General features: G+C 42.1%; 57 protein-coding genes (2 of these 57 cut by a window edge). 30 read left to right on the top strand and 27 right to left on the bottom strand.

Translation table 11 applies throughout. The features are described 5' to 3' along the window. The 3 genes in view from KPL72_RS05855 to KPL72_RS21345 are tightly spaced (at most 19 nt apart) and all read right to left on the bottom strand, a layout consistent with a single transcriptional unit that may run on beyond the window. Positions 1–1,265, bottom strand: the 5' portion of a protein-coding gene (locus KPL72_RS05855; RefSeq protein WP_219702156.1) for a SpoIIE family protein phosphatase. The gene continues 445 nt to the left of window position 1, outside the view; the window shows 1,265 of its 1,710 coding nt (coding positions 1–1,265); its start codon is at positions 1,263–1,265; its stop codon lies off the left edge, out of view. Then, on the bottom strand, positions 1,204–1,482 hold the full coding sequence (locus KPL72_RS05850) for an STAS domain-containing protein (protein ID WP_212916046.1): 279 nt from the start codon (positions 1,480–1,482) through the stop codon (positions 1,204–1,206). The genes KPL72_RS05855 and KPL72_RS05850 overlap by 62 nt, the downstream gene beginning before the upstream one ends. 19 nt (positions 1,483–1,501) lie before the next feature. Next, positions 1,502–2,656, bottom strand: coding sequence for a methyl-accepting chemotaxis protein (locus KPL72_RS21345; RefSeq protein WP_219702155.1), 1,155 nt, complete (start codon positions 2,654–2,656; stop codon positions 1,502–1,504). Positions 2,657–3,109: 453 nt separating this feature from the next. Here KPL72_RS21345 and KPL72_RS05840 point away from each other — a divergent pair, with 453 nt between their 5' ends. From KPL72_RS05840 to KPL72_RS05815, 6 genes are all read left to right on the top strand, one after another. Beyond that, positions 3,110–3,523 (top strand): VOC family protein, encoded by a 414-nt coding sequence (locus KPL72_RS05840; RefSeq protein ID WP_212916044.1) that lies wholly within the window; start codon positions 3,110–3,112, stop codon positions 3,521–3,523. Continuing rightward, positions 3,520–4,455 carry a 2-hydroxyacid dehydrogenase gene (locus KPL72_RS05835; protein WP_212916043.1) on the top strand — a complete coding sequence of 312 codons (936 nt, stop codon included), beginning with the start codon at positions 3,520–3,522 and terminating at the stop codon, positions 4,453–4,455. The genes KPL72_RS05840 and KPL72_RS05835 overlap by 4 nt, the downstream gene beginning before the upstream one ends. A 38-nt stretch (positions 4,456–4,493) precedes the next feature. Beyond that, positions 4,494–4,844: a 5-carboxymethyl-2-hydroxymuconate Delta-isomerase gene (locus KPL72_RS05830; RefSeq protein WP_212916042.1), complete on the top strand. Its 351-nt coding sequence runs from the start codon at positions 4,494–4,496 to the stop codon at positions 4,842–4,844. Positions 4,845–4,882: 38 nt separating this feature from the next. Beyond that, positions 4,883–5,938, top strand: coding sequence for a phospholipase A (locus KPL72_RS05825; RefSeq protein WP_212916041.1), 1,056 nt, complete (start codon positions 4,883–4,885; stop codon positions 5,936–5,938). A gap of 185 nt (positions 5,939–6,123) precedes the next feature. Then, positions 6,124–6,639, top strand: a complete 516-nt coding sequence (locus KPL72_RS05820; RefSeq protein WP_212916040.1) for a phosphatase PAP2 family protein — start codon at positions 6,124–6,126, stop codon at positions 6,637–6,639. Further along, complete coding sequence (locus KPL72_RS05815) at positions 6,636–7,736, top strand: MJ1255/VC2487 family glycosyltransferase (protein ID WP_219702154.1); 1,101 nt, start codon at positions 6,636–6,638, stop codon at positions 7,734–7,736. Before KPL72_RS05820 ends, KPL72_RS05815 begins: the two co-directional genes overlap by 4 nt. Positions 7,737–7,778: 42 nt before the next feature. On the opposite strand, the gene KPL72_RS05810 is transcribed toward KPL72_RS05815, so the two are convergent. Next, positions 7,779–8,702: a dienelactone hydrolase family protein gene (locus KPL72_RS05810; RefSeq protein ID WP_219702153.1), complete on the bottom strand. Its 924-nt coding sequence runs from the start codon at positions 8,700–8,702 to the stop codon at positions 7,779–7,781. 247 nt (positions 8,703–8,949) lie between these two features. On the opposite strand from KPL72_RS05810, the gene folM reads away from it, so the two are divergent. From folM to KPL72_RS05795, 3 genes are all read left to right on the top strand, one after another. Continuing rightward, the gene (gene folM, locus KPL72_RS05805) at positions 8,950–9,672 is read left to right on the top strand and encodes a dihydromonapterin reductase (protein WP_212916037.1); all 723 of its coding nucleotides are present in this window, start codon (positions 8,950–8,952) and stop codon (positions 9,670–9,672) included. Between the two features lie 73 nt (positions 9,673–9,745). Further along, positions 9,746–10,429, top strand: coding sequence for a GTP cyclohydrolase I FolE (gene folE / locus KPL72_RS05800; RefSeq protein ID WP_212916036.1), 684 nt, complete (start codon positions 9,746–9,748; stop codon positions 10,427–10,429). Positions 10,430–10,623: 194 nt separating this feature from the next. Further along, a complete protein-coding gene (locus KPL72_RS05795) occupies positions 10,624–10,899 on the top strand; it encodes a hypothetical protein (protein ID WP_219702152.1) in 276 nt (91 codons plus the stop codon). A gap of 42 nt (positions 10,900–10,941) precedes the next feature. Here KPL72_RS05795 and KPL72_RS05790 read toward each other — a convergent pair whose 3' ends face one another. Next, entirely contained in the window at positions 10,942–12,147 is a 1,206-nt protein-coding gene (locus tag KPL72_RS05790; protein WP_219702151.1) for an MFS transporter, read from the bottom strand. A 380-nt stretch (positions 12,148–12,527) separates the two neighbouring features. Between KPL72_RS05790 and KPL72_RS05785 the strand changes: the two genes are divergently transcribed. Then, positions 12,528–13,745: an MFS transporter gene (locus tag KPL72_RS05785; protein WP_212916032.1), complete on the top strand. Its 1,218-nt coding sequence runs from the start codon at positions 12,528–12,530 to the stop codon at positions 13,743–13,745. Positions 13,746–13,757: 12 nt separating this feature from the next. Here KPL72_RS05785 and KPL72_RS05780 read toward each other — a convergent pair whose 3' ends face one another. Then, on the bottom strand, positions 13,758–14,681 hold the full coding sequence (locus KPL72_RS05780) for an AraC family transcriptional regulator (protein ID WP_212916031.1): 924 nt from the start codon (positions 14,679–14,681) through the stop codon (positions 13,758–13,760). A gap of 241 nt (positions 14,682–14,922) precedes the next feature. Here KPL72_RS05780 and exaC point away from each other — a divergent pair, with 241 nt between their 5' ends. The 6 genes from exaC to KPL72_RS05750 all read left to right on the top strand — a co-directional run bounded on the left by exaC (position 14,923) and on the right by KPL72_RS05750 (position 22,443). After that, positions 14,923–16,440 carry an acetaldehyde dehydrogenase ExaC gene (exaC, locus tag KPL72_RS05775; protein WP_219702150.1) on the top strand — a complete coding sequence of 506 codons (1,518 nt, stop codon included), beginning with the start codon at positions 14,923–14,925 and terminating at the stop codon, positions 16,438–16,440. Between the two features lie 288 nt (positions 16,441–16,728). Continuing rightward, the gene (locus KPL72_RS05770; protein ID WP_219702149.1) at positions 16,729–18,111 is read left to right on the top strand and encodes an L-serine ammonia-lyase; all 1,383 of its coding nucleotides are present in this window, start codon (positions 16,729–16,731) and stop codon (positions 18,109–18,111) included. A gap of 303 nt (positions 18,112–18,414) precedes the next feature. Then, on the top strand, positions 18,415–19,989 hold the full coding sequence (locus KPL72_RS05765; RefSeq protein WP_212916028.1) for an inorganic phosphate transporter: 1,575 nt from the start codon (positions 18,415–18,417) through the stop codon (positions 19,987–19,989). Between the two features lie 134 nt (positions 19,990–20,123). Continuing rightward, the gene (locus KPL72_RS05760) at positions 20,124–20,825 is read left to right on the top strand and encodes a hypothetical protein (protein ID WP_219702148.1); all 702 of its coding nucleotides are present in this window, start codon (positions 20,124–20,126) and stop codon (positions 20,823–20,825) included. 85 nt (positions 20,826–20,910) lie between these two features. After that, a complete protein-coding gene (locus KPL72_RS05755) occupies positions 20,911–21,693 on the top strand; it encodes a hypothetical protein (RefSeq protein ID WP_219702147.1) in 783 nt (260 codons plus the stop codon). A gap of 129 nt (positions 21,694–21,822) precedes the next feature. Continuing rightward, positions 21,823–22,443, top strand: coding sequence for a LysE family translocator (locus KPL72_RS05750; protein ID WP_212916025.1), 621 nt, complete (start codon positions 21,823–21,825; stop codon positions 22,441–22,443). 36 nt (positions 22,444–22,479) lie between these two features. Here the strand turns inward: KPL72_RS05750 and KPL72_RS05745 are convergent, their stop codons facing one another. Further along, a complete protein-coding gene (locus KPL72_RS05745; protein ID WP_219702146.1) occupies positions 22,480–24,492 on the bottom strand; it encodes a DNA topoisomerase III in 2,013 nt (670 codons plus the stop codon). A gap of 89 nt (positions 24,493–24,581) precedes the next feature. Beyond that, on the bottom strand, positions 24,582–25,064 hold the full coding sequence (locus KPL72_RS05740; RefSeq protein ID WP_219702145.1) for a universal stress protein: 483 nt from the start codon (positions 25,062–25,064) through the stop codon (positions 24,582–24,584). A gap of 462 nt (positions 25,065–25,526) precedes the next feature. Between KPL72_RS05740 and bamJ the strand changes: the two genes are divergently transcribed. Beyond that, positions 25,527–26,147 carry a BamJ family beta-barrel-assembly machinery protein gene (gene bamJ / locus KPL72_RS05735; protein WP_212916022.1) on the top strand — a complete coding sequence of 207 codons (621 nt, stop codon included), beginning with the start codon at positions 25,527–25,529 and terminating at the stop codon, positions 26,145–26,147. A 121-nt stretch (positions 26,148–26,268) separates the two neighbouring features. Here the strand turns inward: bamJ and KPL72_RS05730 are convergent, their stop codons facing one another. The 11 genes from KPL72_RS05730 to KPL72_RS05680 form a co-directional block, all read right to left on the bottom strand. Then, positions 26,269–26,685: a GNAT family N-acetyltransferase gene (locus KPL72_RS05730; RefSeq protein WP_212916021.1), complete on the bottom strand. Its 417-nt coding sequence runs from the start codon at positions 26,683–26,685 to the stop codon at positions 26,269–26,271. A gap of 29 nt (positions 26,686–26,714) precedes the next feature. Beyond that, the gene (locus KPL72_RS05725; RefSeq protein WP_219702144.1) at positions 26,715–27,917 is read right to left on the bottom strand and encodes a cupin domain-containing protein; all 1,203 of its coding nucleotides are present in this window, start codon (positions 27,915–27,917) and stop codon (positions 26,715–26,717) included. A gap of 113 nt (positions 27,918–28,030) precedes the next feature. Further along, on the bottom strand, positions 28,031–29,404 hold the full coding sequence (gene purB, locus KPL72_RS05720; RefSeq protein WP_219702143.1) for an adenylosuccinate lyase: 1,374 nt from the start codon (positions 29,402–29,404) through the stop codon (positions 28,031–28,033). Between the two features lie 164 nt (positions 29,405–29,568). Next, positions 29,569–30,354, bottom strand: a complete 786-nt coding sequence (locus KPL72_RS05715) for a hypothetical protein (RefSeq protein WP_219702142.1) — start codon at positions 30,352–30,354, stop codon at positions 29,569–29,571. Next, positions 30,351–31,541, bottom strand: coding sequence for a hypothetical protein (locus KPL72_RS05710; protein ID WP_212916017.1), 1,191 nt, complete (start codon positions 31,539–31,541; stop codon positions 30,351–30,353). Before KPL72_RS05710 ends, KPL72_RS05715 begins: the two co-directional genes overlap by 4 nt. A gap of 253 nt (positions 31,542–31,794) precedes the next feature. Then, a complete protein-coding gene (locus KPL72_RS05705) occupies positions 31,795–34,017 on the bottom strand; it encodes an NADP-dependent isocitrate dehydrogenase (protein WP_219702141.1) in 2,223 nt (740 codons plus the stop codon). A 279-nt stretch (positions 34,018–34,296) separates the two neighbouring features. Next, positions 34,297–34,926: a high frequency lysogenization protein HflD gene (gene hflD / locus KPL72_RS05700; protein ID WP_219702140.1), complete on the bottom strand. Its 630-nt coding sequence runs from the start codon at positions 34,924–34,926 to the stop codon at positions 34,297–34,299. 17 nt (positions 34,927–34,943) lie between these two features. Beyond that, complete coding sequence (gene mnmA / locus KPL72_RS05695) at positions 34,944–36,071, bottom strand: tRNA 2-thiouridine(34) synthase MnmA (RefSeq protein WP_219702139.1); 1,128 nt, start codon at positions 36,069–36,071, stop codon at positions 34,944–34,946. A 76-nt stretch (positions 36,072–36,147) separates the two neighbouring features. Then, positions 36,148–36,552: an NUDIX domain-containing protein gene (locus tag KPL72_RS05690; protein WP_219702138.1), complete on the bottom strand. Its 405-nt coding sequence runs from the start codon at positions 36,550–36,552 to the stop codon at positions 36,148–36,150. After that, on the bottom strand, positions 36,488–37,216 hold the full coding sequence (locus tag KPL72_RS05685; RefSeq protein ID WP_219702137.1) for a pseudouridine synthase: 729 nt from the start codon (positions 37,214–37,216) through the stop codon (positions 36,488–36,490). The genes KPL72_RS05690 and KPL72_RS05685 overlap by 65 nt, the downstream gene beginning before the upstream one ends. Before the next feature lie 123 nt (positions 37,217–37,339). Then, the gene (locus KPL72_RS05680) at positions 37,340–37,618 is read right to left on the bottom strand and encodes a cold shock domain-containing protein (RefSeq protein ID WP_212916011.1); all 279 of its coding nucleotides are present in this window, start codon (positions 37,616–37,618) and stop codon (positions 37,340–37,342) included. 319 nt (positions 37,619–37,937) lie between these two features. Here KPL72_RS05680 and clpS point away from each other — a divergent pair, with 319 nt between their 5' ends. Next, a complete protein-coding gene (clpS, locus tag KPL72_RS05675) occupies positions 37,938–38,288 on the top strand; it encodes an ATP-dependent Clp protease adapter ClpS (RefSeq protein WP_012070938.1) in 351 nt (116 codons plus the stop codon). A 20-nt stretch (positions 38,289–38,308) separates the two neighbouring features. Then, positions 38,309–40,564 (top strand): ATP-dependent Clp protease ATP-binding subunit ClpA, encoded by a 2,256-nt coding sequence (gene clpA, locus KPL72_RS05670; protein WP_212916010.1) that lies wholly within the window; start codon positions 38,309–38,311, stop codon positions 40,562–40,564. Positions 40,565–40,752: 188 nt separating this feature from the next. Here the strand turns inward: clpA and infA are convergent, their stop codons facing one another. Continuing rightward, positions 40,753–40,971: a translation initiation factor IF-1 gene (gene infA / locus KPL72_RS05665; RefSeq protein ID WP_012070936.1), complete on the bottom strand. Its 219-nt coding sequence runs from the start codon at positions 40,969–40,971 to the stop codon at positions 40,753–40,755. A gap of 228 nt (positions 40,972–41,199) precedes the next feature. Then, positions 41,200–41,943: a leucyl/phenylalanyl-tRNA--protein transferase gene (aat, locus tag KPL72_RS05660; RefSeq protein ID WP_219702136.1), complete on the bottom strand. Its 744-nt coding sequence runs from the start codon at positions 41,941–41,943 to the stop codon at positions 41,200–41,202. Positions 41,944–42,489: 546 nt separating this feature from the next. Between aat and KPL72_RS05655 the strand changes: the two genes are divergently transcribed. The 7 genes from KPL72_RS05655 to cobA all read left to right on the top strand — a co-directional run bounded on the left by KPL72_RS05655 (position 42,490) and on the right by cobA (position 51,013). Then, on the top strand, positions 42,490–43,461 hold the full coding sequence (locus KPL72_RS05655) for a hypothetical protein (RefSeq protein ID WP_219702135.1): 972 nt from the start codon (positions 42,490–42,492) through the stop codon (positions 43,459–43,461). A 162-nt stretch (positions 43,462–43,623) separates the two neighbouring features. Beyond that, complete coding sequence (locus tag KPL72_RS05650; RefSeq protein ID WP_430010737.1) at positions 43,624–46,386, top strand: DNA translocase FtsK; 2,763 nt, start codon at positions 43,624–43,626, stop codon at positions 46,384–46,386. Positions 46,387–46,453: 67 nt separating this feature from the next. Next, complete coding sequence (gene lolA, locus KPL72_RS05645; protein ID WP_249411603.1) at positions 46,454–47,080, top strand: outer membrane lipoprotein periplasmic chaperone LolA; 627 nt, start codon at positions 46,454–46,456, stop codon at positions 47,078–47,080. Then, positions 47,080–48,468 (top strand): replication-associated recombination protein A, encoded by a 1,389-nt coding sequence (locus KPL72_RS05640; protein ID WP_219702134.1) that lies wholly within the window; start codon positions 47,080–47,082, stop codon positions 48,466–48,468. The genes lolA and KPL72_RS05640 overlap by 1 nt, the downstream gene beginning before the upstream one ends. Next, entirely contained in the window at positions 48,465–48,836 is a 372-nt protein-coding gene (gene crcB / locus KPL72_RS05635) for a fluoride efflux transporter CrcB (RefSeq protein ID WP_212916006.1), read from the top strand. Before KPL72_RS05640 ends, crcB begins: the two co-directional genes overlap by 4 nt. A 67-nt stretch (positions 48,837–48,903) precedes the next feature. Next, a complete protein-coding gene (serS, locus tag KPL72_RS05630; protein WP_219702133.1) occupies positions 48,904–50,205 on the top strand; it encodes a serine--tRNA ligase in 1,302 nt (433 codons plus the stop codon). 40 nt (positions 50,206–50,245) lie between these two features. Next, positions 50,246–51,013 (top strand): uroporphyrinogen-III C-methyltransferase, encoded by a 768-nt coding sequence (cobA, locus tag KPL72_RS05625; protein WP_249422113.1) that lies wholly within the window; start codon positions 50,246–50,248, stop codon positions 51,011–51,013. A 74-nt stretch (positions 51,014–51,087) separates the two neighbouring features. Here cobA and KPL72_RS05620 read toward each other — a convergent pair whose 3' ends face one another. From KPL72_RS05620 to hpf, 6 genes are all read right to left on the bottom strand, one after another. Continuing rightward, positions 51,088–51,408 carry a TusE/DsrC/DsvC family sulfur relay protein gene (locus KPL72_RS05620; RefSeq protein ID WP_219702132.1) on the bottom strand — a complete coding sequence of 107 codons (321 nt, stop codon included), beginning with the start codon at positions 51,406–51,408 and terminating at the stop codon, positions 51,088–51,090. Between the two features lie 5 nt (positions 51,409–51,413). Beyond that, positions 51,414–51,701 (bottom strand): DsrH/TusB family sulfur metabolism protein, encoded by a 288-nt coding sequence (locus KPL72_RS05615; RefSeq protein WP_219702131.1) that lies wholly within the window; start codon positions 51,699–51,701, stop codon positions 51,414–51,416. A 2-nt stretch (positions 51,702–51,703) separates the two neighbouring features. After that, entirely contained in the window at positions 51,704–52,051 is a 348-nt protein-coding gene (locus KPL72_RS05610) for a DsrE family protein (protein ID WP_219702130.1), read from the bottom strand. 4 nt (positions 52,052–52,055) lie between these two features. Continuing rightward, a complete protein-coding gene (gene tusD / locus KPL72_RS05605; RefSeq protein ID WP_219702129.1) occupies positions 52,056–52,448 on the bottom strand; it encodes a sulfurtransferase complex subunit TusD in 393 nt (130 codons plus the stop codon). A gap of 89 nt (positions 52,449–52,537) precedes the next feature. Beyond that, complete coding sequence (locus tag KPL72_RS05600) at positions 52,538–53,191, bottom strand: Bax inhibitor-1/YccA family protein (RefSeq protein WP_212915999.1); 654 nt, start codon at positions 53,189–53,191, stop codon at positions 52,538–52,540. Between the two features lie 164 nt (positions 53,192–53,355). Further along, on the bottom strand, positions 53,356–53,673 hold the full coding sequence (hpf, locus tag KPL72_RS05595; RefSeq protein ID WP_212915998.1) for a ribosome hibernation-promoting factor, HPF/YfiA family: 318 nt from the start codon (positions 53,671–53,673) through the stop codon (positions 53,356–53,358). 339 nt (positions 53,674–54,012) lie between these two features. On the opposite strand from hpf, the gene KPL72_RS05590 reads away from it, so the two are divergent. The 4 genes from KPL72_RS05590 to uvrC all read left to right on the top strand — a co-directional run. Then, on the top strand, positions 54,013–54,819 hold the full coding sequence (locus tag KPL72_RS05590) for a DnaT-like ssDNA-binding domain-containing protein (protein WP_212915997.1): 807 nt from the start codon (positions 54,013–54,015) through the stop codon (positions 54,817–54,819). Beyond that, the gene (locus tag KPL72_RS05585; RefSeq protein ID WP_249422112.1) at positions 54,728–55,582 is read left to right on the top strand and encodes a replication protein P; all 855 of its coding nucleotides are present in this window, start codon (positions 54,728–54,730) and stop codon (positions 55,580–55,582) included. The genes KPL72_RS05590 and KPL72_RS05585 overlap by 92 nt, the downstream gene beginning before the upstream one ends. Before the next feature lie 123 nt (positions 55,583–55,705). After that, positions 55,706–56,347 carry a response regulator gene (locus KPL72_RS05580; RefSeq protein ID WP_212915996.1) on the top strand — a complete coding sequence of 214 codons (642 nt, stop codon included), beginning with the start codon at positions 55,706–55,708 and terminating at the stop codon, positions 56,345–56,347. An 18-nt stretch (positions 56,348–56,365) separates the two neighbouring features. After that, positions 56,366–57,671 carry the 5' portion of an excinuclease ABC subunit UvrC gene (gene uvrC / locus KPL72_RS05575; RefSeq protein WP_219702128.1) on the top strand. Its footprint extends 518 nt past the window's final position, so the window shows 1,306 of its 1,824 coding nt (coding positions 1–1,306); the start codon lies at positions 56,366–56,368; its stop codon lies beyond the right edge, outside the window.

The raw sequence follows: 57,671 nt of genomic DNA, 5'->3' as shown, positions 1-57,671 counted from the left end.
TCAAAATTGAATGCAAAGTTGCCTTTGGGGAATGGTTTTTCGACAGGGCTGCTAGATAGCTCATTCCTTAAAATACCTAAATCTAGGCAGCATAAAGTCATATCATCGTGGTTACTCATTGGACTTACATCCATAGCCCGCATGCGAGTAATTGTATATTCTGTTTCGGTGGGGCATTCAGCAATAAGAGCATAAGCGTCTTCAAAACAAAGTGTTTTATTATTATTGCATTTGTTTTCAATTAGTCCGTCGCTAAAAAATGAAATAAATCCAATATTTTCAATGGGGTATGTATCGAATTTAGTACTGATGTCGTTAGTTGGTAAAATACCTATCGCCATGTTTTTTGCTGGGACTTTATCTATCAATTGTTTGTTGTTATCGAAGATAAGTACATTAGGCATTCCGCCATTCCAGATACTGATGGTATTTTTTGACAGACATATTTCTATTAAAATACAGGCAAAAAAACGGTTACTTGGGACGGTTTGTGAGTGTTTATCGCTTAATTCTCGCAATATAGCACCTGGTGATAATCCCTTTGCTACCATGGCGTTAAAAGTCACGACCATAGGGTAAATAGTAATAGCTGCGGCCATACCATGCCCCGTTGCATCCCCCAACATGATAATCAAATTGCCATTTGGGGATTGTGCTGATATCAGAATATCTCCACAGAATCTTCCGCTAGAAAGCGTTGCGACATTTACCCCTTCGATAGAATGAGAGTGCGTGTGTAAAATATGATCGTAGACAAAAAAAGCCAGCGCTTCTTCTTGCTCTTTTTCTTGCATAATACTTAAGTAGTTTTCGTTTGCTCTAAAAAGAGCGAGCTCTACTTCTGACCAATCAAGAAAGCTTTGTACTTTATTCGATAACAGCAGTGGAAGAATGGGTTTTTGAATAAAGTCTTTTACACCAGCGTCAAACAATCGTGCCATGTGAGCACTATCGTATTCTGCTGTTATCATCAGAATCGGCGCCATTGGATAGAGTTGACGAATTTGTGGAATTAATTCATCTGATATTCCATCTGGTAGATGAACATCTAGTAAGAAAAGTTTTATAGAGTCATCAGCAAAACACTGACGAACTTCTTCAAGTGTCGATGCTAATACCACCTCAATCCCTTTATTTTGAAGTGCCTTAGACACAATTAAGCGTGTTGAAGCGTTATCTTCTAATAAAAGAACTTTACTTATCTTATTCATAGCTAAATAACTTCTCAAAATTAGCCATGTCAAGAATATCTTTTGCTGTTCCATTTACATTTCGAATGGTGCCTTGACCTGAAGTGGCACTTATCTGACGGTGCAGAAGAACCATCATTCCTAGGGCGGAAGAATCCACATAGGCGACACGAGAAAAATCTAATACGATTTTTTTTGTTTTGGTTAATGCTTCTTCATAGGCTTTGGTGAACCACCCATGGGTACTAAAATCAAATCTTTCAGGCATATTAATCACTATGAATTCTGACATGCGAACCTCTCGTCCTTATTTAAAATAAATCAATGTCGCCGCTTTCAATATTTTGTTGTGAAACAGGGTTATGTTTTTGTTGGCTACGTTGTTTTATTATTTCTAATTTATCCCTTAATACGTGCTCTATATTGTCCGAAGATTCATCGTTCACAGAGCTCAACTGTTCGCCCATAAAGCCCAACACTTCAATGGTATACGTGATGTTTTGTCCGTTGATATCGTCAAACTGTAGCGCTCTGGTGGCATCGAATATGGCTGATTCTAAAGCCTTGGCAAGATTCTCCAGTTCTAATGTAATGCCTGCATCGTCTTCCGCTTTTTTAACAATGTGCTGCAAGGCGCTGTTCATGGTTTTTTTAGATTCCATTATGTAAGTCACATCATGGGCGGCTAATCGCTCCATTGATTTTGTTAAGCTAGAGACTTGGTCTTGGATCTTTTTGAGACGGGATTGGATGGCAATACTAAAACCAGAAGATCGATTGGATAGTGAGCGAACCTCATCTGCAACAACAGCAAAGCCACGTCCTGCTTCACCCGCTCTGGCGGCTTCAATAGCTGCATTGAGTGCTAGAAGGTTGGTTTGATCGGCAATGTCATCAATATCTTTTAAGGCTTTTGCAATTTCAGGCATTTCATCATGGATTTCGTTGACCTTTGAGAGTAGCTCCATAGATGAGGCTGACATTTCAATTGTACTTTCGATGAACTTGTCTAAGGTGGTTGCAGTCTGTGCTGCAAAGTCACGCATGACTTCGCTGTAATATTTATTGTCATCACTATCTGTTTCAACTAAGTGATTAATACAGCCGGCTTGTTGCTCAATCAATGAATTTGTTTCTATAAAGGCATTATTAAGTAGCTCTACTGCACTTTTTTGTGTGGCAAGTACATTGTTAAGGTCTTCACCACATACATTTAATAAAGGCACTAGGTCTCTGCTAAACAATGCTTCAGGAATCGATACATGATCCGCTTGAGAAGAATGAATAGCAGCAGCTACCTTGGTTTCATCATTAGTATCAGCTTTATTTTTTGGTGACTTAGATAAAAGAATTGGGATAAAACCAAATACTGCAAGAACCGCAATCGCCTCCCACATTAAAGATTCATATACCAGAATTCCAGCTACTACTAATGCAAAACAATGACAAAGAAGAAATCGCAACATGTTTATCCTTAAGCTGTTTGTACCATTCAACAAAATAAGTGTAGTCAATAAAATAAAATGTTTTCAAAAATGACGAATAAATTTTATAAGTCATTTTAAGCAGTATATTAATAATGATTTTCTTGTATATGTCCCTTTGCAAATAGATACAAAACACCATGAAACGTGACAAAGCATTGATACAAAAATACATTTTAGGAATGTCGTTAAAGGATTTAAAAATGGCGATGTTGATGAAATTAATGAAAATATGAAGTGATAGAGACATTAATTTATGAGGCTTATAAAGGTGGGATGAAAGAGTCGATAACTGTGGTGCACTGTAGGTTTTTTTGGGACATAAGACATTTCTTTTTTAAATGCTTACTATATGCTGGGGACAGCGGATTGATGTTTACTTTTGCTCTGTGTGCTGTATTTTTCTAACCTAATTCATTGTTGTTAGGAATGCTTATGTCCGCTTTATTTCATTACGCCTTTCACGTTACTTCTTTAGACGAAACGCGCCTTTTTTATACGCAAGTTTTAGGTTGTATTGAAGGCCGCAGCACTGAGACTTGGGTGGATTTTGATTTCTACGGGCATCAACTGTCTCTTCATTTAGGTGTGCCAAGTCCAACGACAAATACAGGTAGAGTCGGTGATCATCTTGTTCCTATGCCACACTTTGGGTTGATTTTACCGTTAGAGGAATGGCAGAAGTTGGCAAAGCGTCTAACTGAAGCGAATGTGGCGTTTGATCTTGCTCCAAGTGTTCGCTTTGAAGGCTTGCCTGGGGAGCAATGGACAATGTTTTTTAAAGATCCAAGTGGAAATGCTATTGAGTTAAAAGGCTTTAAAGACTTGGCTCAGGTGTATGAAAAATGATCCCTTTTATTAGTCGCGCTGATTTGTCAGAACAAAATATTTGGATTAAGCATTTATCGGCGGCAATGCCAAATGAAATGATCGTACTTTTTGCCGATTTAACTCCAGAGCAAAAGCTGCAATGTGAGATTGCTATTGTCGCCAATCCAGACCCTGATCATTTATTAGAGCTACCTTCATTAAAGTGGGTTCATAGTGTATGGGCAGGTGTTGAACGTATGATCAATGAACTGTCGTCACCACCTTTTTCAATTGTGCGTTTAGTTGATTCCAATTTGGCCCAGACTATGTCTGAAGCAGTCTTAGCTTGGACGCTTTACCTTCATCGAGATATGCCAACATATGCCAAGCAGCAGTCAAAAAAATCTTGGATTCAACAACCCATGGTGCGTGCTCAAGATCGCCGAATCGGTGTACTTGGATTAGGGGAGCTAGGTGCCGTTAGTGCGCAGCGTTTAGTCGCTAACGGTTTTTCCGTTGCGGGATGGAGTCGAAACCCCAAGCAGGTTGCAGGAGTTGAGTGTTTTTATGGCGAGGAAGGGCTCATCCCATTGTTGCGACAAAGTGATATACTCGTTTGTCTTTTGCCCTTGACGATAGAAACTAAGGGCTTGCTCAATGATCAAAATCTGTCATGTTTACCAATAGGAGCAAGCTTAATTAATTTTGCTCGTGGTCTCATTATTGATGATGAAGCTTTGTTAACGAAACTTGAACAAGGGGCTTTGTCCCACGCTGTGTTGGATGTCTTTATGCAAGAGCCGTTGCCTATAAATCACTCATTTTGGCAGCATGATTCTATCACTGTATTGCCACATATCTCTGCGCCAACACACCCTGTAAGTGCCAGCGAAATTGTCGCTGAAAATATTAAACAGTATCGACTGACGGGTAATATTCCGCCAGCTGTTGATCCGGTTCGTGGTTATTAGTGGAATAATATCTAATAAGTCTAAAAATGGAGTCTTAAATGCCGCATTGTATCGTTGAATATAGCCAAAATTTAGAACAAGAAGTGCCCCCAGTAGACTTACTTGAGGCGGTTAAGGGTGCCTGTATTGCATCGACACTGTTTACTGAAGAAGACATCAAATTACGTAGTTTCCCCTATAAGAGCTTTTTAACCGCTGGAAAAGAAGATGCTTTCGTTCATGTCATTCTAAGAATGCTTTCTGGTCGAACAATGGAGCAGAGAAAGCAACTTTCTCATTTAGTTCTAGAAGCTTTAACACAGTTTTCATTAAAGGATGTTAGTTTCTCGGTGGAAGTCTGTGAAATGGAACGCGATACCTACGCTAAAAAGGTTGTTCTATCCCAATAATAATGGTGATTTTGATCGCCCAAAAAGGTCTTTAAATAATGAAAGCCATTATGTGCTCAATGATATTTCTTCCGAGTTTGCTTTGGGCTCAGGCAGATCTACCCGAACTGGATAAGGCGTTAACGACCGAGTCGGATAGTGCGATAGTTTCTGAAAATACCGAACTAAACGGTTCAGAACGGGAAAACTTAGAGTCTAACAGCGAGGCATCTGCGGATGATGGTTTAGACGAGCCTTACGCTCCTGAGGAGCCAGAAGTTCCTGAATCTATCTCTAAGCGGGCAAGAGATGCGAATGGTTTGTTTCAACAAAGGGAGAATAGAGAAACCAATACCGCAAATAATCCGTTTGTTTTAACGCCTCATAAGCCAAATTATTTCTTACCTTTTTCCTATACCTCTAATCCGAATGACCGTGCTTTTTTAGGTGATCAAGCGGCAGATTCGGATGAGTTGGAAAGCGTAGAATTTAAGTTTCAACTGAGCGTGAAGTTTCCTGTTGCCTACGATGTAGTGGGACGAGATAGTAGTTTATGGTTTGCCTATACTCAGCAAGCTTACTGGCAGGCTTACAACAGCACAATTTCCTCACCTTTTCGTGATACCAATCATGAGCCTGAAGTCTTTGTCGTGACCAAACCTAAAAAAGGCCTTTTAGGGATTAAGCCGAACTACGTGACGTATGGCTTCAATCATCAATCTAATGGTCAATCAGGGGATTTATCTCGTTCTTGGAACCGTTTTTATGTGGATTTCATGTTTGAACATGGCGACACAGCTTTTTCTATTAAGCCGTGGTATCGAATTCCTGAAAGCTCAAAAGTGGATGATAACCCGAATATAGAGAACTATTACGGCTATGGTGAGTTTAATGTGATACATGTCATTGATGACTACACCATTGATGTGATGCTGAGAAATAACTTTAAGTCGTCTGATAACAGGGGCGCGATTCAAGTTGGTTTTACTTTTCCTTTATGGGGGAAAACGCGCGGCTATGTTCAATACTTTAATGGTTATGGGCAATCTTTGTTGGACTACAATCATCAAACTCAATCTCTTGGTGTGGGGATAATGCTGACTAACTGGCTATAGTTAGCTTAGCAATAGACTTTGAATAAGCTGAGATGACATGTTTCTAAATGCCTCGTTATGTCGAGGTATTTTTTTGCCTGAAAGTTGTGGTTTAGGTATGTCACTAAGTTGTCATACTAATGCCACAGAACGGACATTTTACTGGTCTATGTTGGTAGTAAGACAAAACCAGTGAGGTGATAAGGATGAACATACTTCAGAATATCCACGCAGTTGATGTACAAACTTTTTCTTGGTGTATGGCGCGCAAGCACAGAGCGACATTAACTCGTATCGGGCGAGCCGTTTCATTTTCAGCGGATGGCCCGCTTTACGCGTTATTAGCATTGTTATTTTGGTTCGCTGGTGAGGCAACACTAACGTTGGTATTGATATTGGGTTTTTTAGTCGAGCGTGTTGTGTACTTTGCATTGAAGCGCGGTTTTAAACGCAATCGTCCAGCCGATGCGTTGGATGATTTTAATAGTTTTATTATTCCTTCAGATCAATTCTCTTTTCCGTCAGGTCACACATCAGGGGCTTTTTTTGTGGCCTTTTGTCTATCTGAGTGGTTTCCCAGCTTGAATGTCATGTTGTATTTCTGGGCGGCAAATGTCGGCTTATCACGTATTTTTCTAGGTGTGCATTTTCCAACAGATACCGTGATTGGAGCTTTATTAGGTACTGCTTGCGCAGCGATGGCAATAGGTATTTTGGTATGAAAATATTGTACGGTGTTCAAGGGACGGGGAATGGTCATATTACTCGAGCGCGAGCCATGGCGGCAGAAATGCATGCCGCTGGCGTAGAAGTAGATTTTGTTTTTTCTGGTCGTAAGCCAGAGGACTACTTTGATATGGCGGTATTTGGCAATTACCGAACTTTTCAAGGTTTGAGTTTTGTCGCTCGAAATGGTCAGCTAGACTTATATGCCACTTGTAAGAGCGCCAATTTTTTTAAGTTGTATCGAGATATTCGTTCGATAGATACCCGTGGCTATGATTTGGTCATCACTGATTTTGAGCCTATCGTTGCTTGGGCTGCTAAACGTCAAGGCGTGCCTTGTGTTGGGTTTGGCCATCAATATGCGTTCAAATATGATATTCCACGCTACAAGAAAAACTTTATTGCGCAGTGGGTAATGTCAAATTTTGCGCCTGCAGTAATCCAATTAGGAGCTCATTGGCATCATTTTGGTTATCCCATTTTGCCGCCACTTATTCATGCGCAGCAAATGAAAAACATGCCCGATCCTGAGCACGTTTTAGTCTATTTACCTTTTGAGAACAGTGAAGCTGTTTTGGATTGGCTAGATGGCGTGCCGGATTATCGCTTCCGTCTTCATTGCAAAGACATTGAACCTGGTGTCTACGGCAATGTAGAAGTTTTTGCTTTTGGTCGGGAAGTGTTTCAAAAGAACTTAAGTGAATGTGAATCTGTACTTTGTAATGCTGGATTTGAACTAAATTCCGAAGCCTTACAGCTTGGTCGTCGTATTCTGGCAAAGCCGCTTAAAGGACAAATAGAGCAACATTCTAACGCCATCGCCCTAGACTTTTTAGACGTTGCGAAAACAACAGATGTATTAAATTCGCAAGTTATTCAAGAGTGGCTAGAAACCAGTAGAGTAGTGCAGATATCGTATCCTAATGTCGCTCGTTCTGTTGTTGCTTGGTTGCAATCTAGTAATGATATTAGCGTGTCTGATTTGTGTGAGTCTTTATGGCGACAAACACCGAATGTTCGCGGTATTGATTTTAAATACAATAACCAAACGCTAATTCATAATACCAAGAGAGTAAAAAGCGTTACGGCCTAAACTAGTAGGCCGTAACTTAGTGTAAATGTCTCTTGTTAATTGTTAAGCGCTCAAGGTTTTTTGGAAAAAGTTGATAGTGCGTTCCCATGCAAGTTCAGCATTTTTCTCTTGGTAGCGAGCCGTCGAATCATTGTGGAAGCCATGGTTCGCTTGAGGATACACGTAGGCTGTGTAATCGACTTTATTTGCCTTAAGTGCTGCCTCATAATCTGGCCAAGTATCGTTTACTCGTTTATCTAGTTCAGCAAAATGCAGCTGCAACGGTGCTTTGATTTTGTCTATGTTGGACTTGGCTGGAGTGCCGTAGTAAGGTGCACCAGCATGGATTGTATCTGGCATGGCGGCGGCTAAGGCATTGGTCAAATAACCGCCGTAGCAAAAACCTACCATACCGACTTTTCCTGTACTCAATTCATGCTTCTTCAGCAGAGTTGCCGCATCCATGAAATCACCTTCGATTTTATTTCCGTCTAAGGTCTTTTGCATTTCTCGTCCCTTGTCATCATTGCCAGGGTAGCCACCTAAAGGGAAAAGAGCATCAGGAGCAAAGGCGATGAATCCAGCTTTTGCTAAACGTCGTGCAACATCTTCTATGTATGGGTTGAGACCACGGTTTTCGTGAGCAACCAGCACCGCTGGCGCTTTATTGTCTGCATTGACATTTTTAGGAATAACTAGGTAGCCGCGAGCCTTGCCATGGCCATTTGGTGAATCGTATTCCACATAGCTAGCAGTAATATCAGGGTCATTAAAAGATACTTGCTCAGCTAACGCGTAGTTGGGGGTGAGTGCTCCTGCGACGACGGAAAGGGTCAGTCCCGTTACGCTAAGCGTACCAAGGCGAGATAAAAATGTACGGCGGTCTATGTCACCATGAGCATATTCGTCATACCAATCGAAAGCTTCCTGAGGAATGCTACCGCTTGGTAAGGATTTATTGGTCGGTCTTTCTGTTGGTAAAGTCATCGCAATTCCTTCTTTATTTTGAGAGTGAAATTCAGCAACGCATTTTTTAGAACTTTGGAATGAAAAGTGGTTCAATAGATACGCATAAAAAAATATTTTAGATGATCTCGATTGATCTTTTTTTTAATAGCCAACGTATTTAAGGTTAGCCGAAGAATTTAACATTGGCAGAAACAAAGTATAGATGCTGAATCGATAGTATTTTTTCATGTGGTTAATGATGATAACTCAGTAGGAACGGATACTAATGACGCGTAAAATGCCAATTATTATTACCGGCGGAGGGCAGCGCTTAGGCCTTGCCTGTGCTAAAGCATTAGTTGCTCAAGGATATGAAGTAATTATTACTTATCGCAGAGCTCGAGCAGATATTGCCATTTTAGAAGAGCAAGGAATTTCTTGTATTCAAGCAGACTTTTCATCCAGCTCTGGAGTAGATGAATTTATTGCTAAAATACAAAGTCGATATTCTGCACTTGGGGGTATCATTCATAATGCCTCTGAATGGGAAGCAGAAGAGAGCTGTTTGGATACGGCGTTATTAATGGAAAAAATGTGGCAAGTCCACGTATTTGCGCCTTATCGTATAAATCTGGCCTTCGAAGCATTATTATATGCAGGTTCTGAGCAAGAGGGGCAAGCAGACATTATCCATATGACGGATTATGTAGCAGAAAAAGGCAGTGACAAACACATTGCTTATGCGGCAAGTAAAGCAGGTTTAGCAAATCTAACTTGCTCGTTTGCCAAACGATTTGCACCTCGAATTAAAGTGAATGCGATAGCGCCATCACTTTTGATGTTTAACAGTGGCGATGACTCAGAATATCGTAACAAAGCATTGAATAAATCCTTGCTGCGCAAGGAGCCAGGGGAGCAAGAAGGTGTGCTAGCGATACAGTACATATTAGACAGTCGCTACATGACAGGTCGAACCTTGTCACTTGATGGAGGCCGGCATTTGGTTTAACTCGCCAAATGGGACTTCTTTTTTTGAACGCCTCCATGTCATGAGACAGGGTTAAGTAACTTAGGACAAACATATGAAAGCTAACACTGCTGAACAAACCAATTTAAACAGCCTTGCGTTATCGGATTCGGCGATAAAAGTACGCGATGCTCTTATCAACAGTGGTCTTGAAACCCCAATGATCGATAACGGTTTGACGAGTGAAGAAAAATACCAGCGTATTAAAAATGCATTTGAAGATGTGGTAACAACACTTGGCTTAGATTTGACCGATGATAGTTTGGCAGAAACACCACATCGTATTGCCAAAATGTATGTGAAAGAAATTTTCTCTGGTTTAGATTACGCACAATTTCCTAAAATCACCGTTATTGAAAACAAGATGAAAGTGGATGAAATGGTGAAGGTAAGTGACATCAGCTTTACCAGTACTTGTGAACATCATTTTGTGACCATTGATGGTTTGGCGAAAGTTGCATATTTACCTAAAAACAAGATTATCGGTTTGTCTAAAATCAACCGTATCGTTCGTTTCTTTGCACAACGTCCGCAGGTGCAGGAGCGTCTAACTCAGCAGATTCTAGTCACCTTGCAAACCTTGCTTGAAACCGACAACGTAGCAGTGAGCATTAGTGCCGTTCATTATTGCGTAAAAGCTCGAGGTGTTATGGACGCGAGTTCGTCAACTCAGACTACAGCACTAGGTGGGTTGTTTAAACGCAGCGACAAAACGCGTAGTGAATTCCTTGCTAGATAAGAGCCTTGCTAGATAAGAGCAGCCTAGATAAAGGCCTGAAAGATAAGGGCTGACTAAACAAGTGCTGGTAAGCTAAAAATACAGTTCGAATGATTTCAATAAAAAGAGTCTATCCACATAGGCTCTTTTTTTATGGATTGAATTAAGGCAAAGTGTCTCAGCATATAGCATTATTTGGCTTTGGGATTTTTGATATGACGAATAAAAAGAAGGCAGTGTGGTTTCCGGCGAAAAAGAATGGCTGGGGTTGGGGTAGGCCAAATACATGGCAAGGATGGACTGTTTTAGCCTTGTACCTGCTGACAGTTGTCATCATTAGTATCGTAAATGATCCCAAAGCTGAGCTGCTTAAATGGGCTGTGTCTGTCGTTATTAGTACGCTTATTTTGATTGCTTGTTATTACTGGAAAGGTGAAGCGCCAAATTGGAAATGGAAGACGATAGAGAAAGAAAAACGTAAATGGCGTTAAAAAATTCTTGTACGACAACGGCTCTTTCCCAAAATCTAATCGTTATTCTTGATCTAGCGTGTTACGTTTCAATAAGTTTGGGAACAAATACATCCAAAGACCCACTACTGCAATGGTTCCAACTCCGCCGATAACAATAGCTGGGACCACGCCGAACCAAGCGGCTGTTACTCCAGATTCAAATTCCCCTAATTGGTTTGAACTGCCAATAAAAACCGAATTGGCAGCACTGACTCTGCCACGCATTTCATCTGGTGTTTCTAACTGTACAAGGGTAGAGCGAATAACCACGCTGATCATGTCAGACGAGCCTAATAAAACCAAGGCTAGCATCGACAGAATAAGGTTTTCAGATAAACCAAACAGAATGGTCGCAACACCAAAAATAGCCACGGCGGCAAACATGATTTTGCCAACGCTGTGGGTTAGCGGGCGACGAGCCAAATACACAGACATGAGTAATGCGCCAAGTGCAGGAGCGCAGCGTAATAAGCCTAATCCCCATGGACCTGTATGAAGAATATCTTTGGCAACAATCGGTAAAAGAGCCGTAGCGCCACCTAATAAAACCGCGAACATATCCAATGATACCGAGCCTAAGATAACTTTGTTTCCGCGGATAAAAGAGAGTCCACCAAAGAGGTGTTCAATGCTGATTGGCGATTTAGTTTTGACCGTAAAGTTGTAGTGTAAAAAGAACATAATAACGCACGAAATTAAGAAACAACTCATGCTCGATAAGTAGAGTGTTGTTGGTCCTAAAAGATAAATTAAGCCACCAAGGGCAGGGCCTGCGATAACGGATATTTCTCGCGCCGAGGCAATCGCACTGACAGCTCTAGATAATAATTCGCTAGGAATAAGATTGGGTAAAATTGCCTGATTTGCTGGCATTTCGAAGGCTCTTGCTGTGCCTAGAAGTGCTGCGCAGACATAAATCATTTCAGCTGAAATAGTTGATGACATATTTCCATAGGCAAGAATGCCGACTGTCATGGCCATGGTAAATCGGGTGCAAACACAAATTAGCCGGCGGTTGTAGCGATCTGCAACGTGACCTACCACCAAGGTTAATAACAATTGCGGGAGAAACTGGCAAAGTCCCACTAAACCTAGTGCCATTGGACTGTTGGTGAGATCGTACATTTGCCAGCCAATACCAACGCTGAGCATTTGAAAAGCAAAAGAAGAGGCTATTTGCCCAATCCAATAATGGACAAAATTAGGGTGTTTAAAAAGAGATTGCATGATTTCCTTTCTTTTTCATTGCTGAAACAGTCATTAGCGCATTTATTGGTGCGTTAATTTTTGGAATTCAGCCATTTTTAACGAGAGTTAGTGAGAAGGCACATTGATTATGAAAAAGATTTTACGCGCTTTTTTATTCTAGGTGCAAAAGGAAAACCTAGTCTTTTCTGATTATTTTTAGATAGTCGTTATTTTCATCTTAAATACTTGGTTTTGTTCATAATGCCCAGAAAACAACATCAAAATATGATAATTTATTGCTCAGTTTATCAGGATGATAAATAGCCCCTTTATGAACGCAAGCTTGCTTCGGCAAATTTGTTTAAGTAGATCTGCTTTATCGGCAGCTTGAACTGCTGGTTTATTTCTAAGGACATGCATTGATTAATTCTGAACTCTATTCTTCCCTTCATGAGCGTTTGTCCCGTTGGTTACTGTTATCTTGTTTGATGACGGTTGGAATTGGACAATCTTTTATTTTTACCTCTTTGCCACCAATTGGTCGTGAAATTGGTTTAGCTGATGTTCGAATCAGTACGCTTATTACCGTAGGCGCAGCTACGTTTGTTGTCGCTGCTTTTTTATGGGGAGGTATTATTAACCGGATTGGCCGCGTACGTTCGGTGATTATTGGCATGAGTAGTTATGCCATGACTATTGGGCTGACAGGCTTTGTGCTGCAAGAAGCCTTGGCGAAGCATTTATCAGCAGAGCAAACTTATTATTTAGTATTTACTTTGCGCATTGTTTTTTCGCTTGGGATTGCTGGCGTTTTACCTTCTGTGCAGACCTATTTAATCGCTCACACCGACGTGAAACATCGTAGTTCTACCATTGCTATGATTGGTGCGTCTTTTAGTATTGGCATGATTCTGGGGCCGGCGTTTGCGTCTTTATTGAGTAGTTTAGGACTGACAGCGCCTTTCTACATCATTGCTTTTTTAGCGGGTAGCATTGCTTTGCTTGTGGTGTTTTTTGTAAAAGATAGCAAGCATGTGCGTCAATTTGTGAAACCACCAGCGATAAATTGGTTTACTCAACCGGTGATGCCATTTTTGTTTATGTCTTCTTTGTCTATCTTGTCGATGACTGGCGTGCAGCAAATTATGAGCTTTTTGATTCAAGATAGGTTTCAACTTGATGTGGCTCAAACGACACATCAGTTAGGATTTGCCATGATGACCATGTCTTGTTTTAGCATTCTTGTGCAGATGATATTGGTGCCACGCTTCCAGCTTGGTGTCGTGACTTTGATTTTCTCTGGCGTTGGTGTTGGCGTGCTGGCTCAACTGGCGTTTATTTTTTTGGATTCCTACGCTGGTGTTTTGTTTGCTATGGCATTGTTTGGTGCAGGTTTTGGTTTTATATTTCCGGGGATTGTGACGGCGCAAACTTTACTTGTAAAAGACGATCAACAAAGTCGATTGGCGAGTATGAATGCTTCTATGCAAGGGCTTGGAGCCGCATTGGGCCCTGTGATTCTGGCTTCTTTATATCAGCTAGGTCAATTGGTGCCTTTTTTGGGGCTGATGTTTAGTCTGATATTTATGTTGGGGGTCTTCATGTACTGTAAATCCAAATTGAGACATATTTTTTAATCTTATCTCCTGTTATGAATTGAGCTTAGTTTGAGTGACTTGACGAGGCGATATACCGAAATGTTGATGGAAACGTCGACTAAAGTGACTCAGGCTTAAATACCCTAATTCATAACTCACTTCTGTTACTGAACATTTTTCTTGTAAGCGCTGATAGGCGCGGCTCATACGACGTTGATGTTGATATTCTAGCGGAGTGCAACCGAGTTGGCGTTTAAAGCTTTCGTAGAAACGGCTGCGGCTCATGCAGGCCATCTTGGCCAGTTGATTGATATCTAACGGCTGGGCGATATTTTGTTCTATCCATTGAATGACACTGGTTAGGCCACTGGCATCGGGTGAATGTTGGGTGAATCGTAGTAGTGCGTCTCGACCATGATGTCGGATTATTCGAGTGACCAATTCACTAACACCAAAGTCGACGAGCAAGTCTCTGTCTGGGTCATTGCGAAGAAAATCGCTGGTCAGCCTATCGATGACCTGTTGGGTTGCTTGGGTGTGCAAGGTATGCAAATGTTGGTTCGGATCCAGCGTGACGCCAGAAGGCAATGACTCCACCATAATGTCATTCATTCGATCACAAATTTGTGCGACCCGTTCTTGTGAAATAGCGATGGTGAGGCAGGTGGTTGGGTTATGAAATTGAGCTTCGGGGAAATCAATAAAGACTTCTTCTTGTGGCGCTAAGATAAAAGACTCATGAGGAAGAAAAGGGATATTGTCATGCTTTTTGGTATGCATGACCTTTGCGCCTGTTACCATTCCACAATAAAGCAATGAGTCGGCTTTTAAGCTGACTTTTTGTGCTTGTTCATAGGTATCATAAATGCTGAGCTCGGAGTGTGGCCCAGCAAAACACACACGGTTTTCGACCAACTGAATTGGCGCGCGTTTATGTTGCTGTAATGTTTTTTCTGTCGAGATAGAACGACTCATTAACACACCTCTTTTGTCTTAATATTTTTATTTTAATAGCGTGGCGTGGTGAATTTTCTTTCACTCATCATCGCTCTTGCTTACTCATGGGTCAATACAAAAGCAGAACAGAAATGGATAGCTAGACAAGTTTCATGGACTCACAGGCAAGTTTTCTTCTCGCTTTATTCCTACTCTTATTGTCTTGGTTAAAACAAAGATTAAAAACCTGATATAAAAACAACAAAAATGGAGACATTGTATGATCTACGCACAACCTGGTACTAACGGTAGTCTTATTACATTTGAAGCCCAGTACGGTAATTTTATCGGCGGTGAATGGGTCGCTCCGGTAAAAGGTCAATACTTCGATAATATTAGCCCTGTAAACGGCGAAGTATTTTGTCGAATTCCTCGCTCTACCGAAGAAGATATCAACCTTGCCCTAGATGCGGCGCACGCTGCACGCGTGGCTTGGGGTAAAACATCAGTTACTAATCGTTCCAACATACTATTGAAAATTGCGGATCGTATCGAGCAAAATCTAGAAGCACTGGCTGTTGCCGAAACATGGGACAATGGTAAAGCAGTTCGTGAAACCTTAAATGCCGATATTCCTTTAGCCGCCGATCACTTTCGTTACTTTGCTGGCTGTTTACGCGCACAAGAAGGCAGTACGGCTGAACTTGATGAGCATACTGTGGCGTATCATTTTCATGAGCCACTAGGTGTTGTCGGTCAAATCATTCCTTGGAACTTCCCAATCTTGATGGCAGCCTGGAAACTCGCTCCAGCGATTGCGGCGGGTAACTGTGTGGTTCTAAAACCAGCAGAGCAAACACCAGCGTCTATTCTTGAGCTGGTTAAAGTGATTCAAGATTTGTTGCCACCTGGCGTACTGAATATCGTCAATGGCTACGGTAAAGAAGCGGGCGAAGCGCTGGCAACCAGCAAGCGTATTGCTAAAATTGCCTTTACAGGATCGACGCCAGTTGGCTCGCATATTTTGAAATGCGCCGCTGAAAATATCATACCTTCTACGGTTGAGTTAGGCGGTAAATCGCCTAATATCTACTTTGCTGATGTCATGCAGCAGGAAGAAGCCTTTATCAGTAAATGTGTTGAAGGTTTGGTGTTGGCTTTCTTTAACCAAGGTGAGGTTTGTACCTGTCCATCTCGCGCACTGATTCATGAATCTATCTATGACGAATTTATGGCATTGGTTATTGAACGTACTAAAACCATTAAGCGTGGTAATCCATTGGATACCGATGTGCAAGTGGGCGCTCAGGCATCTAAACAGCAATTTGATAAAATAATGAGCTACATGGACATTGGAAAAGCGGAGGGCGCTGAGCTACTAATTGGTGGCGGCATTGAATCGGTAGATGGCTTAGAGAAAGGCTTTTATGTTCAGCCAACCTTGTTCAAAGGATCTAACGAAATGCGTATCTTCCAAGAAGAGATTTTTGGCCCAGTGGTCAGCGTGACAACCTTTAAAGATGAAGCTGAAGCTTTGTCGATAGCCAACGACAGTGAGTTTGGTTTAGGTGCTGGCGTTTGGACAAGAGATACCAATCTTGCTTATCGTATGGGACGTAACTTAGAAGCTGGTCGTGTGTGGATGAACTGCTATCACCAGTATCCAGCTCACTCCGCTTTTGGTGGTTATAAGAAGTCCGGTGTTGGCCGTGAAACGCATAAGATTGCTTTAGAGCATTATCAACAAACTAAAAATATGTTGGTTAGCTATGATGTGAACCCACTTGGTTTTTTCTAATTGAGCTAAAAGAGCTTATCAATTCATCTCGTTAATAAGGAAAACCAAAAGGCTACAGCCTTTTGGTTTTTTGCTCTCTTCGTTGATCTTCGGTTTCTTTAGTACTCGTGTAATTGTCTTTAAACGCCAATAAATTGACTCTTTGTTGAGCTTGTAATTTATATGTTCAAAAAACGCTGTTTCCAATTGGAAACTTTATCTCATAAGTGATAATTTCTTTTGCCATTGATCTCGTGTTTTGTATTTTAATCGTCGTACAGAAATTATCTGTCGGTAGAGGGAAAGGCTATGGCAATCAGTTTATTTGACCTTTTTAAAGTGGGGATTGGTCCTTCAAGTTCTCATACAGTTGGTCCTATGGTGGCGGCAAATCAATTCGCTCACCAGTTACAAGATCGAGAGCTACTATCAAAAGTCGGTCGTTTAAAAATTGATTTGTATGGTTCGCTTGGCGCCACCGGAAAAGGTCATGGCACGGGGACGGCCGTTCTAATGGGACTTGAGGGCGAATTGCCGGATGTTATTGATCCTAGTCGTGTTAATGAACGAGTTGATCAAATAACGGCTTCTTCGCAGCTGAATTTATTGTCAAAACAGCCTATTACTGTCGACGTTGCAACAGACTTAATTTATCACCGTGTTGATCGTTTAGATTTTCATGCTAACGGCATGGTGCTGGTTGCTTTTGATGCAGTAGGTCAAGTTATTCATCAGGCGACCTTTTACTCGGTCGGTGGTGGTTTTATTGTGCAGGAAGATGAACACGGTAACGTGGCATTGGTTGAAGACGCGACTGAACTTCCTCATGTTTTCCATAGTGCAGAAGATTTGATTCGACTTTGTCACGAGCAAGACAAAAGCATTGCCCAGATTATGATGGAAAATGAGACACATTGGCGAACTGAAGAAGAAGTTAGGCAAGGAATTCTGTCTATTTGGTCTGTCATGAAAAACTGTGTTCAACAAGGTATTCGTAACGAAGGTATTCTACCTGGTGGCTTAAAAGTTAAACGAAGAGCCGCTAGTTTATACAGAGATTTAACCAGCAAAACACGCATGGATATGATTACACCTTCTTTGGGTGCTATGGATTGGGTCAACCTTTATGCTCTGGCAGTAAATGAAGAAAATGCGGGAGGAGGGCGTGTTGTGACAGCACCAACCAATGGAGCCGCTGGCATCATCCCTGCGGTATTGCATTATTACTGGGAATTTTGTCCTCGTTCTAGTGAAGAAGGGGTAATTACCTTTTTCCTAACTGCGGCAGCTATTGGCTTTTTGTTTAAAGAAAATGCGTCTATCTCTGGAGCTGAGGTGGGTTGTCAGGGGGAAGTCGGATCAGCTTGTGCAATGGCTGCTGCTGGTTTAGCTGCTGCGACAGGCGGCTCTCCTGAGCAAATAGAAAATGCAGCAGAAATTGGCATGGAGCATAATTTAGGCCTTACGTGTGATCCAATTGGCGGTCTGGTTCAAGTGCCTTGTATCGAGCGAAATGCCATGGCGTCAATGAAAGCCATTAACTCTGCGAGTATGGCACTTCGAGGAGATGGAACACATTATGTTTCTCTAGATAAAGTTATTCGTACCATGCGAGATACAGGAAGAGACATGAATGATAAGTACAAAGAAACCTCACGTGGTGGGCTCGCTGTTAATGTGATTGAGTGTTAGCCGATTAGTAATATTACATTTGTAACAAAACAGTCATATTTCTGTAGTATCTTTTCATCTAGTGCCTTTTAAGGCACTTTTTTTTATCCTTTTTCGAGTTGTTGCTAACAATATTTTTAGGGGTTTTTATCTGAAGACTCCCAGTGTAGAATGACGCCGAATTTGCATTTTACATAAATGTGACGGGATGAATTGAGAGCCAAATTTATTTTTGATGCTAGGATAAGCATGTCGTTGATGGTTTTGGTTTAGTCTGAATTATTAGCGGTTTGGCATAGATTAATTATAGAAAGAAGAGCCCGTATGGATCTTACAAATAACCCGAAAGAAGAATCCACCTTACTGAGTGGTCATGAGTTTGTTCGTGTATTGATTGCCTTGGCGTTTGTTTTGGCGTCCGGTTTTTATGCTTCAGCTAATGGCGTTGGGGTTTCTAATTTATCTATTTTAGCCATCGCAGCAGCAATTGGTGCTTATATGGCCGTAAACATTGGTGCTAACGATGTAGCCAATAACGTTGGCCCAGCGGTAGGATCTAAAGCTTTATCTATGACTGGGGCTATTTTGATAGCCGCCGTTTTTGAAGCTGCAGGTGCTTTGATTGCTGGTGGTACAGTTGTTGGCACTATTAAAAATGGCATTATCAACCCTAATTCAATTGGCGACGCTGAAACTTTCATTTGGGTGATGATGGCTGCTTTATTGGCGGGCGCAATTTGGCTAAATTTGGCGACGTATCTTGGTGCTCCAGTATCGACGACCCACTCTATTGTTGGTGGCGTGCTTGGTGCTGGTATTGCTGCTGGTGGTTGGGACATCGCGAATTGGGATAAATTGATTGCGATTGTTGCTAGCTGGGTAATTTCCCCTGTAATGGGTGGTGTGATCGCAGCGTTATTCTTAATGTACATCAAGCGTTCTATCACCTATAAAAATGATATGATCGATGCGGCTAAAAAAGTTGTGCCTTTATTGGTTGGCTTGATGGTTTGGGCGTTTTCGACCTATCTTATTCTTAAAGGGCTCAAGCACCTTTGGAAACTGGATTTCATTACGGCTGCGATGATTGCTTTTGCAATTGCGCTAACGGTTTACTTTCTTGTACGTCCGATGGTCGATAAAGCCGCATTAGCATTAAAAAATGATAAAGATGCTGTGAATAGCTTATTTACACTTCCTCTTATTGTATCTGCAGCATTGTTAAGTTTTGCTCATGGTGCGAACGATGTTGCCAATGCAATTGGGCCACTTGCTGCAATCAACGATGCTCTATTGACGGGTGCGGTTTCTAGCAAAGCATCAATTCCTATTTGGATCATGATGGTTGGTGGTATTGGTATCGCTGTTGGTCTTGCTTTGTTTGGTCCTAAGCTTATTAAAACGGTTGGGTCTGAAATCACTGAGTTAGATAAAACGCGAGCTTTTTGTGTTGCCATGGCTGCTGCAATTACGGTAATTGTCGCTTCTCAGCTTGGTTTACCAGTTAGTTCGACGCACATTGCGGTAGGTGGTATCTTCGGTGTTGGTTTCTTACGTGAGTATTTGAAGCAATCTTATGAGAAAAAGCTAGCGTCTATTATTTCTCATTCAGAATCTGCAGGTCATAACGGTCAACAAACGCAAGAGTTTGTTAAGCGTTTCAAGTTGGCGGATGTTGAAGAAAAACGAGCAATTCTAAAAGAATTGAAACTTGCAAAAGCGTCATCACCTATTTCTTCCGAAGAGCGTAAGAGCTTGAAGAAGGCAACTAAGAAAGAGTTAGTGAAACGCTCCGCTCTATTACGTATTGCTGCAGCTTGGGTCATTACTGTTCCTGCGTCTGCATTGCTGTCGGCGATTATTTTTTACATGTTGCTTGGCTTTTCAGTTTCTCGATAAGATATTCCAAGATAAAACAAAAAAGATCAGGTTCTCTGGTCTTTTTTTTGTTTTCATCCCATCGTCTGTGTTATATAAAAGTAAGCTATTGGCTAGTTTTTAAATAATGTCGTAATTCAGGTAACTATTAATAAATGAAATCAAGTATCTTGATCTTAGTTGCCATTAGTTCTTTGGTTTTATTGTGCTTGCTTCCTTCTTTTTTAAAGTGGAGAAAACAGCAAAAAGAATTAAAAGCAAAACTACTTTCTCGATTATCTAATCGAAGTGAGCGCTTGTTCTATTCTTTAGAAATGATTTCTGATCGCTACTTAGCGAGAGACAGCAAAGTCTTTATTATAGAATACTTGATCTCTGTTATAGCTCAGCTCATCAGGGCGAACCATCAGTCAAATTTTGTTTCAAAGCAGGCTGATTTAGTTAGAATGTTGACAGAGTTAAAGTTAGGACAGCAAGTTGCCGTTAAAGACCGTGTTGCAACTCAAGAGCAGTTAGACCAAACACACAATGCACTTCAGTATTTGCTTCAAGGAATTAGAAATATGCCTGAAAGTTATGGTGCGGGTCGAGTCATAATAAGGCATCATATTGTACTAATAAGGTATGCACACGCATTAGCGCATCGGGACTTGTTGGTGCGGCAAGCGAGACAGGATTTAGATAATGACAAAAAGAACCGAGCGCTAGAAAAATATCGTCTTGCGTTATTGGTTATGGAAAAAAATGAATCCGTGAGTAGCTCGAAAAGAGAGGTGGTACGCCTACAGAATATGATACAGGATGTTGAAAACGTTTTATTTTCAAAGAAAAGTAAAGCGGAGCTTAAATTGAAGTAAGTTGACGAATTTCCGTGTACTAATCTTTAGAAGATTAATATGTGCTATACGTTGATAAACATTACTAAGGTAAACTACGTATCATATGACAGCCGTTACCATTACTGTACTTTTGCTAGTTATTGGTGGATTTATTGCCTTTGCAATTTTTCTACAGCTAAAAGAGCAGGCTCGATTGGAAAAGTTGCGTAAAGTGGCAACACTTAATAACCAAGTGCGCCAGGTACGTCGTTATCTTGATGAAATGCCTCCCCAGTATCAGCCTAAAGATATGAAAATGTGGTTATTTTCTAGGATGATTGCTATATACGATCAACTTATAGAATTACAGCCTGATCCAACCTTGACTCGTCGTCGCGGCCACTTGGCAGAAGAAATGGCCGAGTTTCAAACTAATAAGCAGAAAAGGCGCGCTAAGCCGATGAACGATGAGCTTCTTATCATAGAGGTAAAGCGCCTGTTTGAATCCTTTAAATCATTTTTGATTTTATCTCAGAAAGAAAAAACCATCGATCCAGATGTTGTTCATCGATACAGTAAGTTATTAAATTTTTATCACTACAAAGTTAATTCTGATTATCACGCGTACCTTGCCCGTAAGGCATTCTTGAGTGGTCAAATGGACACTGCCGTAGAGATGTATAAAGAGGCTTTGTCACAATTAACGCCTATCAAAGAGTCTGTTGAAGCTCAACCAACCATTCTTAAACTCAAAGACCTGCTAAAAGAAATTGAAGATGATCTTGCCTTGCAGAAAGCAGAAGAAGAGATAACTAAAAATATTAATAACGAAGAGGAAGGTGAGCTGGATGACGAGTGGAGTAAATTTATTGAGGACTCTTCTTTTAAAGAGAAAAAACGCTTTTAGTTTTCCCGTCATTTATAACTTAAGATCACATTAAATTTTATAATTCATCTGCATTTTAATGCTTGCTACTTGTGTTAAGTCATGAGAGTTTTGTCTCATAAGTTAATACATGTTAGATAAGGATCTTTTGTGAATTTAGCACTGCTCTCTGCCTTTATACCGACCTTCTTTTTTGTCTCTATTACGCCAGGCATGTGTATGACATTAGCCATGACATTGGGGATGACTATTGGTGTTAGACGCGCTCTTTGGATGATGTTGGGTGAGTTAGTTGGTGTTGCAACCGTGGCGATTTTATCGGCTATTGGGGTTGCCGCGTTACTATTGAATTATCCTAGTGTATTCATGGTGTTGAAATACATAGGTGGTGCTTATCTTGCCTTCGTTGGTGTTCAGATGTGGCTGTCTAAAGGTAAGATGGCAATTAAAGCGGATGCTGCAGACGCCAAGCCTGCATCGCGTTTGGATTTAATCTCACAAGGTTTTGTAACAGCAATTGCTAACCCTAAAGGTTGGGCATTTTTTGTTGCTTTATTACCTCCTTTTTTAGATGCAAGCCGTCCATTGACGAGTCAATTGACTGTATTGATAGCAATTATTTTAACACTTGAACTTACTTGCTTGCTTATTTATGCCGCAGGAGGAAGAACACTGAAATCTATCTTGATGCAAAGTGGCAATGTACGCATTATGAATCGTATTGCTGGCTCTTTAATGATTGGTGTTGGCGCTTGGCTTGCTATTGGCTGATTGTTAATTACATGTTGGATGGCAATATTGAATGCATTAAGAAGGCGCTTTCGAGCGTCTTTTTGTATTTGAGCTTGCTGTTTTTGAATTAGCCGATTTTGCACTGGTTGTTTTTCTTGTGCCGGCCGTTCTTTTGCCTGCCGAGCTTTTTTGTTTAGCGAAAGGATTTTTTGTTGGCGGTGGCAGGTTCTGTAATGCGGATGTCGGCATATCTCGGGAAGCATTTAGTAACTGATTTAGGTTGCTTTCTAAATTGGTCATGAACTCTTGATAACTGGCCTCACCAAGGCTAATACTGTTGAGCGCTGACTCCCATTTAGCCGTCATATCAGGTGTGACAAGCTGCTTAGGAAGACAATCAATAAAAGCACGACCTGTTTGGCTGGCGTGAATTTGCTTGCCTTGTCTCATCAAAAAGCCGCGTTTAAAAAGCAATTCTATAATGCTAGCGCGAGTGGCTTCTGTGCCCAAACCATCGGTTTCTTTCAAGATGGCGCGGATGTCTTTATCGGTGACAAAGCGACTGATACCAGTCATGGCGGCGAGCAAAGTGGCATCAGTGAATGCGGATGGCGGCGTGGTGACCTTTTCTTGAACTTGTCCTTGTGTACACCAGAGTTCTTCATTTTTACTTAACTTTGGTAGCTCATTTTGGTTTTCATCTTCGGGGTCTTTGCTTTTGTTTTTATTGGGTAAAAGTGTTTTCCAGCCAAGTGAAATAGGCGTGTTACCTTTTGCTTCAAAGAGTCCTCCTTCAATTTCTAACTTAATGTAAGACGCCAAATAATCGTATTCAGGGTAAAACTGCATGAGATATTGGCGAGCAATCAGGTTAAATACCAGCGCTTCTGTTTTGGAAAGTGATGTCGCTTTATGGGCTTGAGTGGTTGGAATAATGGCATGGTGAGCCGTGACTTGTTTATCATTCCACGCTTTGCTTTTCCGTGACGCGTCAGCGTTCTCTGCGCCTTGTTGCATGTCTCCTCCTGAACGAGTGAGAGCAGCGAGAATAGCAGGCGCATCTTTGTGTTGCTGAGTCGGCAGATAGCGGCAATCGGACCTTGGGTAGGTGATCATTTGATGGCGTTCATAAAGAGCTTGGCAAGTATCTAATACTTGCTGTGCCGAAAGAGAAAACGCTTTTGCTGCATCAATTTGAAGTGCGGACAAACTATAGGGCAGTGGCGCTGGTTGCTTCTTTTGTTTGTAATTTGCTTCAACAACAATCGCGGGTTTATTGGTAATGCGATTGGCGACGTTTTGTGCCAGTGGCAAACTGAGTACGCGATTCTCTTCATCCATATAAGGTTGGCAGGCTTCACTGGGCAGCCATTTCGCTTGGAATATCCCTCCTTGTGATGTTTGAATGCTTGCCCATACTTGATAAAAATCTTTTGGGACAAAGGCTTCTCTTTCTTTATCTCTGGCAGCAACAAGTCCTAGTACTGGTGTTTGTACTCGCCCAATTGATAGAACGCCTTGGTAGCCTGCCTGACGCCCTCTGATGGTATAAGCACGCGTTAGGTTTAAGCCAAATAACCAGTCTGCACGAGCGCGACCCAACGCCGAGCGGGACAAGGCCGCGAATTCATTATTTGAGCGTAAGTTACTAAGGGCTTTTTTTACCGCGGAAGGTGTTAAGTCATTCACTAAAAGTCGCTGAGTGTTTTTCAGTTTCTGTGCCGGAACCTTGGTGTAGTGTAGTACTTCATCGACTAATAGCTGTCCTTCGCGATCTGGGTCTCCTGCATGCACTAATACAGTAGCTTTTTTAATGAGTTTTTTTAAAATGCCTAGCTGCTTCTTGGTGTTGGCTTTTTCTTGCCATTGCCAGTCAGTCGGAATGATAGGTAAGTGCTCTAGATTCCAAGCTTTATAAGACGGATTGTATTGATGAGGTTCGGCTTGCTCGAGCAAGTGACCAATGCACCAACTAACGCAGTCGCCATTAGGTAGCCAGATGCAGCCTTCTTCTTTTTTTTGGGGAGAGGGAAGGGCGGCGGCAATAGCTCGGGCAAGGCTTGGTTTTTCGGCAATATAAAGAATCATAAATACACTTACTGTTTATATATACAGTAAGTGTATCGAACGCGAAGAAGTGTGGCTAGAGTTGCGTGTTATTTAGTTAGTTATAACGGCTATTTAATTGGCACTACTAGGACAGGAATTGAGCTGGTATGAATAACTTTGTTTGCTGTTGAGCCAATGATCATTTGGCTTAGTCGGCCATGTGTTCGGCTATTCATTACAATCAAGTCGGCATTTTTTTCTGCTGCTAAGCGTTGGATTGATTCAGACGGAACACCGTTAACAATAACAGTTTCTGGTGGTGTTTCTAGATTTGAAAGTTCTTCTGAATATTTTTCCATGAATTCTGATAGTAATCTTTCCATGCGTGTATTGATGTCTTTGATGGTATCTTTGCGCATAGCATCTCTAACGTCTTCGGTAATGTAGTTGTTGATCATATTGGCTGCTTGGGCGTTTAGTGGTTCTATCGCATGCATCAATATGACTTTTGCTTCATGAGTTTTGGCTAAGCTTAAAACGAGCTCCATAGCGGCCTGTGTTTTACCGTCTAGATCACAAGCATAAACGATCGTGTTTATTTTAGGTAACATGGCAAGATCCTCTTTTTATGTACCTATAGCTTAATCTTTTTAGCTTTTGCTGCTCTGATCTGTGTCAATTATCCTTGTGCTTATTTGATAAGTGGTAAGCGATAGACTGTTAGAAGATTGCCTATCACTATGATTTGCAAATAAAAAGCAACTCATTGAGGATAAGAAGATAAAGCCAATAAATAGCATTCCCCAATAATCAATTGGTTTTTTATCGTTGGTATATCTTTTGGATGACGGGACAAAGCTCTTAGTTTTCATAACGCACTCCAGAATGAATAACGATCCAATAGATGATAATGAATATCATTTAATAAATCTATGGGGTTGATTAATATATTTTCACTCGTGATTTTTTTGGGCAGGGAGAGGCGTTGAGAGGTCTGAAAAACAAGCTCATGAGATTTGCCTATGTTATGATGTGCGCTCAATTTTTTAGTAAACGAATAAGAGAGTGTAATCATGTCAGAACTGTCGTTCGACTCTAACGAATCAAAAATCGCATACGGCATTGGTCGTCAAATTGGTGATCAACTACGCGGTAGCGATCTTGGTGAATTGTCTCTAACGCATCTTTTTGCTGCAATTGAAGACGCGCTAAACGGTACTGAAATGCGTGTTCCTGGTGCAGAGCTAGAAGCTGCTTTTGCTGAACTACAGCAAAAAATGGAAGAAAAAGGCCGTGCAGCGTCTGAAGAGAACGTGAAAGCGGGTGAAGACTTCCTTGCTGCGAACAAAGCAAAAGAAGGCGTTCAAACGACTGAAAGTGGTTTGCAGTTTGAAGTTCTTGAAGAAGGTACTGGTGCGACTCCAAGCCGTGAAGCGACTGTTCGTGTACATTACGAAGGCCGTTTGATTGACGGGCAAGTATTCGATAGCTCTATTGCTCGTGGCGAGCCAATTGAATTTCCTCTAACTGGCGTTATTTCTGGTTGGACTGAAGGTCTTCAGTTGATGAAAGAAGGCGCGAAATACCGTCTTACTATTCCTGCTGAATTGGCTTACGGTGCTCAAGGCGCTGGCGCAATGATTCAACCTTTCTCTGTTTTACAATTTGATGTTGAGCTAATTGCTGTTGTTTAATAGCAGTCTTCATATTCAAAGTGTCTTGAAATAAAGCATTTAGAACAGAATACAAAAAAGCGAGTCGATCCAAGTAGGATGACTCGCTTTTTTTGTATTAAATAGATCAGCAAAGAGAAAGCTATATATCTCTTTCCATGCGAATATGCATTTTTCCAGCTTCTAAAAAAACCTTACCATCACCACGAAAATTTTGTTTTTCGTAGAAGGTCTGTACGTCAATTTGAGCATGCAAGAATACTTTGCGAATGCCCATTTCTCTGGCTACTTTGACAGCTCTGGTTAATAGCATTTCACCATAACCCTGATGACGATATGCAGGCAAAACAGCTAATCGGCTAATTTGTCCATTGTCTGTTAAACGGCAGGTTCCCGTGGGAACCGCTGTTGTGCCAAAAGAAACAAAGTGCACTGCGTCTTCATCTAGTTCGTCCCATTCGTCTTGTGGGTCAATGCCTTGCTCAATGATAAAGACTTGTTTTCGCACAAAGGTAAGTTGATCTTTGCTGCTGTTCCAGTCTGACGTTAAAACCTTCATGTGAATACCTTACGTAATATTGCGCTCTTTTATTCTTCTGGTGCAACCAATTCGATCAGCCCTTGTTGACGAATAAAAAAGCGTACAAGAGGTTCTAGATCTGTATTTTGTTTCAAATCTAGCCCAGAAAAATCGAACTCAACTTGATGGCAAACGGCTTCAACAAAGCTCGTTAGTTCCTCACCCACAAGTAAGTGTTCACCGTTACAAAATACGTTAATTTTACCGTTGTTTTCAGTGCTCTGTTGAATATAGTAACAAATACGCGCATCACCAGGGCGAATGAAGGTTTGACCTTGTGTCGCGCTGCTAAATGCTTCGTTTACTTCTTCATGATTCAATGGTGCAAGATATTCTGGGTATTTACTTTCGCTCATCGTTTCCCCTAACCATTCTGCAAGCAGGTCAGGTTGATTAATAAGGCGAGCAAGTTGTGTTTGCAGGTATTGAATATCATCTTTGCTGATGTGTGCGCTGTGTTGACGGCTTGCTGTTTCTGGTGCCGCAAAGCGATCTTTAACGTTCTCTGTTTCGCAAAGTTTATCGCGAATACCCGTTAAGACATCTTGCATACTTGGGGCGCGAAAACCGATCGAGTAGGTCATGCACTCGTCGTCTAGCGATCGACCGTTGTGAGCAAAGTTAGGTGGTAAATAGAGGATGTCACCAGCTTCCAGTTCCCAATCCATTTCTGGATTGACGGGAAAGTTGTCTAAAATATGTAGTTTGATATTGGGGATCGCTGAATCTTGGTATTCATCTGGCGATAATACTTGCCAGCGACGCTTACCTGATACTTGAACTAAGAACACATCGTATTGGTCATAATGAGGGCCAACACTACCACCTTCGGTGGCGTAGCTGACCATGACATCATCTAAGCGCCAGCTTGGCAAAAATTCAAATTGTTCTTTAAGTGTTTGAACTTCTGGTACCCAATGATCAACGGCCTGGACTAATAAGGTCCATTCTTTCTCGGGTAGGGTGGCAAATGTGTCTTCGGTAAAAGGTCCTTGGCGCATTTCCCAAGGTCTTAGTCCGTTTTCGATAACAATACGAGATTCAATTTCTTCTTCCATTGCCATGCCTGCAAGCTCATCGGCTTCCAATGGCACAGCGAAATCGACAAGACCACCGCGAATTAATAACGGCTTTTTCTGCCAATATTCGTCGATAAAGGTTTGGGCTGTCATGCCACCAAGAATAGCCAACGGTGTATTTAGGTCTGTCATAAATCGCTCATTAAAAAAGAACAAAGAAAGTAGTGATATTGCTAAAGATTAGTAGCCTTAAAGGCAAAAAGAGCCGATAAATCGGCTCTTTTATTTACTTGTTAAAGTAAAACTTAGTTACGAATCGCTTTCGCTTGTGCCACCGCATTACCGATGTAAGTGCTTGGTGTTAGCGCTTTCAATTCGGCTTTGGCTTGCTCTGGCATTTCTAGCGTATCGACAAAAGCTTCAATCGTTGCTTGGTCGATAGTGCGGCCGCGGGTTAGCTCTTTTAGCTTCTCATATGGAGATTCGATGCCGTAGCGACGCATAACGGTTTGAATTGGCTCAGCCAATACTTCCCAAGCATTGTTAAGATCCGCTTCAAGACGTGCAGCGTTGATTTCCAACTTGCTGATGCCTTTTAGAGTTGCTTGGTAAGCTATTAAGCTGTGAGCCAAGCCAACACCAAGGTTACGAAGAACTGTAGAGTCTGTTAGATCACGCTGCCAGCGAGAGATTGGCAATTTAGCGCTCAAGTGACCCATGATAGCGTTCGCAATGCCCAAGTTACCTTCGGAGTTTTCGAAGTCAATTGGGTTAACTTTATGCGGCATGGTAGAAGAGCCGATTTCGCCAGCAATGGTTTTTTGCTTGAAGAAGCCCATAGAAATGTAGCCCCACACATCGCGGTCGAAATCGATCAAGATGGTATTGAAACGACAGATCGCATCGTATAGCTCGGCGATGTAATCATGTGGTTCGATTTGCGTTGTATAAGGGTTCCAAGACAAACCTAGAGAGGTAACAAACGCTTCAGCGTGGGCTTGCCAATCCACATCAGGATATGCCGAAAGGTGAGCGTTGTAGTTACCCACAGCACCGTTGATTTTGCCTAAAAATTCAACGTTACTGATTTGCTTAAGCTGACGACTAAGGCGCGCTGCTACGTTGGCCATTTCTTTACCAACGGTAGAAGGAGAGGCCGTTTGGCCGTGTGTACGAGACAGCATCGGCTGTTCTGCGTGCTCAATGGCAAGATCTTGGATCGCCGTGATAACTTTGTTAAGTTCTGGAGTAATGCCTTCTTCCAGCGCTTCACGAAGCATCAATGCGTGAGATAAATTGTTAATGTCTTCAGAGGTACAAGCGAAGTGAACAAATTCAGAAATCGCGGCTAATTCAGCGTTGTCTGCCATTTTGTTCTTAATAAAGTACTCAACCGCTTTGACATCGTGGTTTGTGGTTTTCTCAATGTCTTTAATCGCTTGAGCATCGGCTTCGCTGAAGTTCTCAGCCAATTGATCTAACAATGCACTTGCAGCGCTGCTAAGTGCAGGGACTTCGATGATTTGTGGGTGATTGGCAAGAGCCTGTAGCCAGCGCACTTCCACAATAACGCGCATACGTAGCAAACCGTATTCGCTCACTGAGCGACGCAATACGTCTGTTTTCGATCCGTAACGACCGTCTATTGGGGAAATCGCATTTAAGCTAGTTAATTCCATTGAGATAACGCCTCGACCATGGTTTTCAGGGAGCCGCTATTATAGGCAAAAGGGGGGCGTACTTCTATGGCAAGGGGAATCTTTATAAGCAGTTACCATAGAATGGCTTATGAAGTAGGCCATCTACAGAGGGAAGTCCTTGCAGAAAAAATAGCCAATCCCCTTTAATTGAGGAGATTCACTTGTTCTTCAGGGATGTCGGTTAACATTACGGATTCCATAATGCGCCTTTCTGACTCTTCTGCATGCTTGGCCCACTTTTCATATTTATCAGATCTGTCAACTCGGTAGTTAAATTCTATTTCTAGAAAACTGGTAGGGCTAAGTGGTAAGCAATAAAAATTGATATGATACAGGCTATATGGCCTGCTCTCTTGATAAAAAACCCACTGATTATCGTTGAAAGTTAGTATTTTTGCTGATTGGAGGGGGGGGCGTCCCACAGCCTTGATAGCGTCATCTATTTCCTTTTTTAGTTCTTCATCGCTTATATTATTTCGTCTACTCATACGTTCTTCTATTTCTTTTCTTATTTCAGCATTTCTTCCATCAGGCCGATTATGGAAATCTTTATATTCTTGTATTACAAAACGTGATAAAGCCTCTAAGTCTGTTACATCAATTTTGTTGGTTTGTTTAATTCGAGGTTGGCAGCTAAGCATGCCATATTCACTGCTAGTACCAACAGGGACAACTGGTAGATACATCCAGTTCTTGGTGAATATAATCACAAACCTATGCTGATCGTAGTGTTGGGCATGTTCCTGAAACCATATTGTTGAATCGTATGGAAAGTGTTTGTCTATGGCTTTGGGGGCTACGACCATATTGTTATCTGGAACTATCATAGATAGTTGTTTACTGCCTAATAGAACAATGCGTTCAGATGGCAAAGCAAAATTCGGCCCACCGATAAAGCCGCGATGCAAATTTTTAATCAATTTGATCATAGTCTTGGGTCTCCCTTAGGTAGTGTGCGTAAGAAGCGGTTGACTTCTTTGGCTTTATCACGGTAACCAAGCATGCGTAATTGTTCTGCATAGGTTTTGAGGCCTAAAAATGGCAGAGTATGGGGGCTTGCGGCAGGATCATTGCCAAACACTAATGTCTTGAATCTGAGGGATCTTGCCAGACTGCTTTTTGATAAATCGTTTCTTCCTGCTAGATTGGGCACTAAATCATAAGGATTATTGCGAATACTGTTAACATGCAGTCCAGCATAACTTGCGGCTCGTTTTAGTCGCTCAAGGTTGGCACCAGAGCCATGTATCGCCAGCTGTTGGGTGGTTAATGGCTTGCCATATTTGAGTCGATATACCTCCAGTGCTGCACAAAATATAATCGCCCCTTGGCTATGGGCGACCCATTTCACTTGTTTTCTTTGTTGATTGTTTTGCGCAAGAATGGCGGCTAAGTGCTCAGCATTATGAGATTTTCTGCCTTTTTTCTTATCGAAGATACATTCGACAAGGTCAAGTTTTACCTCATCCGTTGGGTTGTGGAATAGTGTGTATGCCTCTATGCCATCGCTACTGTAAGCAGCATCCAAATGGGTTCCCATAAGCCAAGAGGCTTTTGTTAACTCATTTTGCATACCATTCACTGCCGCATGAGCAGTTCTGACATTTGGAACAGGCCTTGGATTATCATCCCAAGCTCTTGTTAAGGTACGGATATCGTCTTCGGTTTTTGCTTTATCATATTTAGCTGGGGATTTTCGTTTGACTTCATAGAGCATGGTTCGCTCTGCGGAAAAAGGAGCCTTGGAGCCGTATAGTTGAGTATCGAAATAAATGTCTTGGATAAGAATATTTCCATTCACTAACTCAAAGTCGATTAGGTAGTGATAGTTACGGAAAGGGTATTTATTGCGCCATAGACGACGTAAAGGGTTACGGCTGTGTTTGGTGACACTTTGGCCATTTGGGTGTGCGTAGATCTGCAGAATTTCTTTTACCACCATATCTGTATCATAGCTATTTAGACTAGAAAGCATCGCCAGTGCTTGACAGGTAAACTGTACTTTATTGAATGGGAAAGTGGGTGGTAGTGTTACCCCATAGTCTCTGCATGTTTGAGCATCTAACGGGATGGTTGAGTTAGCTTGTATTTTTCCATCGAGTTTGTTCCAAGACATTACTGCATCCTTTGATATCTATCCTTAGTGCGCAATATGGTATGTTTTTTACTTTTAGCTGTAAATATATCTATCAGAAATGGAAAGTCGATAAAGTGTAAAATCTTGTATGTATTGGGGAGGTTACTGATTATATGACAGTTTAGATATTAATTATGATCAAAAAAAATCCCAAGCAGCATGGCCGCTTGGGATTTTCTAGTGCCATGTCAGATAAGTTAACCTATCTGACATTTAGCGTCTTTAACGATGATTACAGTGTAGCTAGTGCATTGTTGAAGGTTGTGCTAGGACGCATGATCTTAGCCACTTCGTTAAGATCCATGTGGTAGTAGCCGGATAGACCAGAAGGTTTACCTTGTACTGCCGCAAGTTCTTTAACGATTTTGTCTTCGTTATCAGCAAGTTGCTTAGCAAGAGAGGCGAATTTCGCCGCCAATGTTGCATCTTCAGTCTGTGCTGCAAGCTCTTGAGACCAGTAAAGCGCTAGGTAGAAGTGGCTGCCACGGTTATCAATTTCGCCAACTTTACGAGAAGGAGACTTGTTAGTATCTAGTAATTTGCCGGTTGCTTTATCTAGGCACTTAGCAAGAATTTTTGCTTTCCCATTGTTGTGCTTGATGCCAAGCTCTTCGAAAGATACCGCCACTGCAAGGAATTCACCTAGAGAGTCCCAACGAAGGTAGTTTTCTTCCATAAGCTGTTGGACGTGCTTAGGAGCAGAGCCACCCGCACCAGTCTCATACATACCGCCACCGTTTAGCATTGGAACGATAGACAACATTTTCGCAGACGTACCTAATTCCAAGATTGGGAACAAGTCAGTTAGGTAGTCACGTAGGATGTTACCCGTTACTGAAATTGTGTCTTTACCACGAATAATACGTTCCATAGAGAAACGGATCGCTTCATTGTAAGACATGATGCGAATGTCTAGACCGCTTGTGTCGTGGTCTTTTAGGTAAGTTTCTACTTTTTTACGAAGTTCGTTATCGTGTGGACGAGCGTCTTCTAACCAGAATACTGCTGGAGTATCAGACTGACGAGCACGAGTTACGCCTAGTTTTACCCAATCGCGGATTGCTGCATCTTTGGTTTGGCAAGCGCGCCAGATGTCGCCTTTTTCAACATTGTGTTGCATCAGTACATTACCGTTTGCATCCACAACGCGCATTACACCATCGGCTTTCATTTCGTATGTTTTGTCGTGAGAACCATACTCTTCTGCTTTTTGAGCCATTAGGCCAACGTTTGGCACGGTACCCATGGTGACTGGGTCAAATGCGCCATTAGTTTTACAGAAATTAATAGTTTCTTGGTAGATGCGAGCGTAAGTGCTGTCTGGAATAACGGCTTTAGCGTCGTGTGCTTTGCCGTCACGGCCCCACATTTTACCAGAGTTACGGATCATCGCAGGCATAGAAGCGTCAACGATTACATCACTTGGTACGTGAAGGTTAGTGATGCCTTTATCAGAGTCAACCATCGCTAGCTCAGGACGTGTTTTGTAAACGTCTTGAATCGCTTGTTTGATCTCTTCTTGTTTCGCTTCTGGAAGGCTTTGGATCTTGTCGTAAACGCTGCCTAAACCGTTGTTTGGGTTAACGCCGATTTCTTTGAAAAGCTCACCGTATTTTTCGAAAACGTCTTTGTAGAAAACCGTTACCGCATGACCAAATACGATTGGGTGAGAAACTTTCATCATGGTTGCTTTTAAATGCACAGACCACATGACGTTGTCTTCTTTCGCTTCTTGCAATGTTGCTTCAAAGAAGGCGCGAAGCTTTTTGGTGCTGATGTTCATGCTGTCGATGATTTCGCCAGCTAGAAGAGGAAGTGATTTTTTCACTTCAACAGAGCCGTCTTTTGCAACGAATTCGATCTTAACTGTTTGAGCAGAATCCATAGTAACGGACTGCTCAGAAGAGTAGAAATCGCCATCACGCATGTAATCAACGTGAGAAACAGATGTTTTGCTCCATTTGCCCATTGAATGAGGGTTTTTACGAGCGAAACCTTTAACGGCTGCAGGCGCGCGACGGTCAGAGTTACCTTGACGTAGAACTGGGTTTACTGCACTACCAAGCACTTTAGAGTAGCGAGCTTGAACGTCTTTTTCTTCGTCTGTTTGTGGGTTTTCTGGGTATTCAGGAAGGCCGTAACCTTCAGCGTTTAATTCTTTGATTGTTGCGTAAAGTTGTGGCAAAGAAGCACTGATATTAGGCAGTTTAACAATGTTTGCTTCTGGGGCTGCTGTTAGATCACCTAGGAATTTTAGGCCGTCTTCAGCCTGTTTGTCTGCCGGAAGTAGGTCTGAAAAAGCAGAAATAACACGACTAGCCAAAGATATGTCTGTCAGTTTTAGTTCGATGTCTGCTTCTTTAGCGAAAGCGCCAAAGATAGGAAGTAGGGACGCGGTTGCCAGAGCTGGCGCCTCATCCGTAAATGTATAGTAAATGGTTTGTTTCGTTGACATGTAATTCCCCTAACATTTCAGGCATTAGCCTATTGAATCGAAGATGACTTTTAGCCGCCATTCCCTAATTTAAACTGCTCTTACAGGTTAACCCGCACAGGTTAAAAATTTGTACGATATACTACATAAAAAACCAACATAGAGATATTGGCTCTCAGATATAGTGGAAATTGATTTCAATTATTCGCTGAGTATTTTGCTAAACAGCTTCAATCACCAACTTCTAATTAAAAGATTATTTATTAGGCATAAAAAAAGCCCTGTCGGGCCTTTTAAATATTAGTTACGTGATTCTAAAGCATTCAATAATGCTTTTCTTTTAAAAATCAAATGCCAGCGTTTTCCACCAAGTTGTCGCCATAGCATGGCGGCTCGAATCCCCGACATTAAAATAGCTCTAACTTGGTTGGCTACTTGTGGTTGCTGTAAAAAACGACTGTCGCCATGTACTTGAATGCGAAAGGGTAGCTTGCTCAAGGTGTCCTGATACATGCCAGAAATCGACGCCAGCATGTTTTCGTGTAGAACGCTCTCATAATGGGCTTTTTTCTGCTCGATTTGAGCGATTTTTTGCCCAATGGTTGACAACATCTCTGGTGCTTTAGCTAGTTTGTTCTCAAGGTGAATTATGCTAAGCGCGTATCTAAGCGTATCTGGATTAACACTACTGCGTTCTTTGCCTAAGGCCTGACGAGAGATTTTTCTTCCTAAAGCAAGATTGGTTGAGCAATCCCATTGACCGCCGTAAATATCTTCAGTAGAGGCTGCGTTAACCATTAATAAGCTGTCTAGTAATGGTTGTAAGCTGGCATTATCTACCTGACCTGTTTTCGCTAAAATCGACACTAATTCTGCCGCTTGAAATATGGCGGATAGGGCGATAGTTTGCTCTTTTTCTCTGCTACTCACGCTTTCTCTCTCAATGATTACTTGTTGAAGGCGACGTTAATGATGCCGCCACCAAGACAGACTTCGTCTACATAAAACACCACGGATTGGCCTGGTGTGATTGCTCGCTGCGGTTCCACAAAGGATACTTCAACGCGGCCATCGGCTAATTCAGTGATGGTACATTCTTGATCTGGCTGACGATAACGGCATTTTGCTTTGCACGTTAAAGGGAAGGTTGGTTTTTTTCTTGCAACCCAATCGAAGTTGTCCGCAATTAAATGCGTTTTAAATAAAGATTCGTGCTGACCACCTTGTGTCACGATCAATACATTTCGTTCTAAGTCTTTCTCAACCACATACCATGGATCGTCAGAGTATTTGGCTAGACCGCCAATACCCAAACCTTGGCGTTGGCCAATAGTGTGATACATCAAACCATGATGGCGAGCAATTTTGTCCCCCTCAAGGGTTTCTATATCACCAGGTTGAGCGGGTAAATATTGCTCTAAAAAGTCTTTGAAGCGGCGTTCGCCGATGAAGCAAATACCGGTACTGTCTTTTTTGTTGTGAGTGACTAGACCAAACTCTTCAGCCAAGCGGCGCACTTCTGGTTTTTCCAGTTCACCAACAGGGAAAAGTGTCTTTGCGATTTCGTCTTTGCCAACCGCATATAAAAAGTAGCTTTGATCCTTGTTGCCATCTAAGCCTTTTAGCAGTAGTGGCTCACCGTCTTTTTCGCCGCGACGAACATAATGGCCGGTTGCTATGTAATCAGCATTCAATGCCATGGCGTATTCTAAAAATGCTTTAAATTTTATTTCTTTATTACACAAAATATCTGGGTTTGGCGTGCGGCCAGCTTTGTATTCGGCAAGGAAGTGTTCGAAGACATTGTCCCAATATTCTGATGCGAAGTTAGCTGTATGGAGCTTGATACCGAGTTTATCCGATACGGCTTGAGCATCCGCTAGGTCGTCTTTCGCGGTGCAGTATTCTGTGCCATCGTCTTCGTCCCAGTTCTTCATGAATAGGCCTTCAACCTGATAACCCTGTTGCATCAGAATAAGTGCTGATACGGAGGAGTCGACACCGCCAGACATGCCCACAATGACTTTTTTATCGTGATTGGCTGGTTTATCTGTTAGGTAGTGGCTTTCTTTCATGACCGGTTTTTTCTCGACTGTTAATTTAGTAAAACGAAGAGGCATAGCCTCAGTGAATTTGATTGCGCATTGTACTTCATTTTTGAGTGCTCGGCACAGGCGACAAGTACTGATCTGACAAGAATGATAAGGAAATAATGGGGTTGTTTTGCGAATCTTCAATGCAGGCTTTAATTAATGGGCTGCGATGAGGTAGTGCCATGATTTCTTCGTAAGTTAACCAGTGGCTAGAAACAATATCTTTATCAAGTGGCTCGTTGGTTTCACTAACAGGTTCGCATAAAAAACATAGGCGATGGTAAGTGTCAGCGCCTTCGTATGGTGTAAAAGCATACATGCCAAGTAAGCCGATAGGTTTCACAATCCAGCCTGACTCCTCTTTTGTTTCACGAATCATCGCTTCTATGGCGCTTTCGTTATTTTCTATGTGACCGGCTGGCTGGTTTAGTACTAGGTTTCCGTCTTGCCACTCCTTCACCATGAGGTATTTTGTTTTCTTTGGATCCGAGTTGTCTTTTTTGACCAGTGCTGCGACGGTTAGGTGAGGCAGCCTTTCTCTTTCTTTGCTCTTCAAACTGAGTAACCTCTTTTAGTAAATTGTCGGTTGGTGCTATGTAGTTCCATTGGCCTACTGTTGTGTTTTCTAGAGTATAGGGGCCGATGGCATAACGAATTAACCTGAGTGTTGGGAAGCCTACAGCGGCCGTCATTCGGCGCACTTGTCGATTTTTACCTTCGCGAATCTGTAACGATAGCCAGCTGGTGGGAATAGCTTCTCGATAGCGAACGGGAGGATTTCTTTCCCAGATGTTTGGTTCTGACATACGCTCTGCTTGGGCGGGCTTAGTGAGTCCGTCTTTTAGCTCAACACCTTGTCTGAGTTTTTCTAAAGCTTGGTCTGAAATCTCGCCTTCAACTTGAACCCAGTAGGTTTTGGGGAGCTTAAAATCAGGTGAAGCGATGATGTGTTGTAAAGCACCTTGATTGGTTAAAAGTAAAAGACCTTCAGAATCAAAGTCTAATCTTCCAGCAGGATAAAACTCTGGTATTTCAATATATTTGGCAAGAGTGGTTTTATCGCCTTCTGCAGAAAATTGGCTAAGTACTCGAAAAGGCTTATTAAATAAAATTAAATTAGAAGGCATGAGCTCAATGTGTGTTTAAAAAGAACGGAAGGAGTAAAAATAGAGTCAAAAAATGACCGTCTTACTCCTCATCATGAGGAGTAAGATAACAAATCCGCTTGAGGATAGCGATGATCTAGCGGCCTATGCTGGTTGAGTTTTTTTAGTGTCTGAATGAGTGTCCTCTTGTATAGCGCCTTGTTTAGTTTCTTCTTTAGATAATGTCGGATTGATTTCAATAGCGTGTAGGCCTCGCTCTCCTGGTTCGACGTCAAATGTTACCGCCTGACCTGCTTTTAGCGTTTTGTAGCCTTCGACATTGATCGCAGAATAATGAATAAATAAATCTTCATTAAAATCTTCCGACACAATAAAACCGTAGCCTTTTGCATTGTTAAACCACTTCACTGATCCGTGATGCATGAGTCACTCCTTATCCACTCAGTCGATATTTGCTTATGTCTCTCAAAATGAGTAATGATGACGGTAAGCGCGTTAAAAAACATAGCTCGGATAGCGCAGATTACTAAATAGGTGCAAATTGTTTATGACGAATCAATGCTAGAATTTCAATTGTAAACATTGATTGCACATTTGGTCACCCCAATAAAGAGCGTAGAAGCCCTTTTGGTATTTGTAAAATCCAAGTGGTAATCTATTACTCATAAAAAGTCGTATATAAGTTGTAATGCGTCACAATATTGGCAAATTACGTAAAAAATTGTAGCCTCAGAGGCATGGGATGATTACAGATCAACAAATTAGACTAGTATCAGAAGATGATGAGCAGCACGGGCATTCTAGTATTGCAATCGCTCCTGAAGAAACAGAATTAAAACCACCATCAATGTATCAGGTGGTGTTGTTTAATGATGACTATACGCCAATGGATTTTGTCGTATTTGTTCTACAGAGGTTTTTTTCTATGGATGGGGAGAAGGCTAATCAGGTAATGTTAGAAGTACATCAAAAAGGGAAAGGCGTTTGCGGTATTTACCCTTTTGATATTGCTGAAACCAAAGTGGCAATGGTACAACAGTTCGTGGAACAAAATGAGCACCCCTTAATGTGCGACCTACAAAAGGTTGACTGATTCAGAGTGAGGGAATAGCAATGTTAGATAAAGAACTAGAACAAACCCTGAATACGGCTTTTAAAGCGGCGCGTGACAAGCGCCATGAATTCATGACGGTTGAGCATTTATTATTAGCTCTTATTGAAAATGGCGCTGCTTCAAGCGTCCTCAAAGCATGTGGTGTGAATTTAGATACCTTAAGTAAGGAGCTTGAGGAATTTGTTGATAGTACAACACCTCTAATCCCTGAAGATGACGATGAACGTGAGGTTCAGCCGACTTTAGGTTTCCAGCGCGTATTACAGCGTGCGGTTTTTCATGTTCAATCTTCTGGTAAGCGTGAAGTAACAGGTGCCAACGTATTGGTGGCTATTTTTAGCGAACAAGAAAGCCAAACCGTTTACCTATTAAAACGACATGGTGTGGCGCGGATTGATGTGGTCAATTATGTTGCTCATGGCATTTCTAAAACGGGTGAAGCGTCTTCTCAAAATATGGATCATGATGACGAAGCAGAAGATACAGCGACTGCGCCGTTACAAAAATTCGCCACAAATCTTAACGAAGAAGCTAAAGCAGGTAAGATCGATAAATTAATCGGTCGTGAATACGAAGTAGAGCGAGTAATACAAACGCTTTCTCGTCGTCGTAAAAATAATCCTTTATTGGTTGGTGAGTCTGGCGTTGGTAAAACAGCCATTGCTGAAGGTCTAGCACGACGTATTGTCGATGGGCAAGTGCCTGATGTGATTGCGGATGGCGTTGTTTATTCCCTAGATCTAGGTGCCTTGCTGGCTGGAACCAAATACCGCGGTGATTTTGAAAAACGACTTAAGCAATTGTTAGGCGAATTGAAAAAGTTACCAAATGCGATTCTTTTTATTGATGAAATCCATACCATCATTGGTGCGGGTGCCGCTTCTGGTGGCGTAATGGATGCTTCCAATCTGCTTAAGCCAGTATTGAGTTCTGGTGGCTTGCGTTGCATTGGCTCAACAACGTTCCAAGAATTTCGTGGTGTGTTTGAAAAAGATCATGCTTTGGCGCGTCGCTTCCAGAAGATCGATGTGAATGAGCCAAGTGTTGATGATACTTATCAAATCTTGAAAGGCATCATTGGTGCATTTGAAGAGCATCATAAGGTGAAATACGAAGAGTCTGCTTTACTGGCTGCTGCAGAGCTTGCTCAGCGCTATGTGCCAGACCGTCATATGCCCGATAAGGCAATTGATGTGGTGGATGAGGCCGGAGCTTATCAACGCTTGCAGCCAGAAGATAAACGTAAAGCTACCATCACGGTTGCGGATATTGAAGATATTGTCTCTAAGATCGCTCGTGTGCCTGTGAGGGCGGTGAACTCGGATGATAGACAAGTGCTATCCAATCTAGAGCGTAATTTGAAAATGGTGGTCTTCGGTCAAGACAATGCTATTGATGCTTTGTCGGCTGCGATTAAGTTGTCTCGTGCAGGTTTGAAAGCTGAACAGAAACCTATTGGTTCATTCTTGATGGCTGGTCCAACAGGTGTTGGTAAAACGGAGGTTACTAAACAGCTTGCCAAGCAATTGGGACTTGAATTGATTCGCTTTGATATGTCTGAGTACATGGAGCGTCATGCAGTGTCTCGTTTGATTGGTGCGCCGCCGGGCTATGTTGGTTTTGACCAAGGTGGTTTGTTGACCGAGGCTGTTACGAAGAATCCTCATAGTGTCGTGTTATTGGATGAGATAGAAAAAGCTCACCCAGAAGTCTTTAACTTGCTTTTGCAGGTAATGGATCATGGTACTTTGACTGATAATAATGGACGCAAGGCGGATTTCCGTAATGTGATCTTGGTGATGACATCGAATGCGGGGGCTCAAGAACTGGCTCGTCGTTCGATTGGCTTCTCTAGTCAGGATAACTCAACTGATGGTATGGAGGTTATTAATCGAACCTTTACGCCTGAGTTTAGAAACCGCTTAGATGCTGTCATTCAGTTCCAGCAATTGGATGAGCGTATTATCTTTAACGTGGTAGATAAATTCTTGGTAGAGCTGCAAGCTCAGCTTGATCCAAAAGGTGTCTTGCTGGAGGTCTCGGATACCGCTAGAGGCTGGTTGGCCAATAAAGGTTATGATCGTCAAATGGGCGCTCGTCCAATGGCTCGTGTCATTCAGGAGCATCTAAAGAAACCATTAGCGGATCATATCCTCTTTGGTGATCTTCATGATGGTGGTCATGTCAAAGTGGCTTTGGATGAGAAAAGTGACGAGTTGAAATTTGAAGTGATCAAAGAGGCGGTTGTTCATTAAACTGTCACAAAACGAACTCCGTAGATCTTGTAGGTCGTGCTTTGGCGCGTCAAGGTTTTTGGTTTAGTGTTATCGGTCTTTTGACGGCCTAAAGGCCGACCTACAGGTATTAGCGACATAAAAAAACCGGACAATGTCCGGTTTTTTTATGTCATCTATTTAAACTGCCCAGTTATGGGTTGCTTAAATTAACGGGCGCGGTAAACGATACGACCTTTTGAAAGATCGTAAGGTGTTAACTCAACTTTTACCTTGTCGCCAGTCAAAATACGGATGTAATTTTTACGCATTTTACCAGAGATATGTGCAATTACTACGTGTCCGTTTTCTAATTCGACACGGAACATGGTATTAGGCAACGTATCAATGATAGTGCCCTCCATTTCTAAGCCTTCTTCTTTTGCCACAATATGTGTCCTATGGTGTTAACTTACTATTATTTAGTAGACGCCGACCATACCTAAGAGGAGGTCTGCAGACGAAGAGGGAAGATGTCCCTCTTTGGTCAATTGAGCGCTAAATAGCTTAATCATGATTGTGTATTTAGCGACGTCTGAATTTTGATCGAGCGTATTTTGCCTAAAAACGCAGCGTAAGGCAAACCTAGATACGTTTTCATTACGTCTATTTTTAGCTTAAATAGGTTGTTTTTCAGCTTTTTTGCCAATATTTATGATAACTGAGTTCTTTTTTATACTTAGAATGAGTTGCTCTAAGGTGTTGCAAAAATCTTTTCTTGGTAGTTTCTTTGCGCCTAGTGATAGCAAATGATCGGATTCTACTTGGCAGTCTATCAACTCAATTCCACAGTTTTTGGCTAGTTCGCAGAATGTTTTTAGGGCTATTTTGGAAGCATTTGGCACGAGTGAAAACATCGACTCACCAAAAAACATATTCCCCATCGCTACACCATAAAAACCGCCGACAAGTTTGTTGTCTAGCCATATTTCAATGGAATGCGCGTAACCTAATTTATGTAGCTTTGTATAAGCATTTTTAATGTCTTTCGATATCCAAGTGCCTTCCTTGTCAGCTCTTAGTGCAGAGCAATAGCCTATCACAGACTCAAACTCTTTATTGATTGAAAAAGACCAATTGCCTTTCTTGATGGCTTTTTGAAGTGATTTTGATGCGTGAAAATGGCTAGGTGTTAACACGCACCTTTGTTCAGGGTGCCACCACAAAATAGGATCTGGGTCACTAAACCAAGGAAAAAAACCTTTGCTGTAGAGGTGAAGTAACCGTGTTGAAGAAAGATCCCCGCCAATAGCTGATAAACCTTCTGGATCCTCTAGCGCCTTACTTGGATCAGGTGTGTCGTATGGTGATTCTGAAAGTAATATAAGTTCGTGATTTTCATCGTTAGCGGAAGCTGACATGAGGTGATTGTATTCCTAGTTTTTTTACAGAACGTTTCTATTTATTGATTATAGTTTTTTTCATCTTAAAAACTATCTTCAAGTGTTTTTTATAAAAAAACTAAAGGAAAAAAATTATTAACCGATAAGTGAAATTAAGGAAGAAAAAACATTCCACTTGCGACTTGTTGACACAATGTTATTCTTATTTCACTTTAATGTGCATGAATAGCTTAAAAAAAATGTAGTTTTGGGTTCTTGTTGGGTGTTTTTTGTCCTAAAAAGGGTGCAAAATGAAAAAAAAAAGAAAAAAAGTGCAAGGAGTGCTTGACCCGTAATGGGAAACTTGGTTTTAATCGATGCAGTCCTAAGCGGTAATTCGAAAAGATAAGTCGAATGCGGTATTCGGAACTACAAGATATTTTGCTTTTTTGATAACTGTCATGAAAGTGAAACTGATAGGTTTTAAGATACACGAATCGTTGATTTAACAACGTTTCTTGGTGAAATGAAAATCGATCGATAGGTCTACAAGACCATATAATATAATATAAAGGGGAATCTTGAATGAAAGCGATTAAACTTGCTTCTGTGTTTGCAGTATCTGCTGTTGCGGCTGCTGTTTCTACTGCTACTTTTGCTGCTGAGACGGTTATCACTGGTGAAGCTGGTGTTGAATACGTTAGCTATCACGGTAACGCTTCTGATACTAATGGTGATACGGCTGATGGTACGGATCTTGGCGAAATCGAATTTCACATTGATACAGGTATCGTTTACGCTGAACTTGAAGTGAAAACTGATGGTAATGATGAAGGTACAGATCTTAACTTTGAGAAACTTTATGTTAAGCAAGGTGCTGTATCTTTCGGTCGCTTTGACGGCACCGTTGCTACTGGCGCTTTCATGGGCATGGATGAGATCTACGACGGTGTTGATAGCCGTGACAATCGTGTTGTTAACAAAGAAACTGATAACACAGGTATCCGCTACAAAGTTACTCCAGAATTCACTGTTGCTGTAGAAGCATCTGGTTCACGTAATGTGCGTGTTGCTGATCCAGCTAACAATGTTACGGCTCAAGAAAAAATCGACTCTGAAATCGGTGTAGCATTCTCTTATGTTAAAGATTTTGGTATGGTGAAACTAGGTGTTTCTGCTGGTGCTATTGGCGATACTAATGCTTATAACATTGGCGCTCAAACGACTGTTGGCATGGCTACTATCTCTGCTAACTACGGTGCTGGTGAGACTATTGATGATGTTGACACAGATTCTTCTTCTGCAACTACTGATGTTGAAAGAGCTCAGATTAACGTTGCTTTAGCTGTGACTGATGCTTTGACTCTTACTTATGAGTATGCTCGTGATCTAGAGAATTCAGGTAAAGCTGGTAATGCGGATCATGTTGATGCGACTTACTTCATTGCAGAGTATGTTGTTGGTGATCTAACTTACTACTACAAAAACTACAATGGCGATTCTGATGTAACTGGCGATGCTGGTAAAAACATTGTTGGTGTAAAAGTATTCTTCTAAGACTTTCTCTAAAGGCATTCTTTGAAAAAGAGGATATCTTTACTAGTTAAAGCGAAAGCCAGCCCTTTGGGCTGGCTTTTTTTATGGTAAGCTTAGCGAACTTATGACTCCGTTATATGGGGCATGTTTTGTTTTGATTAGCATAAGATAGGAAGGCGCGTTTTGTCAGAAAAAATGAGTGAGTCGGTACGATCACCAATTTGGGATATGTTTGCCAAGCAGGCGGCGTTTATTGCAGCTTTGTTATTTTTATTCTTTTTTGGTTTGGCGACCTATACCTATAACCCAGATGATGCTGGTTGGTTTTATTCTGGTAGCGGTGCTGCCACTCAAAACTCTATGGGCCCAATTGGTGCTATTTTAGCCGATTTGGTGTCTGGTTTTTTTGGATCTTTGTTTTATTCCTTACCCCTTCTGTTTTTCTGGGTCGCTATCATTATATGGCGTAACCCTCATTCTTTATTGCCTCTTAATAATGCTTTGTTATGTACTATCGGTAGTATCTTATATTTATCATTTGGTTCTGTGTTGTGCTTTTTGCATACGGTTGGTGATCCTTCACTTCAGTATGGAGCTGGTGGCATTTTAGGGCGTGGCCTTGGCGTCTTGTTATATAGTTTTATTGGCTATGACGGTGCAACCTTGGTCAGTTTAGCCTTAGTGGTTTTGGCTTTTACCTTATTGTCGCAAGTGCATTGGTTGGGTTTAATGGATCGTTTAGGTGAAAGGGTTTACACCTTCACCATGTATGTACGTCAAAAATGGGCTGATAGTCGTGAAGCAAAGGCCAATAAGAAAGCCGACGCAGCTGAACTTCTAGGTATTGATGACGAAGCCGAAGAGCCTGCAATAGTTAGAAAGAGACGAAAGGCAGCAAGTGAGCCGACGAAAGTTGAACCTGCGACTAAAAGTAAGTCCAAAACGAATGTTTTATTTGAGGATTCTATAAGCGAAGACTCTTCTCAAGAGGAAGGTAAAAAATCCAAGTTTAGTTTGTCTTCGCTGTTTTCAAAATCTAAGTCTGCGAAAGCGGATGAAGCCTCCTTTGATTCATCGACTTCTCACAGCGAGCCTGAGTTCGGTGGTTTAGATGATCTGTCTGTTGGTGGTTTATCCTTTGATGATAAAGACGTCAATTTTGGTGATACTCTCTATATTGAAGAGTCTTGGTCAGCACAACGAGATGACATAGCAAAAGAAAGGGTTGCACAACCTAAGCAAACTGTAGCTGCCAAACCTGTTGAATGGGAGGACGAACAAGATATTGCTCCTTCGAGCATTTCTAGAGAGCAGGCTGATGCCATGCTGTTTAATAATGACAAACAGCCTTCAACTATTCCTCCTGCTCATAAACCTGCATTTCGTACTTTGTCAGAAGCTAAACAGCTGGATTCGCTTAGTGGTCCTTATGCAGATGAAGTAGATAGTAATAAAAAGATTGAAGCTTACTCTTTACCGGATCGCTCTGTTCTTACTAAACCAAAACCAAAGCAGGGCGGTTATTCGGAAGATGAACTGTTGGCATTATCTGAATTGTTGGAGCAACGCCTTCAGGACTTTGGCGTAAAAGCGGATGTGGTCGAAGTGAATCCTGGTCCTGTTATTACCCGTTTTGAAATTCAACCCGCGCCAGGTGTTAAAGTCTCTCGAATTACCAATTTGGCCAAAGATCTTGCACGTTCTTTGAGTGTAATGAGTGTGCGAGTGGTCGAAGTTATTGCCGGTAAATCCACTATCGGGATCGAGATTCCTAATCAGGTTCGTGACACCGTGTATTTTTCTGAAGTGATTAATTGCGATGCCTACGATAGATCGTCTTCGCCACTAACTTTATCGCTTGGTCATGATATTTCAGGTGAACCTGTTGTTGTTGATTTAGCAAAAATGCCTCACGTGTTGGTGGCTGGTACGACGGGCTCGGGTAAGTCTGTTGGTGTTAATGCCATGATTTTAAGTATGTTGCTGAAATCGACGCCCGATGAAGTGCGTATGATCATGGTCGACCCCAAAATGCTTGAACTGTCGATTTATGAAGGTATTCCGCATCTTTTGACGCCGGTTATTACCGATATGAAAGATGCTGCCAATGGTTTGCGTTGGTCGGTCGATGAAATGGAGCGCCGCTATAAGCTGATGTCGAAACTAGGTGTGCGTAACATCGCGGGTTACAACAAAAAAGTACGTGATGCTATTGATGCGGGTAAGCCAATTCAAGATCCATTATGGCAACCTGAAATGGCCATGTTCTCAGAAGAAGGCGTCGCTCGCACCGTGCCTCATTTAGAGCCTTTGCCTTACATAGTAATTATAGTTGACGAATTTGCTGACATGATGATGATTGTTGGTAAAAAAGTGGAAGAGCTTATCGCTCGTATTGCACAAAAAGCGCGTGCGGCAGGAATTCACTTGATTCTAGCTACGCAACGACCTTCTGTGGACGTTATTACCGGCTTAATCAAAGCAAACATTCCAACTCGTATGGCGTTTCAGGTTTCCTCGAAAATTGACTCGCGAACCATTCTTGATCAAGGCGGCGCCGATCAACTTTTGGGTATGGGGGATATGTTGTATCTACCAGCGGGTTTACCAACGCCAATTCGTGTGCATGGTGCTTTTGTGTCAGATGAAGAAGTGCATGCAGTGGTAGAAGAGTGGAAACAGCGGGGCGAGCCAGATTATATTCAAGATGTTGTTGTTAATCCTGAAGATCTAATGACGGATGGTGGTGGAGAAGATAAAGATGCACTTTATGATGAAGCTGTGAAAATTGTCATTGAAACACGTAAAGCTTCAATCTCGTCTATTCAGCGTCGATTAAAAATAGGTTACAACAGGGCGGCTAACTTGGTTGAATCAATGGAGGCTGCAGGTCTGGTTGGCCCTATGGGAACCAACGGGCAGCGTGATATTTTGATTCCAGAATAAAAAATGATAGTTCGAGAGTTCTTGTTTTCGGAGCTCTTATTTTTAATGCTTTTTTTGGAGATACATTTTGTTAAATAAATTAGTCACTATGGCTATGCTTACAATTGTAACCGTTTTTCAAACAGCGATGGTGCAGGCCGCTGATGCGACCAGCTCGATAGAGAGTTTGTTAGAATTGAACCGCAATATTGAAGGCGAATTTCGTCAGGTTACTTATGACGAAAAAGGTAAGCAGCTGCAAGTAAGTGAAGGTGTTTTTCTTCTTGCGAAGCCTAATCAATTTGTTTGGGATAGTGTGACGCCTTTTGCACAACGTATTATCTCTGATGGTAAATATATTACCGTCTGGGATGTGGATTTAGAGCAAGCGACGAAAAAACCTTTGTCTGGTGCGGTAGGTAATTCTCCAGCTGCACTACTAGGTCAGCCTGCAGCAGAAGTGCTTCCGCACTATAATGTCACGACACTTGGCAGCGAAAAGTTCCGTTTAGCGCCGAAAGAAGATCAGGACTTATTTCAAACATTGACTCTGTCTTTCCGCGATAAAGTTATTAGCGCGATGAGTATCTTAGATGCGCTAGGGCAAACGACGGTGATTGAATTTAAAAATGTTGAGACGCATGAAGGCGTGGCGAAAGAAAATTTTATTTTAGACTTGCCAGCTAACGTGGATGTGATCGAAGAAGGTCAGTAATGAAGGATCTTTTTTCGGACATACCAACAGGAGGGTATCAGCCTCTTGCAGCCAGAATGCGGCCCGCTAGTCTCGATGATTATATTGGGCAGTCGCACTTGGTTGGTCCGGGAAAGCCGTTACGTAGAATGGTAGAAACAGGCCACTGCCATTCTTTTATTCTTTGGGGGCCTCCGGGAGTTGGGAAGACTACTTTCGCTCAGCTTCTATCTCATGCGCTAGATGCCCAGTTTATTGAAATCTCAGCTGTCATGTCTGGCGTTAAAGAGATTCGTGCGGCAGTAGATCAAGCAAAACAATTGCGCGCGATGAACGGCACTCAGACCGTTCTATTTGTTGATGAAGTGCATCGTTTCAATAAATCGCAGCAAGACGCTTTTTTGCCTTTCATTGAAGACGGTACCTTTTTGTTTATCGGTGCAACCACAGAAAACCCAGCCTTTGAATTGAATTCTGCTTTGCTGTCGAGGGCACGCGTTTATCGTTTGAAAACGCCGAGTGTAGATGAGGTAAAGCTTGTTCTTATGCGAGCTTTAGGAAATCACGAAAAAGGCGTTGCAGCTTACTCTCAAGAAAGTGGCTTTCAAATAGACGATTACTTTTTATCTGTATTGGCTCAAGCGGCTGATGGTGATATTCGTCGAGGCCTTAATTTCTTAGAAATATTATCCGATCTTGTGGAGCCGGGAAGTAAGGTGACGCAAGAGCAGTTGGAGGATGTCTTAGGCGGTAGTGTTCGTCGCTTTGATCGTAAAGGCGATGTGTTTTACGACCAAATCTCAGCGTTTCATAAATCTGTTCGTGGTTCATCGCCTGATGGTGCCTTGTACTGGATGGCGCGAATGCTGGATGGCGGCTGTGATCCTTTGTACATCGCTCGTCGCTTGCTGGCTATCGCATCGGAAGATATTGGTAATGCGGATCCGCGAGCCTTGCAGATTGGCTTAAACGCTTGGGATGTTTTTGAGCGCGTTGGTCCGAGTGAGGGGAATCGTGCTATTGCGCAGGCAGCCGTCTACATGGCGTGCGCACCTAAGAGTAATGCCGTTTATAAAGCCTTTAATCAAGCAATGTCTGATGTCGCGGCGCAACCTAGTTATGAAGTGCCTGTACATTTGCGTAATGCACCAACCTCTTTGGCGAAAAGCATGGGGCATGGCGATGAGTATCGCTATGCTCACAATGAAGAGCATGCTTACGCCGCCGGTGAAAACTATATGCCAGAAGAATTGGCCGATATGCGTTACTATCAGCCGACAGATCGCGGCCTAGAGAAAAAAATCAATGACAAGCTGGCCTGGTTGTCTGATTTGGATAATCAAAGCCCGTTACAGCGTTATGACTCTTTTTACCAGTCTCAAGGCTTATCTCAAGGGGATGAAGAATGATGTATTTTATGATTGCCATTGGTGGCGCGTTTGGTGCACTGAGTCGTTACGGCATGACAAAATGGATTAATACCTACTGGAATCATCATTTTCCCTTTGCGACTATGGTGATTAATGTTCTAGGCTGTGTGTTGATGGGCGTGGCGTTTGTAGTGATAAGCGAGCGCATGCCATCCCTTGAGCCTTATCGACCTCTGGTTATGGTGGGTTTTTTAGGGGCATTTACCACTTTTTCCACTTTTTCGTTGGAAATTGTCTCTCTTATTAACATGCAGGCTTGGCTAAGTGCAGTAAGCTATTTATTATTGAGCTGTGTTTTGGGGATTGCTGGTTTAGCTGTCGGTATGGCCGTTACTCGTTTTTTTTGATCCCTGTTATTGTTTGAAGACACCCTAATTTATTTATACACACTGATTGAAGGATATTGTTGCCCAGATGTTAGACATTAAAGCATTACGCGCTGACCCGGAAGCCATTGCGGCTCAACTTAAAAAGAAAGGCTACGAGTTGGATGTGGCGACATTTTCTTCCTTAGAAGAGCGTCGTAAAGCCATTCAAGTAGAAACCGAGCAGCTGCAACAAGCCCGAAATTCAGTGTCCAAAGAAATTGGTCAGGCGATGAAGTCTGGCGATAAAGACAAAGCGGCTGAGCTAAAAGCACAAACGGCAACCCTAGGCGATGATCTAGAAGCGGCTAAAACACAGCTGACACAAGTTCAAGAAGAATTGGAAAGCTTGTTAGAAGGCATTCCAAACCTGCCTCATGCTTCTGTTCCAGAAGGTAAGACTGAAGACGACAACATTGAAGTTCGTCGTTGGGGAACACCTAAGCAATTCGACTTTGAGCCAAAAGATCATGTGGATCTTGGCGAAGCGATGGAAATGCTGGACTTCGAAGCCGCAGTAAAAATTACTGGTTCTCGTTTTGCTGTTATGCATTCTGATTTAGCGCGTTTACACCGTGCTTTGACTCAATTTATGATCAACACTCATGCTGATTTGCATGGTTACACAGAAGTGTATGTGCCTTACTTGGTAAACGCTCATTCCCTAAAAGGAACGGGTCAGCTACCTAAGTTCGAAGCAGATTTGTTTAAAGTGCCAGTAGATAAAGACAGCGGAAACAATGACCTGTATTTGATCCCAACAGCAGAAGTGCCTGTAACAAACTTGGTACGGGATGAAATTTTAAATGACGCAGATTTGCACAAGAAATTTGTCGCTCATACACCTTGTTTCCGCAGCGAAGCAGGTAGTTATGGTCGTGATACTCGCGGCATGATTCGTCAGCATCAGTTTGAAAAAGTTGAGTTGGTGCATGTTTGTCGTCCAGATATTTCTGAGCAAGTGCTTGAGGAATTGGTTGGTCACGCAGAAGTTATTTTGCAGAAACTGGAGCTTCCATACCGTACGGTGATCTTGTGTGGTGGCGATCTTGGTTTCTCTGCACACAAAACTTACGACATTGAAGTGTGGTTGCCAGGTCAAGGTAAATACCGCGAGATTTCTTCTTGCTCTAACATGTGGGACTTCCAAGCTCGTCGCATGCAAGCGCGCTGGCGTAACCCAGAAACAGGTCGTCCTGAATTGGCACACACCTTGAATGGTTCTGGTTTGGCTGTAGGTCGTACGTTAGTTGCTGTACTTGAAAACTATCAAAATGCTGATGGTAGTGTGCGAGTTCCTGATGTATTGGTACCTTATATGGGTGGCAAGACCGTATTGAAAAAAGCGTAAGCTAAATTTTCTAATAAAAAAGCCTCAACGGAGGCTTTTTTTGTATGAATGGATATTGGAAGTTATGACGGGCAAGGTCTATTTGATTGGTGCGGGTCCAGGTGATCCAGAGTTGTTGACGTTAAAAGCATATCGTTTATTAAAAATGGCCGATGTGGTTTTGTACGATCGCTTAGTTGGCAAAGAGATTATTGATCTCATTCCAGAGTCGGCAGAAAAAATGTACGTGGGTAAAGCCAAGTCTTTGCATAGCCTTCCACAAGAAGAGATTAACAGTCTGCTCGCTGCCAAGGCCAAAGAAGGCCATATGGTGGTGCGTTTAAAAGGCGGCGATCCTTTTATCTTCGGGCGCGGCGGTGAAGAGCTTGAAGAATTAATTGAAGAGGGCGTACCTTTTGAAGTGGTTCCGGGTGTAACGGCGGCGGCAGGCTGTGCTGCGTATGCCGGAATTCCGTTAACGCATCGTGATTACGCTCAGTCGGTTCGATTCTTAACTGGTCATTTGAAAGATGGCACAACAGAATTACCTTGGGAAGAGTTGGTGCATCCAGCGCAAACCTTGGTCATTTATATGGGCTTAACGGGCCTTAAAGACATCACTCAGTCGTTGATTCGCTTTGGTATGAGTCCCTCTATGCCAGTGGCGATTGTTGAAAAAGGCACAACCAACGAGCAGCGCGTTTTTACTTCTACTATTCAAGATGTCTATGAAGTGTCCGTGGTGAACGAAGCGAAATCCCCTGCGTTATTGATAATTGGTGAGGTGGTGACTTTGCAGAAGAAATTAGAGTGGTACGGAAAGTACTAAATTGCTTAAGGCGTTTGAATAAAAGCGGAGCTTAAATGGCTCCGCTTTTTTTTGTCTCTTTAAGATCTTGAATGTTACAAGCAATTTGCTGGTTTAGGGAGGCCGGCAATTTTTGCAGCTAATTTTGGAGGGCTGCCGGGAAATAGCGTCATTAGATAAATGCTGCGTCCTTTTTCTGTGCCTAGTTTTTTTGATACGGCTTTTACCAGTGGTCGCATGGCAGGAGAGACTTCAAACTCTTCATAGAAGTCGCGCAATAAATAAATAATTTCCCAATGAGCATCGGTTAGCTCGATTTCAACGTCTTTCGCCAGTTGATTGGCAAGCTCTGGTGTCCAATCTTGTAGGTTGAGCAAGTAACCTTCTTCGTCTAGAACTGCTGTGTCGTTTGTCATATTGATTACCAACTAATGTTTGCTTCCGCAGTAAAGGTTAAATCGACCCATTCTTCTTCTGAAAGCGCGGTGCCCAATTTTGGTGATAAACCATAAGCTGTTGCATCGCTTTGCAAATAATAGAGTTCTGCCAGCTTTTCTTCAGCCAGCCTTTGCATTGTGTTGGCGTGCTGAATCAGTCTTAAAAAGCCCTCTTCAATCAGCAGTATTTGGTCGCCAGTTTGCACGCTATTTTGCCACGTTGTTTCTAGTGTTGTTGGGTAATCGAGTTGATTTATTTGGTGAAGTCGCATAATTAAAACCGAAAAACTTGTTGGTATTGTGAAAACAGGGTTTGCCATTCGGCTTCATCAAGTTGCTGAACACCTTGCCAAGTTGGCTGATCGCTAAGCCAAGAGTGGTGCTTCTCTATGAAGATGTTTTCAATATCGTAAAACTCTAATCCAGCAAGCAGCTTGTGCAGGTTTTTACCTTGCTCTGCTGTTGGGGTTTGATTGTCGGTCAAAAGTGCGAGTGCTGCCCCAGATAGACATAAGTCCACAGGTTGCTCAAAAGTCGCCAGAACCAGAGCAAGATCTAAACCTTCCTTGCAAGCTAAGCTGAAATAGGGGCTGGAGTTTAGGTGAATTAGTGTGTATTTCATAAGATTACCTAAACTGAATGACTTTGTTTGTGGTGTTCATTAGATCAACAAGAGTTCCTAAGCCTTCAAGCTGAAAATGCTCTGCAAGCGTGTGTTGTTCTAACTCATAGCGACGGCTTTCACTTTCGTTAATTACGCCGCGTCTTACCGCTGCTGCAATACACAAATACAAAGGGATGCTGTGTTGCTCTGCTATTTCTTGCCAAGCTTTAGTTAAGTTGATTTCATCTCTTGGCGGCTGTGCTGTTTGGTTGCCAATAAGCACAGCATCCTCATAAAAAAATACGCCCTTGATGCTGTCAGGGTGTTTATTTAGAGCGGCACGGATAAAGCGAAGCGCTGTGTGGCAAGCCTTGCTTTGATATGGAGAGCCTGTAATGAGCAGAGTGTATTGCATCAAAAATAACCTTGGTAAGAGATGTGGCAAATTTTACACATAAAAAAGGCCGCAGTCAGCGGCCTTTTCGTGTTGATTGTAACGGATGATTAATCGCGAGACATACCAAGAAGAGACAATACGCTTAGAAACATGTTGTATAGGGAAACATACAGAGTCACTGTTGCAACTATGTAGTTGGTTTCACCACCACGTACGATTTGGCTCGTTTGCAGCAAAATAACCGCCGCAGAGAAAAGCGCAAAACCAGCAGAGATGAAAATTTGCAATGCAGGCATTTTGATGAAAATACCAGCAATCACAGCGAACAATAGTACAAAGAAACCAACAGTGATGAATCCGTTAAGGAAGCTGAAGTCTTTCTTTGAAACTAGTGCATAAGCAGATAGGCCTAGGAAGGATAGGCCTGTGATGCCTAATGCGCTCATGATTAAGCTACCGCCACCAGGCATATTCATATACATGCTTAATATAGGCCCAAGGGTAATGCCCATAAATCCAGTTAACGCAAACACACAAAGAAGACCTGCAGAGCTATTTTTAAATTTGTGTGTTAGGAAAAGTAAACCATAAAAGCCTACTAGTGTAATAATTAGGCCAGGATGGGGTAAGTTGAAAGCCATGCTCATGCCCGCAGTGAAGGCGCTGAACAATAGGGTAAGCGACAACAGTCCGTAAGTATTGCGGAGCGTTTTGTTTGCCGCTTGTGACGAATGTGTCGAAAGGGCTTCTGTGTAACGCATGAGATTACTCCTTTAAGGTTTAAGACTATCAATAGACTTAATATGCGGCTGAAAGTTCCAAACTTCAAGCTAGATTGTTTATCTAGGCAATAAATACAGAAAAACACCGCAGAATCGCAGTGTTTTTCGAAATAAGTAAGGGACTGTTAAGCGGTTTTAAGTAACTAGTGTGTCGTCACGGATTTGTGATGGGCACTGGATTGTTTGGTTTTGTGTTTATCTATTTGCTTGGCTAATTTATCGACCATGTCATCAATCGCGTGAAATAATCTGTCTTCAGAGGAGGCTGTGGCAAATATTTCTTTGCCTGGAATATGTACTCTTGCTTCCGCTTTTTGGCTCTTGCTATCCTTTAGTAAGGTGACGTTGACTGATGTTATTTGGTCTGTCAGCTTTGATATTTTGCTGAGCTTTTCGTTGATATGGTCTTTTATTGCAGGGGTTACATCGATATGGTGTCCAGAAATTTTGGTAGTGTGCATACTACTTTCCTCCTGAGGGATGTTTGCGGAACCGACAATACAAAATACTCTTTATTAAGCTGACTATTATGGATCTGTCATTACTCTTTCGTTTTTACTTACTAAAGAACCGAATAAAAAAGCATTGTCGTAACTTGAGCATAGGAGTGTTATTTAGCTCTGTCAAAATTGCTTAACAGTTGTTTTGTTAGCGAATAAAATCCCTATATTGCTAAAGTCTAATGGTCAGTGGGAATAGCGAACGTCATTCTGTACCGATAGTAAGGTTACTTTAAGGTTCTCGTGCTAATGGGAACGGCTTTTGATAGACTGTCATGCTAAATGTGTGAAGCGAGATTTATGTTGGATAACGACTATTCATTACCGATATCATTTTCAATGGCAGCCCAGATCGGGTTAGAAGAAACCGTATTATTGACCTTTTTGAAGCAGCAGGCTTATCTTGTTGGCTCCAATGCTTTACGTGTTGAAATGAGCCGACTTAGTGTTCAGTTGCCGTTTTGGACAGTGCCTATGTTGATGCGATTGTTGGCGAATTTACAGATTAGCCAACTATTGAGCTTTCAGCGACAAGAAGAAATACTTGAGGTTCATTTAGCATCATCTCAAAAAGCGGCGCAAACCATTAAGCCAGCTGCAGAAGCGTCTTCTAAAGACGATTCCTTGATGAGCAAAATGGATCGGTTGCACAAAGCGTCTCGGGAGAAAACCGAAGAATTTACACCGCAGCCTAAAAGTTATCCTGCGAAGCAACCTGTTCGACAATACGAAGCACCATCACCGCCAGTAGTAAATGATCGTCGCGGTATCACGGATTTTGACTTGTATCTGGAGCAAAAAGAGCGAGCTCGACAACCAGATCAGTGGCAACCTGAAGAAGCGACGTTAGAGCAAATTGGCCAAGCTGGCATAGCCCGTGAATTCGCCTTGTCTTTGCAAACTGAGTTTTTGCTTAGAATCAAAGAGCAGCGAAAAAATGTCAGAACTTGGAACAGTGAATTTTTTAAATACGTAAAACGTCAGTGGCAATACAAACAATCGGATAGGTCTTCATATGAAGGAACCTCAGGCAGTACAAAATTTAATAAAACCTCTAGAGAGCAGGTTAGCGACGCCCTCAACAACATCCACGACACAGACTGGTGAGTATGGTTCTGGCAATCCTGGGTACAATAACTCGGGATATGCTAACGCTGGTAATGCGAGTCGCGAATCGGGCCCAACAGAGGCTGAGCAGCAAACACGTATTTTGGTTAATATGCTGTTCGCCCGTTTTAAAGCCATTTACACTCATAAATTCGCCTCTGCTTACAGCACAACGGATGAGGTTAAGCTAGCTAAGCGCGAATGGGCGATTGCACTGAAAGGCTTCCAAGAGCCGTTGTTGGCTTACGCTGTAGAGCGTACGAAAGAAGAGCACACATGGCCGCCAACCATTGCCGACTTTTTGAAGCTGATTAATACCGCATATAAAGCTTATGGTTTACCTGATCCACGTGCAGCGTATCTTGAAGCCTGTACTTGCCGAACCGATCCTTTGCAATATAAATGGAGTCATAATGCGGTATTTTTTGCAGGCTCTCAGGCGGGTTGGTACAAATTAAAGTCTGAAGAAGAACGAGTAACTTGGCCTTTGTTTGAGCAAAGTTATTTGAAAATCGTTGATCGAGTGATTGCTGGCGAGCGCTTAGTGATCCCCAAAGTCATTATGATCGAAGACAAGCAAACGCTCAGTGTGAAAGATTTGTCTAGTAAAATTGCTAGTGATCTATCTTTAGATGAAGAGCAGATTGCGCCTTTACTCTACTACACCCAAAAAACACATGGGTCTGGCGTGCGAGCTCGTTATCGCGAAATTAGTCAAAAAAAGCTTTTAGAAATGGGATATAAAGAAAAACTGCCAGAATAACGGTGCGTTTCTTCTATTTGTTATATAACATAATTTTTTATTAGCAGGATGCTGTAGGCGCGATTTCATTCTGGGTACGATAGAAATCGACACGATGCGTAGGAAAGTTTTGGTGAGGTTGTTATGTTAAAAGTATTGATTGTTGACGACCATGACGTGGTTAGCCAAGGTATTAGTCGTGTATTACAGGATGTAAAAGGTGTTGAGGTAGTAGGTGTTGTGCACAGCGGCGAAGAGGCCATTATTCAGTCCAAGATATTATTGCCTGATATCATTTTGATGGACGTGCATATGCCGGGAATCGGCGGTTTAGGTGCAACGAAAGAAATAAAGCGCATTTTGCCGAAAACCAAGATCATTGCTTTGTCTGCGCTGGATGACAATTTATACCCAGTGAAACTATTGGAAGCGGGCGCGTCTGGTTATCTGACTAAAGGTACCAACACGTCAGAGCTATTAGAAGCCATTCAAATGGTGTCAAAAGGCGAGCATTATATTTCCAAGAGTATTGCTCAGAAAATGGCGTTGTCTAAGTTTTCAATCGATGGGCAAGGTTCACCATTGGGGCAGTTGTCAGACAGAGAGTTACAAGTGGCTCAAATGATCGTGGATTGCAAAAAATCTAACGAAATTGCCGAGCACTTAAATGTAAGCCCCAAAACCGTGAGTACTTACCGTACTCGTATTTTTACAAAGTTGAACATTGAAAGCGATGTCGAGCTGATTCACTTAGCAGTACGTTACAATGTGCTTGGTATGGGCTAGGCGAAAAACGAGGTTTGTTTGAGCCATTCAGAATTTGATCCGAAGCATTTTGTTAGCAACTTAACCACACGTCCAGGCGTTTATCGCATGTACGATGTAAAAGGTGAGTTGTTGTATGTCGGAAAAGCAAAAAATCTAAAAAATCGTGTCGCGAGTTATTTTCGCGTGACAGGATTAACGACCAAAACCATGGCCTTGGTTAGTCGTATTCACACCATCGAAATTGCTGTCACCAAAAGCGAAACGGAAGCACTGCTTCTAGAACAAACACTTATTAAACAACATCGTCCACCGTACAACATTCTGCTACGTGACGATAAATCTTACCCTTATATTTTATTATCTAATCACCATCATCCAGCTTTGCTGTTTCGTCGCGGTGATAAAACCGATAAAGGCACCTTGTTTGGCCCCTTTCCAAGCGGCAGCGCCGTAAAAGAAAGCTTGAATACCATGCAAAAGGTCTTCAAGGTGCGCCAGTGCGAAGATAGTACTTATTCGAATCGATCTCGACCTTGCCTGCAATATCAAATTAAACGTTGCTCAGGGCCTTGTGTGAACTTAATTAGCAATGAAGAATATGAGTTAGACGTTCGTCACGCCCGCATGTTTTTACAAGGTAAAGATCAAGAACTGACTGCCGAAATTACTACGCAAATGAGCGCCGCTGCCGCAGATATGGAGTTTGAGCGGGCCGCAGAGTTACGCGATCAAATTATTCAGCTCAAACACATCCAAGAGCAACAGCATGTCTATGGGCAAACGGGCGAGGCAGATGTTATTGCTTCTATTATACAGCCTGGCGGTTTGTGTGTTCATGTGATGATGATACGCAAAGGCAAAGTGGTTGGTAGCAAAAGTTACTACCCAAAAATGCCCATCGAAATCACAGAAGGCGAATTATTATCGTCTTTTATCGCTCAATTTTATCTTGGTGGTATTCAAGAGTTACCTAAGACGCTTATCATTAGTCACGAGCTAGAAGATGGCGATGCGCTGGTGGAAGGTATTTTTGAAACCACGCAGAAAAAAATTGAAGTACTTAGCAATGTAAGAGGTCAGCGTGCGCGTTGGCTTGAGCTAGCAAAACTCAACGCAGAGCAAGGCTTACAGGCGCGATTATCGGATAAGCGTAATCACTTTAGTCGTATAACCGCATTGCAAAAGTTGTTAGGCTTCTCTGAACCGCCAATGCACATGGAATGTTTTGATATTAGTCATTCTAGTGGCGAAGCAACTGTAGCGTCTTGTGTGGTGTTTGGGCCTGACGGACCGGATAAAAAACGCTATCGCTCCTTTAACATCGAAGGTGTTGAACCGGGTG

This window comes from Marinomonas lutimaris (assembly GCF_019426345.1).
In the GTDB taxonomy this organism is placed as follows: Bacteria; Pseudomonadota; Gammaproteobacteria; order Pseudomonadales; family Marinomonadaceae; genus Marinomonas; species Marinomonas lutimaris.
Note: the sequence above shows the minus strand (reverse complement) of the source record. Positions and strands in the feature narration are given on the sequence as shown.

Excerpts from the sequence above, each read along its gene's own strand:
- KPL72_RS05850 (WP_212916046.1), bottom strand. The coding sequence starts at position 1,482 with ATGTCAGAATTCATAGTGATTAATATGCCTGAAAGATTTGATTTTAGT.
- KPL72_RS21345 (WP_219702155.1), bottom strand. The coding sequence starts at position 2,656 with ATGTTGCGATTTCTTCTTTGTCATTGTTTTGCATTAGTAGTAGCTGGA.
- KPL72_RS05840 (WP_212916044.1), top strand. The coding sequence starts at position 3,110 with ATGTCCGCTTTATTTCATTACGCCTTTCACGTTACTTCTTTAGACGAA.
- KPL72_RS05835 (WP_212916043.1), top strand. The coding sequence starts at position 3,520 with ATGATCCCTTTTATTAGTCGCGCTGATTTGTCAGAACAAAATATTTGG.
- KPL72_RS05830 (WP_212916042.1), top strand. The coding sequence starts at position 4,494 with ATGCCGCATTGTATCGTTGAATATAGCCAAAATTTAGAACAAGAAGTG.
- KPL72_RS05825 (WP_212916041.1), top strand. The coding sequence starts at position 4,883 with ATGAAAGCCATTATGTGCTCAATGATATTTCTTCCGAGTTTGCTTTGG.
- KPL72_RS05820 (WP_212916040.1), top strand. The coding sequence starts at position 6,124 with ATGAACATACTTCAGAATATCCACGCAGTTGATGTACAAACTTTTTCT.
- KPL72_RS05815 (WP_219702154.1), top strand. The coding sequence starts at position 6,636 with ATGAAAATATTGTACGGTGTTCAAGGGACGGGGAATGGTCATATTACT.
- KPL72_RS05810 (WP_219702153.1), bottom strand. The coding sequence starts at position 8,702 with ATGACTTTACCAACAGAAAGACCGACCAATAAATCCTTACCAAGCGGT.
- folM (WP_212916037.1), top strand. The coding sequence starts at position 8,950 with ATGACGCGTAAAATGCCAATTATTATTACCGGCGGAGGGCAGCGCTTA.
- folE (WP_212916036.1), top strand. The coding sequence starts at position 9,746 with ATGAAAGCTAACACTGCTGAACAAACCAATTTAAACAGCCTTGCGTTA.
- KPL72_RS05795 (WP_219702152.1), top strand. The coding sequence starts at position 10,624 with ATGACGAATAAAAAGAAGGCAGTGTGGTTTCCGGCGAAAAAGAATGGC.
- KPL72_RS05790 (WP_219702151.1), bottom strand. The coding sequence starts at position 12,147 with ATGCAATCTCTTTTTAAACACCCTAATTTTGTCCATTATTGGATTGGG.
- KPL72_RS05780 (WP_212916031.1), bottom strand. The coding sequence starts at position 14,681 with ATGAGTCGTTCTATCTCGACAGAAAAAACATTACAGCAACATAAACGC.
- exaC (WP_219702150.1), top strand. The coding sequence starts at position 14,923 with ATGATCTACGCACAACCTGGTACTAACGGTAGTCTTATTACATTTGAA.
- KPL72_RS05770 (WP_219702149.1), top strand. The coding sequence starts at position 16,729 with ATGGCAATCAGTTTATTTGACCTTTTTAAAGTGGGGATTGGTCCTTCA.
- KPL72_RS05765 (WP_212916028.1), top strand. The coding sequence starts at position 18,415 with ATGGATCTTACAAATAACCCGAAAGAAGAATCCACCTTACTGAGTGGT.
- KPL72_RS05760 (WP_219702148.1), top strand. The coding sequence starts at position 20,124 with ATGAAATCAAGTATCTTGATCTTAGTTGCCATTAGTTCTTTGGTTTTA.
- KPL72_RS05755 (WP_219702147.1), top strand. The coding sequence starts at position 20,911 with ATGACAGCCGTTACCATTACTGTACTTTTGCTAGTTATTGGTGGATTT.
- KPL72_RS05745 (WP_219702146.1), bottom strand. The coding sequence starts at position 24,492 with ATGATTCTTTATATTGCCGAAAAACCAAGCCTTGCCCGAGCTATTGCC.
- KPL72_RS05740 (WP_219702145.1), bottom strand. The coding sequence starts at position 25,064 with ATGTTACCTAAAATAAACACGATCGTTTATGCTTGTGATCTAGACGGT.
- bamJ (WP_212916022.1), top strand. The coding sequence starts at position 25,527 with ATGTCAGAACTGTCGTTCGACTCTAACGAATCAAAAATCGCATACGGC.
- KPL72_RS05730 (WP_212916021.1), bottom strand. The coding sequence starts at position 26,685 with ATGAAGGTTTTAACGTCAGACTGGAACAGCAGCAAAGATCAACTTACC.
- KPL72_RS05725 (WP_219702144.1), bottom strand. The coding sequence starts at position 27,917 with ATGACAGACCTAAATACACCGTTGGCTATTCTTGGTGGCATGACAGCC.
- purB (WP_219702143.1), bottom strand. The coding sequence starts at position 29,404 with ATGGAATTAACTAGCTTAAATGCGATTTCCCCAATAGACGGTCGTTAC.
- KPL72_RS05715 (WP_219702142.1), bottom strand. The coding sequence starts at position 30,354 with ATGATCAAATTGATTAAAAATTTGCATCGCGGCTTTATCGGTGGGCCG.
- KPL72_RS05710 (WP_212916017.1), bottom strand. The coding sequence starts at position 31,541 with ATGTCTTGGAACAAACTCGATGGAAAAATACAAGCTAACTCAACCATC.
- KPL72_RS05705 (WP_219702141.1), bottom strand. The coding sequence starts at position 34,017 with ATGTCAACGAAACAAACCATTTACTATACATTTACGGATGAGGCGCCA.
- mnmA (WP_219702139.1), bottom strand. The coding sequence starts at position 36,071 with ATGAAAGAAAGCCACTACCTAACAGATAAACCAGCCAATCACGATAAA.
- KPL72_RS05690 (WP_219702138.1), bottom strand. The coding sequence starts at position 36,552 with ATGGTGAAGGAGTGGCAAGACGGAAACCTAGTACTAAACCAGCCAGCC.
- KPL72_RS05685 (WP_219702137.1), bottom strand. The coding sequence starts at position 37,216 with ATGCCTTCTAATTTAATTTTATTTAATAAGCCTTTTCGAGTACTTAGC.
- KPL72_RS05680 (WP_212916011.1), bottom strand. The coding sequence starts at position 37,618 with ATGCATCACGGATCAGTGAAGTGGTTTAACAATGCAAAAGGCTACGGT.
- clpS (WP_012070938.1), top strand. The coding sequence starts at position 37,938 with ATGATTACAGATCAACAAATTAGACTAGTATCAGAAGATGATGAGCAG.
- clpA (WP_212916010.1), top strand. The coding sequence starts at position 38,309 with ATGTTAGATAAAGAACTAGAACAAACCCTGAATACGGCTTTTAAAGCG.
- aat (WP_219702136.1), bottom strand. The coding sequence starts at position 41,943 with ATGTCAGCTTCCGCTAACGATGAAAATCACGAACTTATATTACTTTCA.
- KPL72_RS05655 (WP_219702135.1), top strand. The coding sequence starts at position 42,490 with ATGAAAGCGATTAAACTTGCTTCTGTGTTTGCAGTATCTGCTGTTGCG.
- KPL72_RS05640 (WP_219702134.1), top strand. The coding sequence starts at position 47,080 with ATGAAGGATCTTTTTTCGGACATACCAACAGGAGGGTATCAGCCTCTT.
- crcB (WP_212916006.1), top strand. The coding sequence starts at position 48,465 with ATGATGTATTTTATGATTGCCATTGGTGGCGCGTTTGGTGCACTGAGT.
- serS (WP_219702133.1), top strand. The coding sequence starts at position 48,904 with ATGTTAGACATTAAAGCATTACGCGCTGACCCGGAAGCCATTGCGGCT.
- KPL72_RS05620 (WP_219702132.1), bottom strand. The coding sequence starts at position 51,408 with ATGACAAACGACACAGCAGTTCTAGACGAAGAAGGTTACTTGCTCAAC.
- KPL72_RS05615 (WP_219702131.1), bottom strand. The coding sequence starts at position 51,701 with ATGCGACTTCACCAAATAAATCAACTCGATTACCCAACAACACTAGAA.
- KPL72_RS05610 (WP_219702130.1), bottom strand. The coding sequence starts at position 52,051 with ATGAAATACACACTAATTCACCTAAACTCCAGCCCCTATTTCAGCTTA.
- tusD (WP_219702129.1), bottom strand. The coding sequence starts at position 52,448 with ATGCAATACACTCTGCTCATTACAGGCTCTCCATATCAAAGCAAGGCT.
- KPL72_RS05600 (WP_212915999.1), bottom strand. The coding sequence starts at position 53,191 with ATGCGTTACACAGAAGCCCTTTCGACACATTCGTCACAAGCGGCAAAC.
- hpf (WP_212915998.1), bottom strand. The coding sequence starts at position 53,673 with ATGCACACTACCAAAATTTCTGGACACCATATCGATGTAACCCCTGCA.
- KPL72_RS05590 (WP_212915997.1), top strand. The coding sequence starts at position 54,013 with ATGTTGGATAACGACTATTCATTACCGATATCATTTTCAATGGCAGCC.
- KPL72_RS05585 (WP_249422112.1), top strand. The coding sequence starts at position 54,728 with ATGAAGGAACCTCAGGCAGTACAAAATTTAATAAAACCTCTAGAGAGC.
- KPL72_RS05580 (WP_212915996.1), top strand. The coding sequence starts at position 55,706 with ATGTTAAAAGTATTGATTGTTGACGACCATGACGTGGTTAGCCAAGGT.